The 57671-nt window shown below is 59.0% G+C and carries 53 protein-coding genes and 2 tRNA genes (2 of these 55 running past the window's edge); 22 read left to right on the top strand and 33 right to left on the bottom strand.

Annotated features, from left to right (window positions below):
* Positions 1-397 carry the 3' portion of a hypothetical protein gene (locus D1820_RS12840; RefSeq protein WP_096873007.1) on the top strand. It extends 5 nt beyond the left edge of the window, so only the last 397 of its 402 coding nucleotides appear in the window; its start codon lies beyond the left edge, outside the window; it ends in the stop codon at positions 395-397.
* A gap of 76 nt (positions 398-473) precedes the next feature.
* Here D1820_RS12840 and D1820_RS12845 read toward each other — a convergent pair whose 3' ends face one another.
* Genes D1820_RS12845 through D1820_RS12885 form a run of 9 tightly spaced genes read right to left on the bottom strand, consistent with a single transcriptional unit; the run spans position 474 to position 5052 of the window.
* Positions 474-962, bottom strand: coding sequence for a flagellar basal body-associated FliL family protein (locus D1820_RS12845; protein WP_024098949.1), 489 nt, complete (start codon positions 960-962; stop codon positions 474-476).
* Positions 963-971: 9 nt separating this feature from the next.
* Positions 972-1712: a flagellar basal body L-ring protein FlgH gene (flgH, locus tag D1820_RS12850; protein ID WP_024098950.1), complete on the bottom strand. Its 741-nt coding sequence runs from the start codon at positions 1710-1712 to the stop codon at positions 972-974.
* Complete coding sequence (gene flgA / locus D1820_RS12855; RefSeq protein WP_118069333.1) at positions 1712-2128, bottom strand: flagellar basal body P-ring formation chaperone FlgA; 417 nt, start codon at positions 2126-2128, stop codon at positions 1712-1714. Before flgA ends, flgH begins: the two co-directional genes overlap by 1 nt.
* Entirely contained in the window at positions 2128-2913 is a 786-nt protein-coding gene (gene flgG, locus D1820_RS12860; protein WP_024098951.1) for a flagellar basal-body rod protein FlgG, read from the bottom strand. The genes flgA and flgG overlap by 1 nt, the downstream gene beginning before the upstream one ends.
* A gap of 10 nt (positions 2914-2923) precedes the next feature.
* Positions 2924-3640, bottom strand: a complete 717-nt coding sequence (locus tag D1820_RS12865; protein ID WP_096873010.1) for a flagellar hook-basal body complex protein — start codon at positions 3638-3640, stop codon at positions 2924-2926.
* Entirely contained in the window at positions 3640-3912 is a 273-nt protein-coding gene (locus tag D1820_RS12870; protein WP_014876463.1) for a flagellar biosynthetic protein FliQ, read from the bottom strand. The genes D1820_RS12865 and D1820_RS12870 overlap by 1 nt, the downstream gene beginning before the upstream one ends.
* Before the next feature lie 4 nt (positions 3913-3916).
* Positions 3917-4213 (bottom strand): flagellar hook-basal body complex protein FliE, encoded by a 297-nt coding sequence (fliE, locus tag D1820_RS12875; RefSeq protein ID WP_014876464.1) that lies wholly within the window; start codon positions 4211-4213, stop codon positions 3917-3919.
* A 44-nt stretch (positions 4214-4257) separates the two neighbouring features.
* Positions 4258-4650 carry a flagellar basal body rod protein FlgC gene (gene flgC, locus D1820_RS12880; RefSeq protein WP_118069334.1) on the bottom strand — a complete coding sequence of 131 codons (393 nt, stop codon included), beginning with the start codon at positions 4648-4650 and terminating at the stop codon, positions 4258-4260.
* 12 nt (positions 4651-4662) lie between these two features.
* Positions 4663-5052, bottom strand: a complete 390-nt coding sequence (locus D1820_RS12885; RefSeq protein WP_024098954.1) for a FlgB family protein — start codon at positions 5050-5052, stop codon at positions 4663-4665.
* Between the two features lie 88 nt (positions 5053-5140).
* Here D1820_RS12885 and D1820_RS12890 point away from each other — a divergent pair, with 88 nt between their 5' ends.
* Complete coding sequence (locus tag D1820_RS12890) at positions 5141-6469, top strand: FliI/YscN family ATPase (RefSeq protein WP_118069335.1); 1329 nt, start codon at positions 5141-5143, stop codon at positions 6467-6469.
* 841 nt (positions 6470-7310) lie between these two features.
* Here the strand turns inward: D1820_RS12890 and flbT are convergent.
* From flbT to D1820_RS12915, 5 genes are all read right to left on the bottom strand, one after another.
* Entirely contained in the window at positions 7311-7715 is a 405-nt protein-coding gene (flbT, locus tag D1820_RS12895; protein ID WP_014876468.1) for a flagellar biosynthesis repressor FlbT, read from the bottom strand.
* 2 nt (positions 7716-7717) lie between these two features.
* Positions 7718-8089: a flagellar biosynthesis regulator FlaF gene (gene flaF / locus D1820_RS12900; protein ID WP_014876469.1), complete on the bottom strand. Its 372-nt coding sequence runs from the start codon at positions 8087-8089 to the stop codon at positions 7718-7720.
* 81 nt (positions 8090-8170) lie between these two features.
* Positions 8171-8983, bottom strand: a complete 813-nt coding sequence (locus tag D1820_RS12905) for a flagellin (protein ID WP_096873013.1) — start codon at positions 8981-8983, stop codon at positions 8171-8173.
* Positions 8984-9191: 208 nt separating this feature from the next.
* Positions 9192-9551 (bottom strand): flagellar export chaperone FlgN, encoded by a 360-nt coding sequence (flgN, locus tag D1820_RS12910; RefSeq protein ID WP_096873014.1) that lies wholly within the window; start codon positions 9549-9551, stop codon positions 9192-9194.
* Positions 9544-9834, bottom strand: a complete 291-nt coding sequence (locus tag D1820_RS12915) for a rod-binding protein (protein WP_040179059.1) — start codon at positions 9832-9834, stop codon at positions 9544-9546. Before D1820_RS12915 ends, flgN begins: the two co-directional genes overlap by 8 nt.
* Positions 9835-10070: 236 nt before the next feature.
* On the opposite strand from D1820_RS12915, the gene D1820_RS12920 reads away from it, so the two are divergent.
* From D1820_RS12920 to D1820_RS12945, 6 genes are all read left to right on the top strand, one after another.
* Entirely contained in the window at positions 10071-11675 is a 1605-nt protein-coding gene (locus D1820_RS12920) for a flagellar hook-length control protein FliK (RefSeq protein ID WP_254683310.1), read from the top strand.
* 4 nt (positions 11676-11679) lie between these two features.
* Entirely contained in the window at positions 11680-12372 is a 693-nt protein-coding gene (locus D1820_RS12925) for a flagellar hook capping FlgD N-terminal domain-containing protein (protein ID WP_118069337.1), read from the top strand.
* Positions 12373-12403: 31 nt separating this feature from the next.
* Positions 12404-13291, top strand: coding sequence for a phosphotransferase family protein (locus D1820_RS12930; protein WP_118069338.1), 888 nt, complete (start codon positions 12404-12406; stop codon positions 13289-13291).
* Positions 13292-13474: 183 nt separating this feature from the next.
* Positions 13475-14461, top strand: coding sequence for a glycosyltransferase family 2 protein (locus D1820_RS12935; protein WP_118069339.1), 987 nt, complete (start codon positions 13475-13477; stop codon positions 14459-14461).
* Positions 14458-16158 carry a beta-1,6-N-acetylglucosaminyltransferase gene (locus D1820_RS12940; protein WP_118069340.1) on the top strand — a complete coding sequence of 567 codons (1701 nt, stop codon included), beginning with the start codon at positions 14458-14460 and terminating at the stop codon, positions 16156-16158. The genes D1820_RS12935 and D1820_RS12940 overlap by 4 nt, the downstream gene beginning before the upstream one ends.
* 6 nt (positions 16159-16164) lie before the next feature.
* Entirely contained in the window at positions 16165-17595 is a 1431-nt protein-coding gene (locus D1820_RS12945; RefSeq protein WP_118069341.1) for a nodulation protein NodH, read from the top strand.
* Positions 17596-17615: 20 nt separating this feature from the next.
* Here D1820_RS12945 and D1820_RS12950 read toward each other — a convergent pair whose 3' ends face one another.
* From D1820_RS12950 to D1820_RS12995, 10 genes are all read right to left on the bottom strand, one after another.
* Positions 17616-18080: a PTS sugar transporter subunit IIA gene (locus D1820_RS12950; RefSeq protein WP_014876479.1), complete on the bottom strand. Its 465-nt coding sequence runs from the start codon at positions 18078-18080 to the stop codon at positions 17616-17618.
* Between the two features lie 43 nt (positions 18081-18123).
* On the bottom strand, positions 18124-18687 hold the full coding sequence (gene hpf / locus D1820_RS12955) for a ribosome hibernation-promoting factor, HPF/YfiA family (protein WP_014876480.1): 564 nt from the start codon (positions 18685-18687) through the stop codon (positions 18124-18126).
* Between the two features lie 338 nt (positions 18688-19025).
* Complete coding sequence (gene lptB, locus D1820_RS12960; RefSeq protein ID WP_024098965.1) at positions 19026-19784, bottom strand: LPS export ABC transporter ATP-binding protein; 759 nt, start codon at positions 19782-19784, stop codon at positions 19026-19028.
* Entirely contained in the window at positions 19784-20263 is a 480-nt protein-coding gene (locus tag D1820_RS12965; RefSeq protein ID WP_096790346.1) for an LptA/OstA family protein, read from the bottom strand. The genes lptB and D1820_RS12965 overlap by 1 nt, the downstream gene beginning before the upstream one ends.
* Positions 20264-20287: 24 nt before the next feature.
* The gene (lptC, locus tag D1820_RS12970; RefSeq protein ID WP_118069342.1) at positions 20288-20887 is read right to left on the bottom strand and encodes an LPS export ABC transporter periplasmic protein LptC; all 600 of its coding nucleotides are present in this window, start codon (positions 20885-20887) and stop codon (positions 20288-20290) included.
* Between the two features lie 16 nt (positions 20888-20903).
* Positions 20904-21875, bottom strand: coding sequence for an SIS domain-containing protein (locus tag D1820_RS12975; RefSeq protein WP_118069343.1), 972 nt, complete (start codon positions 21873-21875; stop codon positions 20904-20906).
* Positions 21872-22486 (bottom strand): ribonuclease D, encoded by a 615-nt coding sequence (locus D1820_RS12980; protein WP_118069344.1) that lies wholly within the window; start codon positions 22484-22486, stop codon positions 21872-21874. The genes D1820_RS12975 and D1820_RS12980 overlap by 4 nt, the downstream gene beginning before the upstream one ends.
* 222 nt (positions 22487-22708) lie before the next feature.
* Positions 22709-22795: transfer RNA gene (locus tag D1820_RS12985), tRNA-Leu, on the bottom strand.
* A gap of 190 nt (positions 22796-22985) precedes the next feature.
* Positions 22986-23072: transfer RNA gene (locus D1820_RS12990), tRNA-Leu, on the bottom strand.
* Between the two features lie 141 nt (positions 23073-23213).
* Complete coding sequence (locus tag D1820_RS12995; protein ID WP_096873020.1) at positions 23214-23624, bottom strand: globin domain-containing protein; 411 nt, start codon at positions 23622-23624, stop codon at positions 23214-23216.
* Positions 23625-23830: 206 nt separating this feature from the next.
* Here D1820_RS12995 and D1820_RS13000 point away from each other — a divergent pair, with 206 nt between their 5' ends.
* A complete protein-coding gene (locus D1820_RS13000) occupies positions 23831-24820 on the top strand; it encodes a complex I NDUFA9 subunit family protein (RefSeq protein ID WP_118069345.1) in 990 nt (329 codons plus the stop codon).
* An 80-nt stretch (positions 24821-24900) separates the two neighbouring features.
* Here the strand turns inward: D1820_RS13000 and D1820_RS13005 are convergent, their stop codons facing one another.
* Positions 24901-25707, bottom strand: a complete 807-nt coding sequence (locus D1820_RS13005; protein ID WP_118069346.1) for an undecaprenyl-diphosphate phosphatase — start codon at positions 25705-25707, stop codon at positions 24901-24903.
* A gap of 239 nt (positions 25708-25946) precedes the next feature.
* On the opposite strand from D1820_RS13005, the gene D1820_RS13010 reads away from it, so the two are divergent.
* From D1820_RS13010 to D1820_RS13025, 4 genes are all read left to right on the top strand, one after another.
* A complete protein-coding gene (locus D1820_RS13010; RefSeq protein ID WP_118069347.1) occupies positions 25947-27392 on the top strand; it encodes an NAD(P)-dependent oxidoreductase in 1446 nt (481 codons plus the stop codon).
* Between the two features lie 63 nt (positions 27393-27455).
* The gene (gene gltB, locus D1820_RS13015; RefSeq protein ID WP_118069348.1) at positions 27456-31988 is read left to right on the top strand and encodes a glutamate synthase large subunit; all 4533 of its coding nucleotides are present in this window, start codon (positions 27456-27458) and stop codon (positions 31986-31988) included.
* A 154-nt stretch (positions 31989-32142) separates the two neighbouring features.
* Complete coding sequence (mtgA, locus tag D1820_RS13020; RefSeq protein WP_040174978.1) at positions 32143-32913, top strand: monofunctional biosynthetic peptidoglycan transglycosylase; 771 nt, start codon at positions 32143-32145, stop codon at positions 32911-32913.
* 66 nt (positions 32914-32979) lie between these two features.
* Positions 32980-33645 carry a glutathione S-transferase family protein gene (locus tag D1820_RS13025; protein ID WP_118069349.1) on the top strand — a complete coding sequence of 222 codons (666 nt, stop codon included), beginning with the start codon at positions 32980-32982 and terminating at the stop codon, positions 33643-33645.
* A 228-nt stretch (positions 33646-33873) separates the two neighbouring features.
* On the opposite strand, the gene D1820_RS13030 is transcribed toward D1820_RS13025, so the two are convergent.
* From D1820_RS13030 to D1820_RS13040, 3 genes are read right to left on the bottom strand one after another with little or no spacing between them, the layout of a single operon-like run.
* Entirely contained in the window at positions 33874-35199 is a 1326-nt protein-coding gene (locus tag D1820_RS13030) for an HlyD family type I secretion periplasmic adaptor subunit (RefSeq protein ID WP_205521381.1), read from the bottom strand.
* A gap of 15 nt (positions 35200-35214) precedes the next feature.
* The gene (locus tag D1820_RS13035) at positions 35215-37365 is read right to left on the bottom strand and encodes an ATP-binding cassette domain-containing protein (RefSeq protein WP_118069351.1); all 2151 of its coding nucleotides are present in this window, start codon (positions 37363-37365) and stop codon (positions 35215-35217) included.
* 55 nt (positions 37366-37420) lie between these two features.
* A complete protein-coding gene (locus D1820_RS13040; RefSeq protein WP_118069352.1) occupies positions 37421-39070 on the bottom strand; it encodes an ABC transporter transmembrane domain-containing protein in 1650 nt (549 codons plus the stop codon).
* Positions 39071-39892: 822 nt separating this feature from the next.
* On the opposite strand from D1820_RS13040, the gene D1820_RS13045 reads away from it, so the two are divergent.
* Positions 39893-46498, top strand: coding sequence for a PA14 domain-containing protein (locus D1820_RS13045; RefSeq protein WP_162894097.1), 6606 nt, complete (start codon positions 39893-39895; stop codon positions 46496-46498).
* A gap of 389 nt (positions 46499-46887) precedes the next feature.
* Here the strand turns inward: D1820_RS13045 and D1820_RS13050 are convergent, their stop codons facing one another.
* The 3 genes from D1820_RS13050 to D1820_RS13060 all read right to left on the bottom strand — a co-directional run bounded on the left by D1820_RS13050 (position 46888) and on the right by D1820_RS13060 (position 50598).
* Positions 46888-47628: a metallophosphoesterase family protein gene (locus D1820_RS13050; protein WP_118069354.1), complete on the bottom strand. Its 741-nt coding sequence runs from the start codon at positions 47626-47628 to the stop codon at positions 46888-46890.
* Positions 47629-47731: 103 nt separating this feature from the next.
* Positions 47732-49327 carry a phosphoglycerate dehydrogenase gene (gene serA / locus D1820_RS13055; protein ID WP_040174974.1) on the bottom strand — a complete coding sequence of 532 codons (1596 nt, stop codon included), beginning with the start codon at positions 49325-49327 and terminating at the stop codon, positions 47732-47734.
* A gap of 116 nt (positions 49328-49443) precedes the next feature.
* Complete coding sequence (locus tag D1820_RS13060; protein WP_118069355.1) at positions 49444-50598, bottom strand: phosphoserine transaminase; 1155 nt, start codon at positions 50596-50598, stop codon at positions 49444-49446.
* 291 nt (positions 50599-50889) lie between these two features.
* Between D1820_RS13060 and serB the strand changes: the two genes are divergently transcribed.
* From serB to D1820_RS13085, 5 genes are all read left to right on the top strand, one after another.
* Positions 50890-51765 (top strand): phosphoserine phosphatase SerB, encoded by an 876-nt coding sequence (gene serB / locus D1820_RS13065; RefSeq protein ID WP_118070196.1) that lies wholly within the window; start codon positions 50890-50892, stop codon positions 51763-51765.
* A 4-nt stretch (positions 51766-51769) separates the two neighbouring features.
* Entirely contained in the window at positions 51770-52528 is a 759-nt protein-coding gene (locus D1820_RS13070; RefSeq protein WP_040174970.1) for a TSUP family transporter, read from the top strand.
* Positions 52529-52627: 99 nt separating this feature from the next.
* Entirely contained in the window at positions 52628-52948 is a 321-nt protein-coding gene (locus tag D1820_RS13075; protein ID WP_040174967.1) for a helix-turn-helix transcriptional regulator, read from the top strand.
* On the top strand, positions 52945-53373 hold the full coding sequence (locus D1820_RS13080) for an SRPBCC domain-containing protein (protein ID WP_118069356.1): 429 nt from the start codon (positions 52945-52947) through the stop codon (positions 53371-53373). The genes D1820_RS13075 and D1820_RS13080 overlap by 4 nt, the downstream gene beginning before the upstream one ends.
* A 64-nt stretch (positions 53374-53437) precedes the next feature.
* Entirely contained in the window at positions 53438-53752 is a 315-nt protein-coding gene (locus D1820_RS13085; RefSeq protein ID WP_040174963.1) for a YciI family protein, read from the top strand.
* A gap of 61 nt (positions 53753-53813) precedes the next feature.
* Here the strand turns inward: D1820_RS13085 and D1820_RS13090 are convergent, their stop codons facing one another.
* Entirely contained in the window at positions 53814-54812 is a 999-nt protein-coding gene (locus D1820_RS13090) for an asparaginase (protein WP_118069357.1), read from the bottom strand.
* 173 nt (positions 54813-54985) lie between these two features.
* On the opposite strand from D1820_RS13090, the gene D1820_RS13095 reads away from it, so the two are divergent.
* From D1820_RS13095 to rlmN, 3 genes are all read left to right on the top strand, one after another.
* Entirely contained in the window at positions 54986-55516 is a 531-nt protein-coding gene (locus D1820_RS13095) for an invasion associated locus B family protein (protein ID WP_096707789.1), read from the top strand.
* Between the two features lie 126 nt (positions 55517-55642).
* Positions 55643-56026 (top strand): lysozyme inhibitor LprI family protein, encoded by a 384-nt coding sequence (locus D1820_RS13100; RefSeq protein ID WP_118069359.1) that lies wholly within the window; start codon positions 55643-55645, stop codon positions 56024-56026.
* 95 nt (positions 56027-56121) lie between these two features.
* Positions 56122-57306: a 23S rRNA (adenine(2503)-C(2))-methyltransferase RlmN gene (rlmN, locus tag D1820_RS13105; protein WP_118069360.1), complete on the top strand. Its 1185-nt coding sequence runs from the start codon at positions 56122-56124 to the stop codon at positions 57304-57306.
* A 30-nt stretch (positions 57307-57336) separates the two neighbouring features.
* On the opposite strand, the gene D1820_RS13110 is transcribed toward rlmN, so the two are convergent.
* Positions 57337-57671, bottom strand: partial view of a matrixin family metalloprotease gene (locus D1820_RS13110; RefSeq protein WP_118069361.1) — the 3' end only. The gene runs 907 nt beyond the window's last position; 335 of the gene's 1242 nt are visible here — the last part of the coding sequence; its start codon lies off the right edge, out of view; the stop codon is at positions 57337-57339.

The following is a 57671-nucleotide window of genomic DNA, read 5'->3' on the forward strand; positions in this document are numbered from 1 at the left end:
GCAGAAGATGCTGGACCAGATGGCAGACGTGACAGAGGCCATGTACCTGCAAGAGCACGCCAAGGTGAAACCGGTTCTTGATGCTGAGGCGCGGGTGCGCGGCCAGCTGGCAAAACTGGATCAGCAGATCAAGGACAGTCGCGACATGGCTAATTCCGACCACGCGATGAAAGCACTTGGCGCGGATCTTCTGTGGCAGGGCTGGCACAGCCGCACCCGCCGCCAACTGAATATGGAGCTGGCGCAGATTACCGCGCAGAAGCTGCGCGCGATGGACAATCTGCGCAAGGCGTTCGGCCGCAAGCACGCGGTAGAAACGATGGCGATCCAGGAGCGCCAGCGGGTGAAAAAGGACAGGGCGCAAAAACTGCACAACCGGCTGATGAATATGGAATGAGATTAACGCAACATGTTGGCATCAAAAAAGGCCGGTTCAGATGAACCGGCCTTTTTCGTTGATGTAGAATTGGGCTTCAGACGTCTTGTCGTGACATTTCCACGATCAGCACATCATAAATATCCTTGCCCAGTTGCTTCTGCGCAGCTTCGCGCAGAGCGGTTCGCAGAGGCGTTAACATGTCCGACCGGGTGAAGGCGCCGCGAAAACCACCCATATTGGCGTGATCGAACAGCACCTGCAGGAAGACATCCCGCAGCTTCGGCTCGTAGGCGTGGATTTTCTCGTTCATCCCGGCCTTGGTTTCCAGGCTGAGAGAGATCACCACCAGAGAGGAGAGCTGTTCACGCTCGACAACTGGAACGACGAATTGGTTCGCCATCTTGATGTATTCGCGCTGCTCTTCCTCTTCGCCCGGCAGTTCAGGGGTGATTTCTTCGGCGTGCTCGCCGCTGTCCTCGGCGTGCTCTTCCGGGGCGGGGGCCGGGGCCAGCATGACACCGGCACCGATTCCACCGGCGGTCCCAACAAGGAGCAGAATGACGGGCAGTAGTTTTGACAACATGTGCAGGCCTCAGAATGGCAGGATCACGTCCAGCACCTGCTGGCCGTAACGGGGTTGTTGAACATCGGTGATTTGGCCGCGGCCACCGTATGAGACCCGCGCGGAGGCGATCTTGTCATAGGTGATCTCATTCTGGCGGCTGATATCGTCGGGGCGCACGTAGCCTGTCACCAACAATTCGCGCATCTCGAAATTGACGCGCAGCTCTTGTGTGCCGCTGATCGACAGTACACCGTTTGGCAACACATCCACCACGGTTGCGGCGACCCGCAGTTCCAGTTTCTCGCTGCGCTTCACAGAACCTTTGCCGCCGGAGCTGCTGCTGCTGCCGATATCAACGGCATCGGCCATCGACGCCCCTTCGGGCAGTTTTCGATCCAATCGCTGGGGCAGGCCGAGCAGTTGCGGAACCGCCAGACTTTCGGAGCCGGAGCGCGACCGTTTGGTATCGTTGGAGATTTCCGCCTCTTCGTCGATTTCGATAACGACGGTCAGGATGTCACCCTGTTTGGTTGCCCGACGATCGCCCAGCAGAGACTGACGCGAACCGCTCCAGAGTGAGGCCTGATCAACCGGGCGTTGGGTCTGCGTGTTTACAGGCAAGCCCTGAAACAGCATGGCAACATGTTCAGGAGATTCATTTGCGGGGCTGAATGTCGGTGGTTTGCCCACATGATCCAGTCGTCCGCAGGCGCTCAACGTGATCATAGCCGCAAGGGCCGAATTCGCCAAAAGGGTTCTATTTTTCATCAGTTTACCTCAACTGTTCCATCTGCGGCGATACGCCCGCTGATGGTCGTGCGTGACGATAAGTTCATGACGCGGATTGCTTCGCCATCAGCGCCGCGACCAAGCGAACGGCCCTCGGCCAGAATGGTCAGACCACCACGTTTGAACCGAATGGTGACCAGGTCGTTGCGCTCGACGATGGCTGGCGGGCCAACATCTCCGGGGCGCACCGGGCGCCCTGCATAAAGCGCCACGCGGGCTTCTTGGCCAATCACCAAAGACGGATCGGAGATCGCGCCCAGCACCTCGGCCTGTTTCAGAACCAGATCCTCGGCCGTCACGATCTCCTTGGCCCGGATGGTTCGCACCGGGACCAGAATGTCGGCCCAGGCGGGCTGGGCACAGAACAGCATCACAATGGCGAGGATCCGTTTCATCAGCGTACCTGCGTGGTTGCGCCCATCATCTGATCGACGGCAGAGATGACCTTGGCATTCATTTCATAGCCGCGCTGGGCTTCGATCAGTTCCGTGACCTCGCGGACGGCATCCACCGAACTGGCCTCCAGATAACCCTGACGCAGGGTGCCGAGACCATTCTCACCGGGAGAGGCAACAGTGGCCGCACCTGAGGCTTCGGTCTCCACAAAGAGGTTGCTGCCCAGGGCTTCCAGGCCTTTGGGGTTGGAGAAGCCGGCCAGCGTCAGCTGACCCATCAGCTGCCCTTCGGCGGTTTCGTCGAAATAGGCGTAGACCTCACCATCGGCATTGATCGAGACATTGCGCGCGTCGCTGGGGATGGTGATATCCGGGGAGACAGTGAAACCGTCGGAGGTGACCACCAGACCTTCGGCCGACCGCTTCAGCGCCCCGTCGCGGGTATAGGCGGACTGTCCGGAGGGGAGCGTCACCTCAAGATAGCCTTTGCCGTCGATGGCAACGTCCAGATCATTCCCGGTCTGGGTCAGGGCCCCCTGCGCCAGATGAATAGAGATGGCAGAAGCACGGACACCAAGGCCCACCTGAACACCGGTGGGCAACACAGTTCCGTCGGAGGCATTTACCGTGCCGGCCCGCGTAACCTGTTGATAATGCAGATCCGCAAATTCCGCACGCCGAGCGTTATAGCCCGTGGTGTTCATATTCGCGAGGTTGTTCGAAATTGTCTCAACGCGCAGTTGCTGCGCGGTCATTCCGGTTGCGGCGATCTTCAGGGCGCGCATGGGCTTACTCCTACGACTTAATCAGATTTTTGATGGCGTTGCGGACACGCTGGTCCTCGGTCTCAAGAAAGCTCTGGCCCATTTCATAGGCCCGCTGAATTTCGACCATTCGCGCCAGCTGGGAGATGGCATTGACGTTGGACCCCTCCAGAAAACCCTGGAGCACGCGAGCGTCGCCAGCGTCTTCGATTTCGCCGTCGACGCGGAACATGACCCCGTCTTCGCGGATCATCTGATAATTCTCTTCCGGTTTGAAAATGCCGATTTGGCCGAGCGCCCGACCGTCTGCGCTCAATGTGCCGTCGGCGCCGAATTTGATCGATTTGGCATCGCCCGGAATGAACACAGGCGCGCGCCCCGCATCCAAGACCCGATGACCATCCATGGTGACCAGATCACCCTGGGCGTTGGTGGAAAACGCGCCTGACCGGGTCAGTCGCTCACCCATCGGGGTTTCCACCATGAAATACCCGTCGCCTTCGATGGCAAGGTCCAGATCACCGCCAGATTGGGTCAGGGCGCCCTGCGCCATTGAGGTGTTGCGGATGTTTGCCCGCCCCATCGACAGGGATTCCTGACCGGGAGCGGACTGGATAAATTCGGAAAAGATCACCCCTTCGGCCCGGTATCCGGTGGTGGCTGAGTTGGCGATGTTATTTGCGACAACGCGCATTTCGCGCATCAGACCCGATTGGCGGGACAGGGTGGTGTAACCGGTGTCTCCCATTACAGACCTCCTGAAATCAGCGGCACAACGTGCCCATCAAAAAAGGCAACCAGGGTCTGCGTCATGAAACCCATGGTCATCCAGAAAACGACAAGAATAGCGGTAAGCTTCGGCACAAAGGTCAGGGTCATTTCCTGCACCGATGTCAGGGCCTGAAACAGGCCGATGGCGAGGCCAACAACCAGTGCAACCAGCAAAATCGGTGTCGACATCATCACAGACGCCCAGAGGGCCTGGCGCAGAGTGTCGTAGAAAAGCCCTTCGCTCATCATGGGCTTACACCGGCATCCGCAGGATTTCCTGATAGGCTTCGACCACCTTGTTGCGGACGGTCACCGCGGTTTCCACCGCCAGTTCGGTCTGGGCCAGTGCTTGCACCAGTGCATGGGGGTCGCCGTTGCCTGTCATTGCGGTGACCGATACCTGCTCGCTTTGCTGCAGGGTGCCGGCGAACTCTTCAAAGCTGGCCTTGATCTTGGCCTCGGCGCTGCTGGGCATGTGCTCCGGATCGACCTTGGTCGCGGGGCGTGCGGCGGCGTAGCCAGTGGTGGCGGAAAGACTGCGAATATCCATTCTGGATCTCCAGGTATGTCAGTGTGTTTCAGAAAATCTCGGTGTTATCTGCGCAACAGGTCCATCAGTGATGACGACATTTGCCGCCCCTGTTCGAACATCTTGAGGTTGGCCTCGTAGCTGCGCTGAGCCTCGCGGGCGTCGGCGATCTCGATCATCAGGTCTACATTCGACCCATCATAATGGCCGCTCTCGTCAGCCAGCGGGTGAGAGGGGTCAAAAACCTGCTCCAGATCGGATCGGTCCAGACGCACAGGACCAACCTCTACCTTCTCAACATCGGAGCGCAGATCGCGCACCGCTTCAAAGGGGACGGTCTTGCGGCGATACCCGGGGGTATCTGCGTTAGAGATATTCTCCGACACATGACGCAGGCGGTTTGCCTGGGCTTTCAATGCGCTTGCAGAGACGGAGAGGGATTTGGAAAATTCGCTCATGATCTAACCCCCTCAGTTCCGGCCAAGGCTGCTGCGCAGCACGTTCATCGAAGATTTATAGATCGCCAATGCACGGTCATGCTGCCGCTTGACCTCAACCCCTTTCAGGATTTCGCCTTCGATCGAGACCGTGTTGTCATTGGGATCACCGCCGCCGCGCGTCGCGGTGACAGCCCAGTCCATGCCGTTGCCGGAGGCGCCATGCAGATGATTGGACCGGCTGGCAACCATGTCGCCTGCACGGGGCCCCTGCGCATAGACTTCTTTGAAAGGCTTGATGTCCTTGGCATGATAGCCAGGGGTATCGGCATTGGCGATATTCTGCGACACCAATGCCTGGCGCTTCCCTGCATGGGTGGCCATTGAGTAGGCAATCTTAAAGACGTTCAGTTCTTTAAACACCGGGGCTTCTCCCTCGATCAATTTCAATCAAGGCTTAACCCCGATTCCTTTAGAAATTGTTTTCAGGAACAGTTGGAGACACCAGAACATGATCTCAGCCATCAACGCATTGACCCAGGATTTGGCGAACAAGAAACTGTCGTCAGCCGTGGGGCGCGTGTCGGAAATTTCAGGTGGCGCAATCACGGTATCGGGGTTGAATGGTCAGGCTCGTATTGGGGATCGGTTGATCCTTCGTCGGGCGGGGAGTGACCCGTTAGAAGGTGAGGTGATGCGGATTTCTGGTAGCGATGTCAGCATGTTACCAGATACAGCGCCGGACCGCGTTGCCGTCGGGGATGCCGTTCTGTTGCACCCGACGCCGGATTTCGCCCCGGCTGACAGTTGGATCGGACGCGTGATCGATCCCTTTGGTGCGCCTCTGGACGGGCGGCCGATGATGCGTGGTGAGGCAACGCGGGACTTGATGGCCGCGCCGCCAAAAGCCGCCTCTCGCCGTCCGATGGGCGAACGACTCGCCACCGGTCTTGCCGTTTTCAATACGATTCTGCCGATCGTAAAAGGGCAGCGCGTCGGCCTTTTTGCCGGGTCAGGTGTGGGGAAATCCACGCTATTGGCCACATTGGCACAGAATATGGAGGCTGATGTTGTCGTCATTGCGCTGATCGGGGAGCGGGGACGTGAGGTCAACCACTTCGTGAAGGATGTTCTGGGCGACGAGGGGATGCAGCGTGCAGTTGTTGTGGCAGCCACGTCGGACCAATCGGCTCTGGTGCGTCGGCGCTGCGCCTGGTCGGCGATGGCCGTGGCGGAGCATTTTCGCGATCAGGGGAAAAATGTGCTGTTTCTGGCAGATTCGGTGACCCGATTTGCCGAAGCACATCGCGAGATCGCCGTTTCGTCGGGCGAAGCGCCGGCCCTGCGCGGATACCCACCGTCGGTGACACCGCTGATTACTGGTCTTTGTGAGCGTGCGGGACCTGGTAGTGCTGACCAAGGCGATATCACCGCGATTTTCAGCGTGCTTGTCGCAGGTTCCGATATGGATGAGCCGATCGCTGATATTCTGCGCGGTGTTCTGGACGGTCATATCGTGCTCAACCGTGAGATTGCAGAACGAGGACGTTTTCCGGCTGTCGATGTCTCGCGGTCGGTCTCCAGAAGCCTGCCTTCGGCCGCAACAGCGGATGAGAATTCAGCGATTCTGGATGTCCGGAAATATCTCGGCGCTTACGAACAATCTGAGGTTATGATCCGCGCAGGTCTTTATTCTGAAGGCAATGATGTAACGCTGGATCAGGCTGTGAAGCTCTGGCCAGAGTTGGATTCGTTCTTCGGCAGGTCAGATCCTGAAGGGGTACAAAGCAGCTTCAATCGCCTGATGCTGATGATGCGACGCGCCGTGGCGATACGCTAACCTGATGCAACGCTGTCGCTAGATGAGCCTAGTGCAGGCTAGGCGCGGCCTCAGTCAGGTGGTGTGTGTTTCCATTGCTATAAGGATTTCACAGCGACGGATGCGCAGTGTTGCGGTTTTGGACAGACGTCTTTGTTTGATGCTCGTGGATGGGGCGAACCCGCTGATAGCGCGCTGAGGGTCAGATGATTTGACCCAGCACTCGTTTGGTATCTATTAAATCAGAAGCCTCAGATTGGCCGCGCCATTTTCCCGAACAGTTCCATCATGAAGGTGAGTGGACGACGGGATGACTGGACATCTCACGGGGCCAGAGCGTGTTGCGCGCGCCGCTCCGCATAGTCTACAGTTTTTGGGTATCGTCGCGCTGATGTCGCGCGGGGAGTGGGCGCTAGATGATTTCATCTTTCGCAAACGCCCCTCCCCAATGAGGTGTAGATAGAGCGCATTGGTGGTTTTGGTTAAACCCATGGAATCGTAACGCAGAAGGCGCGGTGATCGCGCCCTGGCATTCATCATCTGGGTAAAACACCTGCTTATAATCCAGCAGCTCTGCTGCGCATTACGGGTGATAGAGACATGGGCGGCTTTGAGAGTTCGACCCCGACATATCTCAGCAAAAGAGCTATCAGCCTACGATCAGCATAACGGAGCAAAATGCAAAACGGGCAGGGTCGTGACCCCATCTGCGTGTAGTATGCCAGATGGTCGTTCAGATGACCAAAGCCCACCTATTTGTTCAAGGTAAGACCAGGTTACCCGGCAAATCTCTGGCTAGAACATCTCGACCCAGAATAAGTTCAGCCGACAGTGCCTTTCCAAGACACGGTCGGCTGAGAACTCACGATGGGCGCACGGCCATAAGCCGATCTTCGCGTGGCAGCAACGTGCGCAACGCTTTCAAGCATCGGTAATGGTTGTCGGAGAGGACGGCATCGGTGGCCTCTGCCAGTGATGCGCGGCTGTCAGGATCCGTGAACACCTGGCTCAGTTCCTCGATCCGGCGCAGCATCTGAAGACGATCCTCCTCGCCGTCGACATCGCCAGACAGAACCAACTGGGCCGCGTAGCAGACGCGTCGCACCGGAGTGTTTGCTTCTTCCGGGTGGATGGCATCACGCAGCCGCAGGATGTTTGCATCTGGGGTTACGATGGACAATCGACTGCGCCGATCTCCGTTTTCAATTACTGCACCGTTCACCAATACCCGCTCTTTCGGGGCAAGTTTCAGGACCAATCCGCTCATATTCAGGACGCTCCGCTGCGAAGGCCACGCATGATGGCCGTGTTGATTTCCACCAGAAGTCGCACATCCGCTTTGCGGGCCAGGACTTTGCTGGTGTGTTGATGGGTGAATTCCCCAAGCGAGAGCAGCTGAGCTTTCAATTCGTCCGGGAGTGGATTTCCAGGACTGGCAACTTCGACTGAAAAGATCGACCAGAGTTTGCGATTGTCGGTCAGTGCTGCGGCAAGTTCGGTAAAACCTGGCTTACCTTTTTGGGCTGCGGCGACCATGCGACGGGTTACGCGGGCGATGACTTCATATTCGAGGTTCTTTGCAGTTCGAGTCGGGGCCTTTGCCGCCGAATAGGCGCTCTTCGCCTTTAGAAGGGCATTCACGTGTTATCCTAACATGTAATCTACAGATTCTCTGCGATAGGGGATCCGGGGCGCGCGGTGGCGCCCCAGATCAAGCTGCTATTAGCGGAACAGCTGCATCAGGGTCTGAGGCGCCTGGTTTGCAATCGACAGCGATTGCACCGCCAGCTGCTGCTGAGTCTGAAGCGCCTTCAGCCTCGCAGAAGACTCTTCCATATTCGTATCGGTCATCGTGCTGACACCCATTGTCAGGGAGTCGGAGAGTTTCGATACAAACATGCCCTGGTCGCCCAAACGGTTGGAATCTGCACCCAGCTGAGCGGCTGCGTCGATCGCAATACCAAGCATTGTCTCAATCTCGGTCAACGCGGTGGAGCCTGTGGCAACATCAGTGATTGCGGTGAGGCCAGTTGCATCCAATCGGGTGCTGGAATCGATTGCAGTTACAGTGATGGTATCCGCCGTCGGATCCAATCCGCCCAGAACGGTCAATTCTGTGGTGGTAGTGTCGTCAAGCAGGTTCGCACCGTTGAATTCAGCAGAATCAATGATGGACGCGATCTGCGCCGCCTTCTTGGCGATACTGTCCTGGATCTTACCGTGGTCCACGTTTTCCGAGTTCGCGGAAATCGCCAGCTGCTTCATCTCGGTCAGAGTTTCAACGATCTGTTCGGCACCGGACAGGGCCACGGCGACGGTTGCTTCACCAACGCCCAGCGACTCCTGAACCGATTTGTAACCGGCAATATCGGAGTCCATGGTTTTGGAGATCGCCCAAACCGCGGCGTTATCCTTGGCCGAACCGATCCGCTTACCGGTCGAAATCTGGCTCTGGGTGTCGTCAAGGCTGTTGTTCACGGACTGCAGGGTCTGCAGTGCAACCATTGCGCCATTGTTAGTCAGAATGCTGGACATAGCATGTATTCCTTTAGTTAGAGGCGTTTTGACCTCTGGTTTCCCTGCCCCGAAGGGCGCTCTCTGACGTCTTTCTGACTATGCGTTCCGCCGTCCGGCTTCCGCGCCACCCTCTCTTGAAGGTGCAAAGTGACATTGGCCTACTATGTGCTAAGGGAGTGCTAATGCCGGAAATTCCATTGCTAGAATTTTCTCTAAATTGGGCCGGTTACGCGCGTTTCTCCAGGTTGGGGGTGCCGCCAGTCGCAAAACGGGTCTTGCGCCCCGACTGGTCATAGACGTCCAACCCTTTGCGCACACGGCGCAGCTCCGCCATCCGGGCAGCGACAGCGCGGATACCTTCCATGGCACTGTCCAGCAGGACCTGATTGCGAGACACTTTGCCTTGGACATGTTCCAGAGCTTCACGCTCCAGGTCAGCGGTCATATTCAGCGTTGTTATGATCGCTTCCTTCTTGGCAAGCAGCGGTTCCAGCTCCTGCAGATTGCCACTCACCAGCGCCGCGCGCTCAGCATCCAGTAGGGTATCCAGGTCTTCGATCAGCTGTTGCGGAGTGTGTTCAGTCATTGTCCTGTGCCTCTTTCAATGCGTGATAAAGTGATTCTGCCAAGCCGACGCCGCCCGCTTTGGTGATTTGTTCCGCCTGCGCGCGCACCAGGAAACTGGAAAACTGGTCCTCGCCTGCACCGCCGCCCATTGTTTCGCGACTTTCGCCAAGACCGGCGGATTTCAACATTTCTGTAAGGAAGGTCGCCTCAAGCTCCTGTGCGGCCTTGCGCAGCGGATCTTGTGGTGGGGGGGTGATGGCAGCGGGACGCTGCATCGCCGGAAGTTGAGCAATCGGTTCCATTGTATACCTCGTTCTGAGATGTCGAAATTGCTTCGATTTTTTCTATTTTGGCGGATGATCGGTTAAAATTGCCGTAACCGATTGGCGTTATGGTGCTGGCATCGAGATAGAATGTCTGGAAGCCAATGTTTATCAACGCACTTACAAGCCCCACCTCTGGTGGCGCTCAGGGATTGGACAAGATCCAGCAAGGCGAATCGGCAAAATCGCGTAAAGGCGCAAGCTTTGACGCGGTTATGACAGAGACTGCAAATTCGTCCGAAGACGCAGGAACCGACGTAGCGCAGGTGGAGGAGGTTGCTGAGCAGCAGGCCACCACTGCGGATGCGTCGGAAAAGACAAATCAGACAACACAGGATGGTGACGCCGAGGCGGCCATGGGCGAGGATCCGCAAGAGACAGTGGATCAGGCGGCGGCCAAGGAGGCCGCAGCAGAACCTGAGGTTCCGGCGATTCCTGCGCAGCTGAACGTCGATGTCACCGCGGAAAAGTCGACTGAAAACGGTCGTCGCGATGGCGCATCTGCAGAGAAAGCTGAACGCCAGTCCGCCGCTTTGCCTCAGCCAGGTGTTGAAGGCGCGGCGGTAACGGGTGAAGTCAATTCATCTGCCGAGGGTTCGCCGGATCTTGCCGCTGTGGCGCCGGGTACAGGTTCTGATGCAGCGGCCGCTGCTGAGGTCTCTGCAAAGCTCGGTTTGCCGTCTGAAGCGCAAAGCAACGGACCTATGGGAAGCCCTGGCACCGCAGCTAAGGCGCCGTCGGAAACGGGCAGCGGCCAGCAGCAGTTGGTCGCAGATGCGGAAGGCCAATCAACACTGGGGCTGCGCAGCGATTCGGCAGCTGCTGAGGCCACGGCGGCGCGTGATGTCGCTGTGGATAGGCGTAGAACTGGGGCCGAGGCAAACACTACACCAGTCGGGCCAAGAGGTCGGATTGTGCAAACCGATGCCGTCTCCAATCCTGCAACAAACACTCAGCCGGAGGTGAAACCCGCCGCGGCTTCTGCAACGGCGGCAGCGCAATCCGAGACGGTGAAGGATGCTGCGAAACCGTCGGTAGTGGCGCAAACCCAACCGGTGCAACAAGCGAACACGACGGTCACTCCGACACCGCTGGAGGGGACGCCTTCGCCGGTGCGGGAAAACCTAGAGGCGCGGCGCACAGCTGTTGAACAGATGCGTGCACCCACGCCCACGCAGACCGCTGCGATGCTGCCTCAGGGTACGTATTCGGCTGCCAGTTTTGGCCTCGGTGCAGGGGCTCTGACGGCCGCTATGCCGACATCTACCTCTGCGCTTGCTATTGATCCGGCGCTCTCAGCGGAGGTGGGCAGCAGCGCGGTGTCCGGTGCCAGCAGCGGGTTTGAGTTGCCTGGCCTGTCACAGCTGCTGACAGAAGCAACGGTAAGCCCAGGGACTGTGCATAAACCTGAAACGCCCCGCCTGATCGCGAATCAGATGGCCGAAGCACTGGCAACGAAGGGAGAGCGTAACGTCGATGTTGCGCTCAATCCCAAGGAGCTGGGGCATGTGAATATGCGCGTCTCTGTCACCGAGACGGGCGTCAGTGTCATGATTCAGACTGAGCGCGCTGAAACTGGTGACCTGATGCGGCGTCATATCAATGAGCTGGCGGATGAATTTAAGCGGATGGGGTTTGAGGATATTTCGTTCCAGTTCTCGGGCGATGAGGCCTCGAATCAAAGCGGTGGCCGCGGCGAGGCCAATACCCAAGCCGGCCGATCCGCCGGGCTTGGTGATGAGGATCTGGCCGACCTTACTGCAGAGCCGATGACGCAATCACTCAACCTCGGTGAGGTTGGGCTTGATATGAGGATTTGAGATTATGACGACGAGTGTAACGGGTGCGTCTGCATCGCAACAACAGCAAGCGGCGTCGACCGCCTCGGCTGAGCCAAAGAAAACCACAGGGATCGCCTCTGATTTTGAGACCTTCCTGAAGATGCTTACCGCACAGGCGCGGTACCAGGATCCTTTGGAACCGATTGATTCAACAGAATACTCGGCGCAGTTGGCGCAATTCTCAATGGTTGAACAACAGGTTCAGGGCAATGAGGTTCTGGAGGGGATCCAAGCACAGTTGGGTTTGGCAAACATGGCTGCCATGTCCGGCTGGGTGGGTATGGAAACCCGGTCGGCAGCACCCGCCTACTTTGACGGGGCCAACCCAATAACCGTCTCGCCAAACCCGGCCCAAATCGCCGATACTGTGCATCTGGTGGTCAAGGATGACACCGGCAAGGAGGTGCAGAGAATCAGCCTTCCTGTTTCGGCTGAACCTTATCAGTGGCAGGGTATTGATGACGACGGATATGCGTTTGATCCAGGCAGCTACAGCTTCACGCTAGAGAGCCAGAAAAACGGTGAAGTTGTCCTCTCCGATACTGCGGAGACCTACACCCGGGTGAAAGAAACTCAGATGCGTGGCAACGAAGTGGCCTTGATCCTGGAAGGCGGCTCGGCGATCTTGGCATCATCGGTGACAGCGCTGCGCGAACCTGTGGCACCCGCAGTCTGACGCACAAGGGCACCGGAGACCTGGCTCGTGGATAGCACGAGCCAAAACCACGGAGCCTGACCTGCCAAACCTGTCGCCATATTTTATCACCCGCTTTCTGGCATATCTGTCGGACTGCGGCGTGAGCGATGCCAGACCTTCGCCTCTTCTGGGGGGGCGCTCCAACCGTGTCTGGCGTTTGGGCAGGATTGTGGTGAAACTCTATGGCGACAGTCATGCCAACCCGCTCTTTGCCAATGATGCTGCGCGCGAATACGCAGCGCTTCAGGCCCTGAATGGCACAGCTTTGGTGCCAGAACTGCTGACATCTGGTCAGTTTGAGGGGCATGATTGGCTGGCATACCGGCACTCGCCGGGCGTGACCTGGTCGTCGGGCAGCGCAGAGGTGGCGGCACTACTTGGCCGGTTGCATGCACAGCCCGTGATACCGGGTTTGCCGGCAGGTGTGTCCGGCAGTGCGGCGATCAAAGACCAGACCCAGTCCATTCTGGCCTATTGCGGCGATGCCGGTGATCTGAACCGGCTTGAGCCCGGCAGGCAGATACCCGCAGCAGGGCGCAGGGTGTTGATCCACGGCGATCCTGTACCCGGAAATATCGTGACCTCAGGCGGGTGTCTGACGCTGATCGACTGGCAATGCCCGCAGATTGGAGACCCGGCTGAGGATCTTGCGCTGTTCCTGTCGCCCGCAATGCAGCAGGTTTATCGCGGTGCGCCCCTGACAGGGGCAGAGGAGGCAACCTTCCTTGCGGCCTATCCGGATCCGGAGATCACTGCGCGCTACCTGTCGCTGAAACCTTGGTACCACTGGCGCATGGCCGCCTACTGCCAATGGCGCGGCGAACGGGATGGTGAGCAAAACAGCCTTGCCTATCGCCTGGAACGGGCTGCTCTAGAGGCCTGCCTGGAGCATGCGTGACCCACTCAGGGACGTGATCTCGCAACAACAGCGTCAATCCCAAATTCATTGTTTCCAAATAGCTTACATGGCATATTGTGCGGAATGTCGCTGGCGGTGATGCAGTCGGGTTGACGACAGTCCGAGATGGCACCTTTGCAACCGGGGATGGAAGCAGTCTTGAGCCTTTGGGAGTCTTATCGCATGCGGCTGCGGCGGAAACGTCGCATCCTGCGTGCCATGCGCAAGTCCCGCGAGCTGTCAGCGGTTCAGGACCAGACGGATAATATCCGGCCGGGCGATATCCTGCTGGTAACCACCCTGCGCAATGAGCAGATCCGGTTGCCCTATTTCCTCGACTACTATCGTAAACTGGGCGTCAATCACTTCCTTATTGTCGACAACGGATCGGTGGACGGCGCGCGTGAATATCTGCGCGGCATGCCGGATGTCTCTGTCTGGCACACCATGGCGAGTTACAAGCGTGCGGGATTCGGCATCGACTGGATGAACCATTTGAAACGACGCTATGCCCATGGCCATTGGGTTCTGGTGGTCGATCCGGATGAGCTGTTCATCTATCCTTTCTGCGACAGCCGCCCCCTGCGCGCGCTGACGGACTGGCTGGACAGTTCGGCCATCCGCAGCTTCTCCGCGATGCTGATTGATGTTTACCCCAAGGGCAAGCTGGACGCTGTGCCCTACCATGCCGGGCAGGATCCGCTTGAGATCGCCAATTGGTTCGATAGCGGCAACTACTCGATCAAGCGCAATCCGACCTATGGCAACCTCTGGATACAAGGGGGGCCACGGGCGCGGGTGTTTTTTGCCGATCAGCCGAAGAAGGCGCCGGCCTTGAACAAGGTCCCGCTGGTAAAATGGGATCGGCGCTATACCTACGTCAGCTCGACCCATGCCCTGCTGCCGCGCGGCTTAAATCAGGTCTATGAGACCGACGGCGGTGAGAAGGCCAGTGGCGCGCTCTTGCACACCAAGTTTCTGCATACGTTTGTCTCCAAAGCTGAGGAAGAGATGCTGCGTGGGCAGCATTATGCCGGGTCCGCCGAATACAAAGCCTATGCCGAGGCTGCCGGAGATCAGCCCGAGCTGTGGTGCAAGTGGAGTGAGAAATATATCAACTGGCGCCAATTGGAGATTCTCGGCCTGATGTCCAAGGGGAATTGGGCATGAGCGCTGTCGGCATCGTCATGCTGGTCCACACGGCGCTGGATCGCGCGGAACAGGTGGCCCGGCATTGGGTGGCAGGGGGATGCCCCGTTGTTCTGCATGTCGACAAAAAGGTCCCTCAGGCAACATATGCGGCGTTCAAGGCTGCGTTTTCCGGTGACCCAATGGTGCGGTTTTCGCGGCGACATCGCTGCGAATGGGGCACCTGGGGGATTGTTGCGGCGTCGCAGTCGGCATCGGAGTTGTTGCTCGCGACATACCCATCGGTGCGGCATGTGTTTCTGGCCTCCGGTTCTTGTCTGCCGCTGCGGCCTGTTTCCGATTTGGTGGATTACCTCGCCGCGCGACCGCGCACCGATTTTATCGAAAGTGCCACCACCGCTGATGTCCCTTGGATTGTCGGGGGGTTGGATGTCGAACGTTTTACACTGCGCTTCCCCTTCTCCTGGAAAAAACATCGCTATCTCTTTGACAGATATGTCTCGCTGCAACGCAAGTTGGGCATCCGGCGCAAGATCCCCGACGGGTTGGTCCCGCATATGGGCAGCCAGTGGTGGTGCCTGACGCGGCAGACCCTGTCGGCCATTTTGGAGGACCCGGACCGGCCACGATATGACCGGTATTTCCGCAAGGTCTGGATCCCGGATGAAAGCTACTATCAGACGCTTGCGCGGCTCTATTCAGGGAATATCGAAAGCCGGTCCCTGACCCTGTCAAAGTTCGATTTTCAGGGCAAACCGCATAATTTCTACGATGACCATCTACAGCTGCTGCGCCGCTCCGATTGTTTTGTTGCGCGCAAGATCTGGCCGCATGCGGATCGGCTTTATGCGACGTTTCTGGGGGATCGGCCGGATGTGATGAAGAGCAGAGAACCCAATCCGGGCAAAATTGACCGAATTTTTGCCAAAGCGGTTGAGCGTCGGACCCGGGGACGTCCGGGGCTCTACATGCAGAGCCGTCTTCCCGCCAACGGGTTGGAAAATGGCATTACCTGCAATCCCTATTCGATGTTTCAGGGCTTTGCTGAGCTGTTTGAGAATTTTGAGGACTGGCTAAGCCAGGTCACCGGCGCCAAGGTACACGGGCATCTGTTTGCACCCAATAGCGTTGAATTTGCCGATCGCCAGACGCTGATCAACGGCGGTCTCAGCGACAGTGCAAAGCTGCGTGATTACCATCCGAAGGGGTTTCTGACCAATCTGATCTGGAACACACGCGGAGAGCGACAGTGTTTTCAGTTTGGCCCACAGGACAATCAGGCCATCAACTGGCTGGTGGCGCGCGACCCCAATGCGCAGGTCTCGGTGATTTCCGGCGCCTGGGCGGTGCCGCTGTTCCGGTCCAACAGAAATTTCGCTGACCTGCGACGCGAGGCGGCGCGATTGCAGCAGATTGAGGCCAAACATATTGAGATCCTCCGCTCCAAATACGTGAAGGCGCGGGTGCGGATCTGGTCAATGGCGGAATTTGTCGAGTCACCGATGGAGCCGATACAGACCGTTCTGGATGAATTTGGGGCGCAGGCGCAGCGTCATCTGAATACCGCGCCGACAATGGTGGATCTGGCGGGCTTTGGCCAGTTTCTGCAAAACCTCAAGAACCAGGGGATGCACCCCTATCTGATGGGCGATTTTCCGGCGGAACAAGGGCCGTTGAACATGCCCAAAACGCCGCGCAAACCTTATCTGGTACAGTAACGAACCATGCCTCAGAACTTTGATTACTTCGTTGTGTTTGCCGAGATGCGCACCGGCTCGAATTTTCTTGAAGCCAATCTGAACGCGCTGGATGGAGTCACCTGCCACGGTGAGGCGTTTAACCCGCATTTTATCAGCTACCCAAACCGCGAGACGACGCTGGGGTGGACGCAGCAGCGGCGTGACGGTGATGCACTGGGGTTTCTGAACTGTTTTCGCAGTGCAGAGGGGGGGCTGACCGGGTTTCGTTATTTTCATGACCATGATCCGCGCGTGCTGGACCAGATCCTGGACGATCCACGTTGCGCCAAGATTATCCTGACCCGAAATCCGGCTGACAGCTATGTCTCCCACCAGATCGCTCAGCACACCGGCCAGTGGAAATTGACAAACGTGAAACGTCGCAAGACAGGGTTGGCAACGATCAATGCAGAAGAGTTCGCGCGACATGTGACAGAGCTGCAGAGCTTTCAGGTTACCCTTTTGAACCGGTTGCAGAAATCTGGGCAGACGGCGTTTTATGTCGCCTATGAGGATCTGCAGGATCTGGAGGTTCTCAATGGTCTGGCCAAATGGCTGGGGGTTGAGGCCCGGTTGGACCGGCTTGATGATAGTCTCAAGCCGCAGAACCCCGCCTCGCTTGAGGAGAAAGTCGCCAACCCGAAGGAGTTGGATCGCGCGATGGCAGGGTTGGATCGGTTCAACCTGTCGCGCACCCCGAATTTCGAACCGCGGCGCGGGCCGACGGTCCCTGAATATGTTGCCGGGCAACAGCTGCCGTTGCTGTTTCTGCCGGTCAGTGGCGGGCCAACGGATATTGTCTGCCGCTGGATGGTGGGGCAGGAACCCGATGGCAGAGAGGCGCTGATCTCGGGGATGAACCAGAAACAGCTGCGCCAGTGGAAGCGCGGCCATCCCGGATTTCGCAGCCTGACCGTGCTGCGCCATCCCGTGGCTCGCCTGCATCATGTTTTCTGCACCCGTATTCTGGACACCGGGCCGGGATCGCTGCGCCAGATTCGCAATCTAATGCGCAATCAGTTCAAGGTGCCTCTGCCGAAAGATGCCGCAGATGGGTCATACACGCGGGACCAGCATCGCGCGGCCTTTGCGAGGTTTGTTGACGTGATTGGTGCCAATCTTGCGGGCCAGACCGGGTTTCGCACTGATGCGTCTTGGGCGACGCAGGCGCAGACGATTGCCGGGTTCGCAACGGTCCAGTCGCCGGACCTGATCCTGCGGGAAGCAGATTTGCCACGCACGCTGCAGGATTTGGCCCGTTGGCTTGGAGGGTCAGAGAGTGTTCTGCCTGCTGCGCCGGAGATGTATCATCCCTATAGTCTGGCAGATATTTATGATGCCGAGCTGGAGGCACAGATCGCGTCGGTTTATCAGCGCGATTATCTGTTGTTTGGATTTGGAGACTGGGGCGCGTGACTGTCAGGTGATCTGATCGATCAGGCCGCCTGAACGGACTGATCTTCGGTCAGGATGGTGTGGAGGGTTGCCGGATCCGGATTTGCCCGCAGTTTCGTGCAGAAACTCTGCTCGCGCAGAGTGCGCGACACCAGTGCCAGGGCTTTCAGATGCTCAACACCGGCATCTTCAGGTGCGAACAGCGCGAATGCGATGTCGATTGGCTGGCGGTCCACGGCGCCGAACTCCAGCGGGGTGTCCAGTACCAGAAACACGCCAACCACCTTGTCCAGTCCATCAAGGCGCGCATGAGGCAGGGCAACGCCGTGTCCGACCCCGGTGGGGCCAAGGCTTTCGCGATCCAGCAAAGCCTCGACCGTTGGTTGCGCGGGCAGCCCGTAGGCGAGTTGAGCAACATCTGCAATCTCTTGAAACAGACGCTTTTTGCTGGATGCAGCACCAAAGACACGAACGGCCTCTGGCTTCAGGATGTTAGAAATCTGCATACTTCGATTGCTCCGCTCAACTCACGTAAGACGCCGTGACAGGTTACGGATCGATCCACCCGATATTCCCGTCTTCCCGACGATAGACGACATTCAGGCCGTCCTTGCCTTCCTTGCGAAACACCAGAACCGGGGCGCCTGCCAGTTCCATTTGCATCACGGCCTCACCAACCGAGAGGGATGGAATTTGCGTTTCCATCTCGGCGACGATGATTGGCTGCAATGATTCTGGTTCAGACTCGGTGCCGGCGTCTTCAGAGGCGAGGATATAAGAGCTAGCGCCGGAGAGTTCAACCGGCTCGCTCCGGTCGCGGTGATGGTCCTTCAAACGGCGCTTGTAACGGCGCAGCTGTTTTTCCATTTTTTCACAGCAGGCCTCAAATGCGGCATAAATTTCAGTGGCATGCGCTTTTGCTTGTGCGGTCAGACCAGTGGACAGATGCACGGTCGTTTCACAAACATATTCATGCGCAGACCGCGAAAAGACGACATTGGCGTCAGTCGGACGTTCAGCATATTTCGCGACCGCCGCTCCAAGCTCCGATTGCACATGGGACTGCAACGCTTCGCCAATGTCGATCTGTTTTCCGCTGATTTGGTAACGCATGTGATCTCCTTCACAAATAGACCTTCAAAACCCAGTCCAGGCCAAGCCCGGCTGCTCTCGCTTCAGTTTTGAAAGTGGGATTTAGGCAAGACAGTCGATTGCATTCGTCTGGGCCTTGGTAACAAGGCTGGAGCGAGGACAGCATCGGACTGCGGGTTTGCCATGTCTCAATTCGATGCCAACGAGGCGGGAGAGTCAATGCAAATCGGCGTCAATCGGTTACCCAAATATGAGGAGGCAGCGGGTTTCCACCTGTTGTCAGATAGTTGACGAATGGCACTCGGCAAAAACGGCGATAGGACGCAGAGGCGACCCATCCGGGATTGCGGCTAGTGCGATCAGGAAATTCGGAAATTGTCACCGAGATAGACGCGGCGGACGTTCTCATTGTCGACCACCTCGGCCGGGGTTCCGGACATCAGCACCTTGCCGTCGTGCAAAATATACGCCCGGTCCACGATCTCCAGTGTCTCGCGGACATTGTGGTCGGTGATCAGCACACCGATACCGCGTTTTTTCAGATCTCCAACCAGATGGCGAATGTCGCCGACAGAGATCGGATCCACCCCGGCGAAGGGCTCATCCAGCAGCAGATACTTTGGGTCTGCCGCCAGGCAGCGGGCGATTTCAACGCGGCGACGCTCACCACCCGACAGGGCCAGGGCCGGCGCGCGGCGTAAATGCTCAATCGAAAAATCTGACAGCAATTCCTCAAGCCGTTCGCGCCGTTTGTGAGCGTGCTTCACCGCGATATCCAGCACGGAGGAGATATTGTCCTCCACCGAGAGACCACGAAAAATCGACATCTCCTGCGGCAGGTAACCGATCCCCATGCGGGCACGGCGATACATCGGCAGGGTGGTGGCATTCTGCCCGTCAATCGTGACCGAGCCTGCCTCCGGGAACACCAGCCCGGCAATGGCGTAGAAGCTGGTGGTCTTACCCGAGCCATTGGGGCCGAGCAGGGCCACGACTTCGCCCCGGTCCAGCGACATGGAAACGTCGCGGATCACCACCTTTTTGCTGTAGGATTTGCGCAGCTTCTCGATGCGCAGGCCCGAGCTGCCGTTGGTGACTGTCAGTTCCGGTTTTGCCATCAGTCGCTGCCGCCGTTGAGGATGGTCTTGACGCGGCCGGACAGGCTTGCGGTGCCAGTGGTCAGATCCACCACAAGACGGTTGGAGGTCAATGTACCCGTTGACTGGCTCAGCAGGACATTGCCCGTCATCACCACAGTGCCGGAATCGATGGTATATTCGGCCTTGTCGGCCTCAGCAGCGTCGGGGCCATTGACCAGGATCACATCTCCGGTGGCTTCCAGCCGCTCGACGCCGGTCTTTCCGGTTTCGTCCTGCTTGTAAATCACCAGCACATCATTGGCCGACAGGCGCATCACACCCTGAATAATCACCACATCACCGATGAACCGCGCCGAGCCATCAGCCTGATTTACATCCAGTGTTTCTGCGGTGACCTCAACCGGTTGGGAGGGGTCTGCCTTGACCGCGCCAAATGCAATGGACGCAGATTGCGCCGAAAGCCCTGTGGAAAACAGGGTGACCGGCAGGCAGAACATCAAAACACGCAGATACAACACAGGTTATCTTTCCGATTGTTGCGGGTCGTATAGCAGCTTGACCCCTTTGTTGAAAACCATATGTACCGCCCCGCTATCGGTTTTTGTATCGATCTGCATGGCGCCGGCGGTCAGATCCCCCATGGCACCGCTGGCCTGAACCGGGCCGGGGCTATCCGCGCGCACACCATTGAGGGCTGCATTCAATTCCTGAGTGGTGACGCGCAAACCATCGCTGGACAGGATTTCAACATCGCCGCGAAAGTTTGCCATATCCTTATCCGGACGCAAGGCGCCGGTGTCGGAACTTAGCAGGAAACGGCCACCGCTGGTCATCTTGATCTCCGCCTCAAGGTTCACAGCCGTCGCCGGCGCATCTGCGCTGCCTGGGCGGGCGAGGGCAGCGGTTACCATGATTTCATCACCCTGCGCCGTGGTGCCTGAGAAAAATGGCGCGGTGATCTGCTGACCACGGGTGCGGTCTTCCAGATCCTGCTCCGCGAAAGGGATCACCGCATCGGTGTTCACGCCGCGCGAAATCAGAAACATGGTCGACATCAACGCCAGCGCCATCAGCGGCAGAAGGACCTTCAGGTAGGCCACAAGTCGGGAATAGCCGTCCATCGTCCCTTAGTCTCCGTTAGCCCAGCCCGACGCGCAGGCAGTCGTGGATATGCAGCAGCCCCACCGCCTGCGCGGTGTTACCCTCCGGATCGACAACAAACAGGCAGGTAATCTTACGGTCATTCATGATCGCGACGGCTTCTTCGGCCAGTGAACCGGGGGCAATCGTTGTTGGATCGCTGGTCATCACATCAGCCGCCGTCTTGCCCAGCAACCCATCCATATGCCGTCGAAGGTCACCATCGGTGATAATGCCCTGCAGGGTGCCATCGGCACCTGTGACGCCTGCGACGCCAAATCCCTTCTGGCTGATTTCGATCAGCGCATCGGACATCGGAGTGTCGGCACTTACCAGCGGCAGCGCGGCCCCGTCGTGCATGAGATCGTCAACCTTTGACAGCCGCGCGCCCAATTTGCCACCGGGATGAAAGGCGCGGAAGTTCTCAGGCCGGAAATCGCGATGCTTCATCAGGGCGATGGCCAACGCGTCGCCCATCGCCAGCGTTAGCGTTGTTGAAATCGACGGCACCATGCCAAAGCCGCAGGCCTCCCCCAAGGCGGGAATTTGCAGATGCACATCCGCCTCTTTCATCAGGGTGCTGTCCATACGGCTGGACAGCCCGATCAGCGGGATACCGAAGCGACGGGTGAACGACAGAAGGTTGGCCAGCTCAGGCGCTTCGCCCGAATTGGAGATCGCCAGAACCACATCCCCCTTGGACAACATGCCGAGGTCGCCATGGCTGGCTTCTGCCGGATGCACGAAATAGGCTGGTGTCCCGGTTGATGCGAGGGTGGCGGCGATCTTGTGCCCGATATGGCCGGATTTGCCGATCCCGCTGACGATAACGCGGCCTTCGGCCTGCAGGACCAGATCAACCGCTTCTGCAAAGCGTGTATCCAGCCCGTCTGCCAGCGCATCAAGGGCGCGGGATTCGTCGGTGATCACCTGTCGCGCGGTGGCGAGGAATGTCTCTGCGCTGCTCATGAGTGTGCAAAGATGTCTGCGTCGGGCCAACCTGCGAGGTCCAACTTGGCGCGCATTGGCAGGAAATCGAAGCAGGCCTGGGCCATTTCACTGCGGCCTTCGCGATCCAGACGCTTGTCCAGAGCGGCGCGCAAACGGTGTAGGTGCAACACGTCGGAGGCGGCATAATCAAGCTGTGCGTCGCTCAGCTGCGCGGCACCCCAGTCGCTCATCTGCTGTTGTTTGGAAATATCCACGCCGATCAGCTCCTGCGTCAGGTTTCTCAGCCCATGGCGATCCGTATAGGTGCGTACCAGGCGGCTGGCGATCTTGGTACAATACACCGGGGCAGCCAATGCGCCAAAGGCATGATACATCGCGGCAATATCGAACCGGCCAAAATGAAACAATTTCAGAACCTTGGGGTCCTCCAGCATCGCGCAAAGATTCGGCGCTGCGGTCTGCCCTTTGGCGATCTGCACCATATGGGCATTGCCGTCACCGCCCGACAGCTGGACAACACAGAGCCGATCCCGATGCGGGTTGAGGCCCATCGTCTCGCAGTCGATCGCGACCACCGGCCCCAGATCGAGCCGGTCGGGCAGGTCGTTTTGATAGAGGTGATTGGCCAAGTGACAGGATCCTTTGTCTTGCCGATGGGGCGTGTTTGGCACCGAGATAGGGGTTTCGGCGGGCAAACTCAACTCTTGCAGGGCGTAGGATCCATTGACACGTCTGCACTCAGGCTGAACCTCATGTCAGGTCAAGGCAGAGCAGGGTGGGCAATGGATAAGCAGATACACAATACCCAGCACCATGGGATGCTGTTCGTGCAAATGAGACTGTCGGGGATATGGTGCCCAGGAGAGGACTCGAACCTCCACGTCCATACGGACACTAGCACCTGAAGCTAGCGCGTCTACCAATTCCGCCACCTGGGCAGGTGTCGTGAGGGGCGTATAAGCAGAAGCGGCAGGGGCGTCAAACGGAAAATTCACCGCGCAGCGGATCTGGGAATTCGATGCCAAATCAGCGGGAATAGCGGGAAAATCTTGGGCGACGCATCACGGGCGTGAACCAACCCAGTGCTCTACTAGAGCAGCATCATATATTTCTTGATATCGGGGGATATGGTGCCCAGGAGAGGACTCGAACCTCCACGTCCATACGGACACTAGCACCTGAAGCTAGCGCGTCTACCAATTCCGCCACCTGGGCAGGTGTCGTGAAGGGCGTATAAGCAGAAGCAGCGGGGGCGTCAAACGGAAAATTCATGGTTTCTGGGGCTCGTCACATCGCCCAGGGCGAGCGGCAGCTGTCCGCGACTGCGTATGTTGTTTGTCGAACTGGCGCTGGCCGTCACGCGGTTCTGAGAAAGTTCATGTTGAGCGCGATATCAGTCAGAAAGCTGCGCCAGGCGCTATGTGTGTCGTCGCTCCATTCCGGGCCAAGGATGTCTGCCAGCGCACCGGTGAAGCTGTGAATGAACCCATCAAAATGTGCATCGGTGATCTGGATCGCACGATGGCGCTCTCCCTGATGTTTCAGGATCGCCGACAGTTTTTCCGGATGGTCCAAGGCTTCGATAATATGGGTGAGCGACGTTAGCAATTTTTCGTGCTGACCGGCCATATCGTCGGGGAACACCGCGCGCACGTCCGGGCAGATTTCAAAAAATTTCGCGTAGAACAGGCGCACAAAGTGATCCAGCTCCATACGTTCGCTTTCAACACTTCTGTGAATCAGGTTTTTGCCGTCCTCTGACACCATGATGCCGGGCCTCCGATCTGCCGTGGATAGTCGACGAACTGGTATTCGGGATTGGCACACACCCTATATCACGGAGCTAAATCAGTCGTTAATGGCCCCGTGGGATAAGGCACAGAGAGAGTTGTGCCGTGATGGGTCGATTTGCGCCTTGTTCCAAAGGGCGCAGGGCGGTAAATCGGATCAACAGCTAATGTAGGAGCCAAAAGATGTCCAAACTGGTCACGATCTATGGTGGGTCCGGTTTTGTCGGCCGTTACATCGCGCGCCGCATGGCCAAGGAGGGCTGGCGTGTGCGCGTCGCCGTACGCCGCCCGAATGAGGCGATGTATGTCAAACCCTATGGCGTGCCCGGCCAGGTGGAGCCTGTTCTGTGCAATGTCCGCGATGATGCGTCGGTTGCCGCGGTGATGCAGGGGGCGGATGCGGTGGTGAACTGCGTTGGCATCCTGAATGAGCTGGGCAAGAACACATTTGATGCCGTTCAGGCGGACGGCGCTGAGCGTATCGCGCGAATCGCTGCCGGTCAGGGCGTCAGCGCCATGGTGCATGTGTCTGCCATTGGTGCGGATCAGGATAGCGACAGCGCATACGCCCAGTCGAAGGCCGCAGGCGAAGCGGCTGTACTGGAACATATGCCAGAGGCGGTGATTCTGCGCCCGTCGATCATTTTTGGTGCCGAGGATCAGTTCTTCAATCGGTTTGCTGCGATGACACGTCTGTCGCCGGTGCTGCCGATCGCCCATGCCGATACTAAGTTCCAGCCGGTCTATGTCGACGATGTCGCCAAGGCTGCCGTTGCTGCGGTGCTCGGTCAGGCGGATCCGGGCGTCTATGAGTTGGGCGGTCCTGAGGTGAAAAGCTTTGGCGCGCTGATGCAGCAGATGCTTGAGGTGATTGATCGTCGTCGCCTGGTGCTGTCGCTGCCCGGTCTGATCGCAAAGTTGGTGGCGCTTGGTTTTGACGTGATGCAGTTCGTGAGCTTCCAGCTGATCGAGAACAAGATGCTGACCCGCGACCAGCTGAAAAACCTTGAGGCTGATAATGTGGTCTCTGATGACGCCAAAGGTTTTGATGAGCTGGGGATCCATCCGGTTTCTCTGGCGTCGGTTCTGCCGGATTACCTGTGGAAGTTCCGCCCCTCCGGTCAATACCGTGAATTGATGGACTCAGCGCGCAACCTGCGCAACGATCTTTGATCTCTCAGGCCGGTTCAAAATAGCAAGGGCGCGGCACTGGTCCGCGCCTTTTTTGTTGGGCGTCGTTTGGCGCAGGCTGATCAGCTCTGGTAAGCGATGGTCAGCAATACAAGGCCCAGAATTACGCGGTAGATGACATAGGGTGTGAAACTGACCGAGCGGAGCAGCCGCATCATCAGGGTCAGGGCCGCAAGCGCGGCAATCATCGACAGTAGCGCCGCTATGGCCGCATCCTGCATCACCGCCGCGTTGGCATCTATGGCCACTTCAGCGCCCAGCAATACGCCAGAGGCGATGATTGTCGGGATCGACATCAACATAGAGAGGCGCGCCGCATCCATCCGGGTGTACCCCAGCTGGCGGGCGCCGGTGATGGTGATACCAGATCTAGAGGTGCCGGGGATCAGGGCCAGCATCTGCCACAGCCCCATTATCAGCGCGTCGCGCAGGTTCCAGTCGCTGCTTTGCTTATGTGTTGGACCGTAGCGATCCGCCACATAGAGGACGAGGCCAAAGCCAAGCATTGTCCAACCAATCACCTTCATCGAGCGCAGGGCATCACTCAGTTCGCTGAAATGCAGAAACGCGCCGAACAAAACGGTTGGAATGGTCGCAACGATCAACCCCATGGCCAGCCGGGCGCCGGGTGTGTCCATCCGTCCGGTCAGGGCGCGCGGCAGGCCAATCAGCCCCGCACGCACATCCTGCCAGAAAAACAGCACCACCGCCGCCAGCGTGCCCAGATGGACGGCGACGTCGATCACCTGCCCCTGATCGTCCAGCCCTGTCAGTCCGGGAAGCAGGATCAGATGGCCGGAGGAAGACACCGGCAGGAATTCGGTGATGCCCTGAATCAGGGCGATAAGGATCAGCTGAAAGAGGGGCATTATGCTCGTCCGATTGGGGATCCCGCAGGGATGGCAAAGAACAGCAGGCGTGTAAATCCGTTGATTTTATTGACCGCTGGCACAAATTGGTCCGAAGTGGACCTAAAATTACTGTACATTTCCGCTCAAGAGAGTATCAGAACATAACTGCTGCCATATTAGGTCAGTATAGTTGACTTTTAATTCGCTCCGCTCCGATCACTCATTTATCGCAGCCAGCCCAACATGGAGTCCGCCCCGTGGCCAAGCAACCGATGCTCAAATTCGTGCAGATCGACCGCGACATGCCCAGCAAACGGGCCGCAGAAGACCGCAGGGAAGATTTCGACGAAATCTATGCCGAATTCGCGGCCGCAAAGGCTGAAGAACAGGCCAGCCGCTGTAGCCAATGTGGTGTGCCCTATTGCCAGTCGCATTGCCCGTTGCACAACAATATCCCGGATTGGCTGCGCCTGACCGCCACAGGTCGCCTGCAAGAGGCCTATGAGACCAGCCAGGCCACCAATACCTTCCCTGAGATCTGTGGTCGGATCTGCCCGCAGGATCGCCTCTGTGAAGGCAACTGTGTGATCGAGCAGTCGGGTCATGGCACGGTCACTATTGGTGCGGTTGAGAAATATATCACCGATACAGCCTGGGATCAGGGCTGGGTACAGCCAATCAAACCGGCGCATGAGCGTGGCGAATCTGTTGGTATCATTGGCGCAGGCCCGGGCGGTCTGGCCGCGGCGGACATGCTGCGTCGCGCCGGTGTGAAGGTCACCATCTATGATCGGTATGACCGCGCCGGTGGTCTGCTGACGTACGGCATCCCCGGCTTCAAGCTGGAGAAAGACGTGGTGATGCGCCGCAATCAGCTGCTGGCGGATGGCGGTGTTGAGTTTGTGATGAACTGCAATGTCGGTCAGGATATTTCCTTTGATGATATCCGCGCCAAACATGATGCGGTGATCATCGCCACCGGCGTCTACAAATCCCGCGATCTGGAAATGCCCGGTTCCGGTGCCACTGGCATCGTGAAGGCGATCGACTTCCTGACCGTGTCCAACAAGGCGTCGAACTTCGGCGACAGCATCGAAGAGTTCGACAACGGCACACTGAATGCCGAGGGCAAACGCGTTGTCGTCATTGGCGGTGGTGACACCGCGATGGACTGCGTGCGGACTTCCATCCGCCAGGGCGCAACCTCGGTGAAATGTCTCTATCGCCGTGACCGGGCCAATATGCCGGGTTCGCAGCGCGAAACCCAGAACGCCGAGGAAGAAGGCGTGGTGTTTGAATGGCTATCGGCGCCCAAAGGTTTCACCGATGACGGCGGCAAGGTCGCAGGTGTGATGGTGCAGAAAATGCGCCTGGGCCAGCCCGATGCCTCTGGCCGTCAGGCCCCCGAGGTGATCGAAGGTGCCGACTATATCGAACCCGCCGATCTGGTGATCAAGGCGCTCGGGTTTGAACCGGAAGCTCTGCCGACACTTTGGGGTCAGCCGGAATTGCCAGTGACCCGTTGGGGCACCGTCAAGGCGGCGTTCCAGTCCGGCGCGACTGAACTGGATGGCGTTTATGCGGTCGGTGATATCGTTCGTGGTGCCTCCTTGGTCGTCTGGGCCATCAAGGATGGGCGCGACTGCGCCGAGGCAATCCTGAACCGTTTCAACACCGCCGCCAGCAGCATGGCCGCCGAGTAAGACAGATATTCTACCGGGCAGGTGCCGCCCCCTTGGGGCTGCCTACCGGAACGGGAGCAAGACATGACAAAATATGATGCAGAATGGGTGCGCGCCGAAGAGGCAAAGCGTCAGTGGATGGCCCAAAACGGTCTCTATGCGGAAGAAGAAGAGCATTCTTCCTGCGGTGTTGGCCTGGTTGTTTCGGTCAACGGAAAGCGCAGCCGCAAGGTGGTTGAGGCTGGCATCGATGCGCTGAAAGCGATCTGGCACCGTGGCGCGGTGGATGCGGACGGCATGACCGGTGATGGTGCCGGCATTCACGTGCAGATCCCGGCACCGTTTTTCTATGATCAGGTGTGTCGCACCGGCCACGAACCGCGTGAGGACCAACTGATGGCAGTGGGCCAGGTCTTCCTGCCGCGCACCGATTTTGGAGCGCAGGAACGCTGCCGGACCATCGTCGAAAGCGAAGTTCTGCGGATGGGCTATTACATCTATGGCTGGCGTCATGTGCCGGTGGATGTGACCTGTCTGGGCGAAAAAGCCAACGCAACCCGCCCGGAAATTGAACAGATCCTGATCTCAAATTCCAAAGGCGTGGACGAGGAAACCTTTGAACGCGAGCTTTACGTGATCCGCCGCCGGATTGAGAAAGCCGCCGCCGCCGCGCAGGTCGGGCAGCTCTATGTGGCCTCGCTGTCCTGCCGGTCGATCATCTACAAGGGCATGATGTTGGCCGAACAGGTCGCTGTTTTCTACCCCGACCTGATGGATGAGCGGTTCGAGAGCGCCTTTGCGATCTACCACCAGCGTTATTCGACCAATACCTTCCCGCAGTGGTGGCTGGCGCAGCCGTTCCGCATGCTGGCCCACAATGGCGAGATCAACACGCTGAAGGGCAACATGAACTGGATGAAGAGCCATGAGATCCGCATGGCCTCTTCGACCTTTGGGGACTACGCCGAGGACATCAAACCGATCGTGGCCAGTGGTTCGTCGGATTCGGCGGCGCTGGACTCAGTGTTTGAGGTTCTGGTGCGTGCCGGGCGCTCTGCGCCGATGGCGAAGACCATGATGGTGCCTGAAAGCTGGTCCAAACAGGCGGTTGAGCTGCCGCAGGCCTGGCGTGACATGTATTCCTACTGCAATTCCGTGATGGAACCCTGGGATGGCCCCGCCGCGCTGGCGATGACCGATGGCCGCTGGGTCTGTGCTGGTCTGGACCGCAACGGCCTGCGCCCGATGCGCTATGTCGTGACCGGGGACGGGCTGGTGATTGCCGGGTCCGAGGCAGGCATGGTGCCGATTGACGAGGCCACCGTGGTCGAGAAAGGCGCGCTTGGCCCCGGCCAGATGCTGGCTGTCGACATGAAAAAGGGCAAGTTGTTCCACGACACCGCGATCAAGAACAAACTGGCCGCCGCGCTCCCATTTGGTGACTGGGTGAAGAAGATCAACGATCTGGACAGCACGCTGGCCACCGCTACCGAAAAGCCGCTGTTCACCGGTGATGCGCTGCGTCGTCGCCAAATTGCCGCGGGCTACACCATCGAAGAGCTGGAGCAGATCCTCGCGCCGATGGCTGAGGATGGCAAGGAAACGCTGGCCTCCATGGGCGATGATACGCCTTCTGCGGTGCTGTCGAAAATGTACCGCCCGCTGAGCCACTTTTTCCGTCAGAACTTCTCTCAGGTGACCAATCCGCCCATCGACTCCTTGCGCGAATATCGCGTGATGTCGCTGAAAACCCGCTTTGGTAACCTCAAGAACGTGCTGGATGAGGACAGCTCCCAGACCGAAATTATCGTGCTCGAAAGCCCCTTTGTCGGCAATTCCCAGTGGGATGAGCTGGTCCAGAACCTGAACGCGCCGCTGGCTGAAATCGACTGTAGCTTTGCGCCTGGTCAGGGATCGCTCAACGCTGCATTGGCGCGCATACGTGCCGAGGCGGAAGAGGCTGTCAGCTCCGGTGCCGGCCATATTGTTCTGACCGATCAGCATTCGGGTGAGGGCCGGGTGGCGATGCCGATGATCTTGGCAACCTCTGCCGTGCATTCGCATCTGACCCGCAAGGGGCTGCGCACCTTCTGCTCGCTCAATGTGCGCTCTGCGGAATGCATCGACCCGCATTACTTTGCGGTGCTGATCGGCTGCGGCGCCACTGTGGTCAACGCCTATCTGGCCGAGGATTCGCTGGCCGACCGCATTGAGCGTGGCCTGCTGGACGGCAGCCTGACCGAGAACGTCGCGCGCTACCGCGAGGCCATCGACCAAGGTCTGCTGAAGATCATGGCGAAGATGGGGATCTCGGTGATTTCCTCCTATCGCGGCGGTCTGAACTTTGAGGCGGTGGGCCTCAGCCGCGCCATGTGCGCCGAGTTTTTCCCTGGCATGACCAGCCGGATTTCGGGCATTGGCGTAACCGGCATCCAGACCAAGCTGGAAGAGATCCACGCCACCGCCTGGCAGAGCGGTCAGGATGTTCTGCCCATCGGTGGATTCTACAAGGCCCGCAAATCCGGTGAGACCCATGCGTGGGAAGCGACCTCCATGCATATGATGCAGATGGCCTGCAACCGCGCCTCGTTTGAGTTGTGGAAGCAGTATTCGGCCAAGATGCAGTCGAACCCGCCGATCCATCTGCGCGATCTGCTGCAGATCAAACCGATGGGCGAGGCCGTTCCGATTGAGGAAGTTGAATCAATCACTTCGATCCGAAAGCGGTTCGTAACACCGGGCATGTCCCTCGGCGCGCTGTCGCCTGAGGCGCACAAGACCCTGAACGTGGCGATGAACCGGATCGGTGCCAAATCCGACTCGGGCGAGGGCGGTGAAGATCCGGCGCATTTCGTGCCGGAGCCGAACGGCGACAACCCCTCTGCCAAGATCAAGCAGGTGGCGTCGGGTCGCTTTGGTGTGACTGCGGAATATCTGAACCAGTGTGAAGAGCTGGAGATTAAGGTGGCCCAGGGCGCCAAGCCTGGTGAGGGCGGCCAGTTGCCGGGGATGAAGGTCACCGACCTGATTGCCCGCCTGCGCCACTCGACCAAGGGTGTGACCCTGATCTCGCCGCCGCCGCACCACGATATCTACTCGATCGAGGATCTGGCGCAGCTGATCTATGACCTGAAGCAGATCAACCCGCGCTGTAAGGTGACGGTGAAACTGGTGGCGTCTTCCGGTGTTGGCACGATTGCCGCCGGTGTTGCCAAGGCGAAGGCCGACATCATCCTGATTTCAGGTCACAACGGCGGCACTGGCGCCTCGCCTGCGACCTCCATCAAATATGCCGGTCTGCCGTGGGAGATGGGCCTCACGGAGGCGCATCAGGTTCTGGCGATGAACAACCTGCGTGACCGCGTCACCCTGCGCACCGATGGTGGTCTGCGCACGGGCCGCGATATCGTGATGGCCGCGATGATGGGCGCCGAGGAATACGGGATCGGCACCGCGGCGCTGATCGCCATGGGCTGCATCATGGTGCGCCAGTGCCAGTCCAACACCTGCCCGGTTGGCGTCTGTACTCAGGACGAGGCCCTGCGCGGCAAGTTCACCGGCAATGCCGATAAGGTCGTGAACCTCATCACTTTCTATGCGCAGGAAGTCCGCGAGATCCTTGCCTCCATCGGTGCCCGTTCTCTGGACGAGGTGATCGGTCGGGCGGATCTTCTGGCCCAGGTGTCCCGTGGCTCTGCGCACCTGGATGATCTGGACCTGAACCCGCTGCTGATCACCGTCGATGGCTCTGCCAATATCGTCTACAATCGTGACAAGGACCGCAATGCGGTGCCCGATACGCTGGACAAGGAAATTGTGCGCGATGCCGCCCGCTTCCTTCAGGATGGTGAGAAGATGCAGCTGTCCTATGCGGTGCAGAACACGCATCGGACCGTTGGCACCCGCACTTCCAGCCATATTGTTCGCAACTTCGGCATGCGCAATACGCTGCAGTCCGATCACCTGACGGTGAAGCTGCAGGGCTCCGCTGGTCAGTCGCTCGGTGCCTTTGCCGCACCGGGTCTGAAGCTGGAAGTGTCCGGTGATGCCAATGACTATGTTGGTAAGGGTCTGTCCGGCGGTACCATCGTCGTGCGTCCGCCGATGGCGTCGCCGCTCAATGCGAGCGAAAACACCATCGTTGGCAACACCGTGCTCTATGGTGCGACGGATGGCTATCTGTTTGCTGCGGGCCGTGCCGGTGAACGCTTTGCCGTCCGTAATTCCGGTGCGAGTGTGGTGGTAGAGGGCTGTGGCGCCTGTGGCTGTGAATACATGACTGGCGGTATTGCGGTGATCCTCGGGTCTATCGGTGCCAACTTCGGCGCGGGTATGACCGGCGGCATGGCCTATATCTATGATCCAGAGGGCAAGTCCGAGACGCTGATGAACATGGAGTCGCTGGTGACCTGTCCGGTGACTGTCGCCCATTGGGAAAATCAGCTGAAAGGTCTGGTCGAACGCCATCTGGAGGAGACCGGCAGCCGCAAGGCCGCTGAAATCCTGCAGCATTGGGACAATGAGAAGGGCAATTTCCTGCAAATCTGCCCGAAGGAAATGCTGAACAAACTGCCGCAGCCACTGACGCTTGAGGCGACAGCCGTTCCGGCGGAATAGGCCCCGCCACCTCTTCTGCATGTGCCTTGGATGGGCTCCGACCGCTGCTGCGGCCGGGGCCTTTTCACATCTGGAGGCTGTGGCTGGGCAATCTCTTGCGGGCGAAAGGATTTCCCGGTTGGAGCAAGCCTGATCTCTGCCGTATAGAGACCTTATGGCGAAGGCAGCAAAATCATCCGGGGCAAGCAAATCCTCGACCAAGGGCAAACCCCGCAGCAAGGCAACTGCCAAGGGCAAGGTCCGCGCAAAGCTCTCTCCCCGTCGCCTGTTGCGGCGCTGGTTGGGGCGGGCTGCTTTGGGTTTTCTGGTTGTGACGCTGCTGCCGATCCTTTTGTTTTCGGTGATCAACCCGCCAACCACCCATACGATCTGGTCCGAATATCGCCGCCTTGGGGACATTGATCGTGAGTGGGTGCCGATCGAACATATCGCACCGGCGCTGGGGCGGTCGGTTGTCGCGGCTGAAGATGCCCGATTCTGCCAGCACTGGGGGCTGGATGCGCAGGCTATCCGCGCTGCGATTGCGGAGGGCGGCCAGCGCGGTGGCTCGACCATTTCTCAGCAAGTGGTGAAAAATGTCTTTCTCTGGCAGGGCCGCAGTTGGTTCCGCAAGGCGCTGGAAACGCTGATGACCCCGATGGTTGAGGCGGTCTGGACCAAGCGGCGTATCCTTGAGGTTTATCTGAATGTCGCGGAAATGGGCGAGGGGGTGTTTGGCGCCGAGGCTGCGGCGCGGCATTATTTCGGTGTTGGTCCGGATGAACTGAGCCGCAGGCAGGCCGCCCTTCTGGCCACCGTTTTGCCCAACCCGAAGGAGCGCTCGGCAGCAAAACCCACCGCGTTCATGCGCAAACGCGCCGCGCAGATCATGGATGGTGCGGCCACCATTCGCGCAGATGGCCGCGCCGCCTGTTTCGAGGATTGAAACTTCTGCCGCTTTTGGGCATTGCTGTCTGACCCCAGCCACCCGCAACAGGAGATCCGCTGTCCCATGGCCCGCCTCTATCATGTGCCCCTCTCCCCCTTTTGCCGCAAAGTGCGCCTGTCGCTGGCCGAAAAGCGGATCGAGGTTGAGCTGGTCGAGGAGCGCTACTGGGAACAAGAGGCGGATTTCCTGCGCCGCAACCCTGCCGCTAAAGTGCCGGTCATCCGTCTCGATGGTAAGCTGATGGCCGAAAGCGCGGCAATCTGCGAATATCTGGAAGAGACCCGCCCGGACCCGTCCCTGATGCCCAGCGATCCCGAAGGCCGTTATGAGGTGCGCCGCCTGGTCAGCTGGTTCGACGATAAATTCCACCATGAGGTCACCTCCAAACTGCTCTATGAGCGGGTCAACAAAAAGGTGACAGGGCAGGGCTATCCCGACAGCGGCAACGTCAAAGCAGGCGCCCGCGCAATCAAATACCATCTGGATTATCTGGCATGGTTGCTCGATCACCGCCGCTGGCTCGCGGGAGATCAGATGACATTGGCAGACTTCGCAGCCGCTGCACATTTGTCGTCGCTGGATTATATTTCGGACGTGGACTGGAACCGCTCGACCGTGGTCAAGGACTGGTACGCCAAGATCAAGTCGCGCCCGGCCTTCCGCTCAATCCTTGCCGACCAGATCCCAGGCTTCAGCCCACCTGCGCATTACGCCGACTTGGATTTTTGATGTTCGGATTTTTGATATACGGGGATCGGGGGCTACCTGCGCCCTCATGGGGCCAATAGGCCACAATCCACCCCCGAGGATGTGGAATAACTTTGTCACGCCCTCGCCCGAGACAATGCAAAGATGTGATCGAACGCTCAAAACGGCCAGGCGGTTTATTATAGACCAACGCTTTGCGAGATTTCAGGAGTGCCCGTGCCATATTAAGGTCCGGCATTCAGCCACAGCTCAACGCTCGTGAAACGCACGCTGGATCGGATCAGCCAGTGGTGACACGATGTAGTCTAGCACCGTCCGCACATCCGTGCGTATGGATGCGTCGACTTCCATCCCCGCTGTGAGGCGCCCGTCGAGTGGCTGCTGCGCTCCGCCTCTTTCTGCAAGAGAAATCCGGGCGCGAAAGAAAGCTTCGCCACGGTCGTTTAGGTGCGAATTTGGCGATACCTCAATCACCTCTCCAATTTGCACGCCATATCTTTTGGCGTTGAAAGTCGTGGACTTTAATTCAACAGGGTCGCCGGTGGTGACGTGACCGATGTCGGCCGGGCGGATCTGAACCTCGGCGATCAACCGGTCCTGAGTGGGCAGGACCTCGGCGATCAATTCGCCTGGTCCGACCACTTCGCCTGGCCCTTTGACGTAGATTTTTTGCACCACCCCAGGCACTGGCGACACAACAGTCAGACGGTTCCGCTGCGCAGCGTTATCTGCAAGTGCCCTTTGAACCAGTGCCAAATCTTCTAGCTCCGTCTCAAGCTCTGCCAACAGTCGGTCGCTGGTACCGGCGACGAACTCCTCTTCCTCCCTGCGCGCTTCTGTCAGACTGCGTTCACCGTCGGCAAGCGCCGAAAGAGCTCGTAAGCGATTGCCCTCAATCTCCAGAGTTCTTGCGTCGAAGCGGCTCATCTCCGTTCGGCTGAGCAATCCTTTTTGATTCAAGGTCTGCGCCGCCGCGCTCTCAATCGCAAAGGTCTCTTCCTGCTGAAGCGCGTTGAGGTGAAGTGCACGTTTGATTTCCAGGGAGCGCTCCAGTTCCGAAATCCGTTGTTGAATGCGCCCGCGTGTGGCCTCGAACGCATTCAATTGTGCGAGTAGGCGATGACCATGCTCAAGCTCCGCACGCGCATCCTCCACGGGGAGAATACCGTTAATCACGTCCACGACCGTCTGTAGTCGCACTGTGTTTCGCTCAAGCGCGGCTTCTCTCACTGTCAGACTCTGAAATTCTGCTTCGATGAGGGCTTCAGATAATCGAGCGAGCGGAGCGCCAGCCACGACCTGCTGCCCTTCCTGCACAAGAATTTCTGCCAGAACCCCGCCGTCCAGATGTTCAACCGGGCGCGGGTAGGATGTGGGCACAATCGTGCCCTTTGCGTAGGTAAGTTCAGGAAGTTCGGCATTCGCGGCCCAGACCAGCCCGGCGGCGAGCGCTGCAATCAGCACTCGCGCGGTGAGGCGAGAGGTGCTGATAACGGGTCTCTGCACGGCGTTCAGCCCCCTTTTTTGGCCGTCATCCAAGGCGGGCATCCAGACGGAAGCGGGTTCTTGCTGCATCATTTCTGTCCTTCGTTATGGTTGACCTGGAACGCCATGAAGATATGCGGAAACTTTCTCGCGGCCCTTGTTTCCACTGCCACTCAGTACCACGCGGCCCCGGTGCAGTGCGACGTAGTGATCGCCAAGTGCCAGATCATCCGGATGATTGGAGATCAAAAGCGTGGCGCAGGTTGCGCGTCTTCGTGCGATTGCGGCCCTGATTCGCATGGCGTGACGGTCATCGAGCCCTTCGGCTGGCTGATCGAATATACGAAGAGGGCCAGGCTGCAGCAGAGCTCTTGCTACCGACAGGCCCTGCTTCAGCTCGTAGGGTAATTTACTGCTGGCTTCGACGGTCAGCCGGGTGTCCATTCCGTCCGGCAGGGCTTGGATTTCCTCCCTAACTCCAGCCTCATCAAGGACTTTCAATACCCGCTCAGGATCCACCCCGGACACGGCCAGCTCAAAGTTCTGCCAGATGGTTCCGTAGAAAAACGCTGGGGTTTGCGGTGCAAAAGCAATAGCCCTGCGCAAATCGTCGGCCGGAATCTGGCGCAAGTCAGCACCGTCGAATAATACGCGCCCTGCGCTCAGTTCGTGTAATCCGGCGATAGTTTCCGCCAAGATCGTTTTGCCGGACAGATTGGGCCCGGAAAGTACGGTGATCTCGCCCATATTGATCTTCAAGCCTGCGCCAGACAGAGACAGGTCTCTGGAGCCGGGTAAGCGCAGTGACGCCTGCTCTACCACGATGGGTGGTTTCACACTCGCACCATGATGCGGCGCCACCCCGCGCCGGATCTCCTCCCGCAAAGTGAGCACGCTGTCGATATCCCGCAGGCTATGGCGGGCAGCAACTGCTTGGCCCAGGGCCCGGCCCAAAGATTGGACCGGAGCCAAGAACCTCCAAATCACGACCAGGATAGCGACAAAGCCTCCGACGGTGAGGTCGCCTTGGATGGCCATTCTTGTCGCAAGCAACCCGCCGGAAACGCCGGCAATCAAGACGATTGATTGCGACACATGTGCGGACAGCTCTATCATGAACTGCTGACGCATCACGTCATCCAGAGCCAAGGAAATGCGCTGGCGAAAACGTTGCCGCCAAGGCGTTTGGCTGTGCAGGCGGCTCAAGTGCAATCGTTCATTGACAACGGTTTCGCTGACTTTTCGTAAATCCCTGGCGGAGTCATTCGATAGCTTCTCAAGTCGGCGCAATTGTGGAGCTAGGCCAATAAGAAGACCCACTTGTACCAGCGCAGCCGTCAGGGCGACCAATCCAACCGGTGGGGCGATAAAAAACAGGGCAGCTCCGAAAACTACAACGAATGGGATGTCTAACCCGACTTGCACTAAAGGTCCGACCAGTGCTTCTCTTACGGCCTCGAATTGCTTCAGACGTGCCCTTTGCTGCTCCACAGGTGCGCTGGTGAGTGAGTCCAGCGGAAACACCATGAGTTTATTCAGCAAAGCAAGGCTCAGTCGGTGCTCCAGTTGAGCCGCCAACCGGACGAGGGTCTGACTTCGGATGCGGCGGATTGCAATCTCTGTGGCGAAGGCGAGTAATAGACCACTTGCCAGAACGAAAATCACACTCGACGTGCCGGCTGGTATCGCACGATTATAGACCAGGATAACGAACACTGGGGTCAGCAATCCCGCGAGGTTTATTGCCAAGGATGCAAACAGCAGCGACCAAATATGGGATCGAAGTCCTTGCAAGAGAATTGTAACACTCCCCGCAGCAGGCCGCCGCCCCGCAACTCCAGAAGATATAACCGAAATCTTGGTTTCTCCTGGTTTTATTCCGCTTGGGTCAAATGGGCCGCCTGCGAGGCGGAAACTGCCGCTACGCGCAATAAACAGACCAAGGTCGGACGGACTGGGCGCTGGCGGAGCGTCCTTCTCGGTTCTTGAAAACGGTACTTTGAGTGCGACCAGGGCGTCGCATAGATCCCATCCGTCAAAAGTCTGACGGGCATGCGGCAGTGCCGCGCGAATGCGTGCGGGGTCAGCATCCCAATCTGAATGGTCCAGCAAGAGGCCCAGGAGTGCCTCTGCTTGAGCCGCATCTGATTGAGGTGTCGGTATAGAGGCTTTTTGCAAATCCTCTGCTATGCCCGCTTGGGCATCAAAGACGGGCTCTGCCGACCAAAAGTCAGGTAATGTGTTCGACGTATTCATGAATACACCTAGCTGTATCTGGATGAAGCTGCGGGATGTCCGGTTCGGAGCTGAGCTAGCGGCTCGTGGGTATTTCAGGACGCAAAGTAACTGTGCAATCAGCAGCTTGTCTGAGCGTTGCGTCTGGACGGGTCAGTACACAGGTCATACGACCCTTGAGTGAAATCAACAGTTCAGCAACAGCTCGTTGACCCGTTGGGTCCAGGTCTGAAAGCGGGTCTTCCAACAGCAGAATGCGTGGTCGCTGTGCTAAGGCCCTGGTCAGAGCCAGGCGCCGGTAAAAGCCCGGACTGCCAGTTCCGCGGCGGTCACTTGATAGGGTGCTTTGAAGGCCATCTGGCAGTTGCGCTATTTGTCTGGCCAGCCCCAGTTTCAGCGCGGTGTTCTGCAATTCGTTGTCGGGAGTTGCCAAACTGAAACCAGTCAGGTTCTGAAGTATCTTTCCTTCCAGAATAACTGGTTCCCTAGGCTCAAACACAAGCCCCTGCGGAGCGGCGATTACACTGGTCTCCAGCTGGCCGTAGCCGTCCAGGAAGACGCTGCCTTCGTCCGGCTGCAGCTCTCCCGCGAGCAATTGTAACAGGCAGCCTCTGCGCGAAGACAGCGGACCATCTACCACCACTAACTGGCCGGGAGAGGCAGAAAAACTAACATTGCGGAAGTGGAAACCGCTTCCGTCTTCCCTCCGTAGCCCAAGGTTCGTTACTGACAGGCCACCGCTGACCGTATCGCGCTGGCGGTGGGCATCATCAGTACGGGCGTCTGCCACTTCCGCCAGGCCCGAGAACCGTGCGGCGGCATCGTCTCTCGCCGCACTCAGAAACGTGAGCTGGATGACAGGTTGTACTGCCCGTCCGGTTAGCAGCATGCAAGCCGCCAGTTCGGCCACAGAGAACGTGCTTTGAATGGCCAAGACACCACCTGCTGCACAGGTCAGTACGGTGGCAATCTGGGCGCCCATACTGGCGGCTCCGATGCTACCGCCGCTAAGTCGAATAAGTTTTTCACTTGATACTGAAGAGCTGGCCTGCAGCAATTCGTAGCGCCGCAGCATCTGATGTTCCAATCCGAGAAGCTTAACCAATCTGGATTGCTGCAGTACTTCTGAGAGGAAGGACATCCTGCGGCGATCATACTCACGCCGCTTTCTCGATGCATCCCGGTAGGCAGGGCGCAGAGTTGCTGCGAAAATCAACAGTCCTAGCATGACGCTGAGCGGCGCAAGCACCAGCCAGCCACCAAGCCCCGCAATGATCAGCAGAAAGAGACCGGAAAACACAAGATCAACGGTCACCTTGACCACCTGCTCTTGCACAGCTTGGCGCAGCCCCAGCAACCCCATCAGGCGCTCCACTGTAGCTTCTTTACCCAGACGGTCCAGAGCCTTAGGCGATCCCTCAAAGAGCGCCTGCGTGACATCCATGCTGATTTGATGACCCCGCTGACGTGCAGCCTCCAGAACGAAGTGGGCTCGGGCTACTTTGAGCAAGAGGTCGATTGTGATAACCCCCAACATCGCAAGAAAAATGCCAAACAGAGTTCCGTAGGAACCATTGGGAATGACCCGGTCAAAAACTTGCAGCAAGGCCAATGGCATCGCAAGTGTCAGCATGTTGATGACAACGCCCGATACAACTGAATCCACGTCGATACCGCGCCAGCTTGCCTGGACAGATGGTACCTCTGCCTGGTCTACACTAACCATCGGCAACCCCCAAAAACACAAATACTCGATAAAAACTTTACAAGCTAAGCTGACACTCTTGGCCTTTACAGGCAGTTAAATCTCCTTCGATGAGAAAAACTACTTTTAGTAGAGTTGAATCTTTATAAAGATCGTTTCAGGTGTTTTTATTTTGTACCGTTACGTCGTTTGGTGTCAGTACAAAAGATCTGAAATTCGCTACGATTTTAACATTTTTTGGTTCAGCATGTTACGCTGTAGGAGAGTACAATGGTGGGAGAGGCCCCTGATCAGTCCGGTGTGTTTCAGAACTCTGGGTCCAAGAGACGCAGCGATTTGCATCAGGAAACAGAACGTGAACTAAGCGTGAAAACTGCAAACACGGCTCCCACATTTGGCGAAACAGACGGGGACTATGACCCAGAACGCCAAGCGCTGCTTCATCAGGGTACGGCCCAGTTTCAAAAGATCGAGGAAGAGGCACCGCCGCCACCTGACAACCGTCCTGCCCCGGACGAAATTGTAAACAACTATACGGAAGTCAATTCGCCTTCGTCTGGCAAGACGGAGTTCACATCTTCGCAACCTGGCTTCCTTTCTCGCGATCTGCCGGGCGAGAACGGCGCTCCTGGTGTATCCGGTGGCCAGCAAGCTCAATTGTCCACAGGCAACCCGGCAACTGGCGCGGTCGAGGGACCACAGGGAACCGGACAGCAATCTGCTGCTGTGCCTCTGCTAGGGGAAGGTGAGCAGCCAACCAGGGCAGTAGGAACCAAGCCTGTTGCTGATCCCCAATCAGTCGGACCGAGCTTTGAGCCCGATTCGTCACCGGAAACAGCGGATGTGGATGAGGCGCCGGAAGGGCTGTCGCTCAGCAGCAGCGTTGTGGCGGAGAATGCAGCGGGGGCGGCCATCGGCACGCTCACCGCCAGAGACCCCGAAGGCGGGGCGCTCACATTCACCGTGGATGACGCCCGGTTTGAAGTACAGGGCGATGGCACGTTGAAGCTGAAAGATGGCATCAGCCTCGACTATGAGGCGGAGCCCAGCGTGACGGTCACCGTGACCGCGACGGATGCGGGGGGCAACAGCTCGGATCAGGCGTTCACCCTGACGGTGACGGATGTGGATGAGGCACCGGAAGGGCTGTCGCTCAGCAGCAGCGTTGTGGCGGAGAATGCAGCGGGGGCGGCCATCGGCACGCTCACCGCCAGCGATCCCGAAGGCGGGGCGCTCACATTCACCGTGGATGACGCCCGGTTTGAAGTACAGGGCTATGGCACGCTGAAGCTGAAGGATGGCATCAGCCTGGATTATGAGGCGGAGCCCAGCGTGACGGTCACCGTGACCGCGACGGATGCGGGGGGCAACAGCTCCGATCAGGCGTTCACCCTGACGGTGACGGATGTGGATGAGGCACCGGAAGGGCTGTCGCTCAGCAGCAGCGTTGTGGCGGAGAATGCAGCGGGGGCGGCCATCGGCACGCTCACCGCCAGCGATCCCGAGGGCGGGGCGCTCACATTCACCGTGGATGATGCCCGCTTTGAGGTGCAGGGCGATGGCACGCTGAAGCTGAAGGATGGCATCAGCCTCGACTATGAGGCGGAACCCAGTGTGACGGTCACCGTGACCGCGACGGATGCGGGCGGCAATAGCTCTGATCAGGCGTTTACCCTGACGGTGAGTGATGCGGATGAAGATGCCGGAACCCTCTCGTTGGATAACACGACCCTGTCCGAGAATGACACCGGTGCCGCGGTGGGCGTGGTCAGCAGCGATGCGCCGGGTGGTGGTCCTTACACATTCACCGTGGATGACGCCCGGTTTGAGGTGCAGGGCGATGGCACGCTGAAGCTGAAGGACGGCATCAGCCTGGATTATGAGGCGGAGCCCAGCGTGACAGTGACGGTGACCGCGACCGATGCGGGGGGCAACAGCTCGGATCAGGCGTTCACCCTGACGGTGACGGATGTGGATGAGGCACCGGAAGGGCTGTCGCTCAGCAGCAGCGTTGTGGCGGAGAATGCAGCGGGGGCGGCCATCGGCACGCTCACCGCCAGCGATCCCGAAGGCGGGGCGCTCACATTCACCGTGGATGACGCCCGGTTTGAAGTACAGGGCTATGGCACGCTGAAGCTGAAGGATGGCATCAGCCTGGATTATGAGGCGGAGCCCAGCGTGACGGTCACCGTGACCGCGACGGATGCGGGGGGCAACAGCTCCGATCAGGCGTTCACCCTGACGGTGACGGATGTGGATGAGGCACCGGAAGGGCTGTCGCTCAGCAGCAGCGTTGTGGCGGAGAATGCGGCGGGGGCGGCCATCGGCACGCTCACCGCCAGCGATCCCGAAGGCGGGGCGATCACATTCACCGTGGATGACGCGCGGTTTGAGGTGCAGGGCGATGGCACGTTGAAACTGAAAGATGGCATCAGCCTCGACTATGAGGCGGAGCCCAGCGTGACGGTCACCGTGACCGCGACGGATGCGGGGGGCAACAGCTCCGATCAGGCGTTCACCCTGACGGTGACGGATGTGGATGAGGCGCCGGAAGGGTTGTCGCTCAGCAGCAGCGTGGTGGCGGAGAATGCAGCGGGGGCGGCCATCGGCACGCTCACCGCCAGCGATCCCGAAGGCGGGGCGCTCACATTCACCGTGGATGACGCGCGGTTTGAGGTGCAGGGCGATGGCACGTTGAAACTGAAAGATGGCATCAGCCTCGACTATGAGGCGGAGCCCAGCGTGACGGTCACCGTGACCGCGACGGATGCGGGGGGCAACAGCTCGGATCAGGCGTTCACCCTGACGGTGACGGATGTGGATGAGGCACCGGAAGGGCTGTCGCTCAGCAGCAGCGTTGTGGCGGAGAATGCAGCGGGGGCGGCCATCGGCACGCTCACCGCCAGCGATCCCGAAGGCGGGGCGCTCACATTCACCGTGGATGACGCCCGGTTTGAAGTACAGGGCTATGGCACGCTGAAGCTGAAGGATGGCATCAGCCTGGATTATGAGGCGGAGCCCAGCGTGACGGTCACCGTGACCGCGACGGATGCGGGGGGCAACAGCTCCGATCAGGCGTTCACCCTGACGGTGACGGATGTGGATGAGGCACCGGAAGGGCTGTCGCTCAGCAGCAGCGTTGTGGCGGAGAATGCAGCGGGGGCGGCCATCGGCACGCTCACCGCCAGAGACCCCGAAGGCGGGGCGCTCACATTCACCGTGGATGACGCCCGGTTTGAAGTACAGGGCGATGGCACGTTGAAGCTGAAAGATGGCATCAGCCTCGACTATGAGGCGGAGCCCAGCGTGACGGTCACCGTGACCGCGACGGATGCGGGGGGCAACAGCTCGGATCAGGCGTTCACCCTGACGGTGACGGATGTGGATGAGGCACCGGAAGGGCTGTCGCTCAGCAGCAGCGTTGTGGCGGAGAATGCAGCGGGGGCGGCCATCGGCACGCTCACCGCCAGCGATCCCGAAGGCGGGGCGCTCACATTCACCGTGGATGACGCCCGGTTTGAAGTACAGGGCTATGGCACGCTGAAGCTGAAGGATGGCATCAGCCTGGATTATGAGGCGGAGCCCAGCGTGACGGTCACCGTGACCGCGACGGATGCGGGGGGCAACAGCTCCGATCAGGCGTTCACCCTGACGGTGACGGATGTGGATGAGGCACCGGAAGGGCTGTCGCTCAGCAGCAGCGTTGTGGCGGAGAATGCAGCGGGGGCGGCCATCGGCACGCTCACCGCCAGCGATCCCGAGGGCGGGGCGCTCACATTCACCGTGGATGATGCCCGCTTTGAGGTGCAGGGCGATGGCACGCTGAAGCTGAAGGATGGCATCAGCCTCGACTATGAGGCGGAACCCAGTGTGACGGTCACCGTGACCGCGACGGATGCGGGCGGCAATAGCTCTGATCAGGCGTTTACCCTGACGGTGAGTGATGCGGATGAAGATGCCGGAACCCTCTCGTTGGATAACACGACCCTGTCCGAGAATGACACCGGTGCCGCGGTGGGCGTGGTCAGCAGCGATGCGCCGGGTGGTGGTCCTTACACATTCACCGTGGATGACGCCCGGTTTGAGGTGCAGGGCGATGGCACGCTGAAGCTGAAGGACGGCATCAGCCTGGATTATGAGGCGGAGCCCAGCGTGACAGTGACGGTGACCGCGACCGATGCGGGGGGCAACAGCTCGGATCAGGCGTTCACCCTGACGGTGACGGATGTGGATGAGGCACCGGAAGGGCTGTCGCTCAGCAGCAGCGTTGTGGCGGAGAATGCAGCGGGGGCGGCCATCGGCACGCTCACCGCCAGCGATCCCGAAGGCGGGGCGCTCACATTCACCGTGGATGACGCCCGGTTTGAAGTACAGGGCTATGGCACGCTGAAGCTGAAGGATGGCATCAGCCTGGATTATGAGGCGGAGCCCAGCGTGACGGTCACCGTGACCGCGACGGATGCGGGGGGCAACAGCTCCGATCAGGCGTTCACCCTGACGGTGACGGATGTGGATGAGGCACCGGAAGGGCTGTCGCTCAGCAGCAGCGTTGTGGCGGAGAATGCGGCGGGGGCGGCCATCGGCACGCTCACCGCCAGCGATCCCGAAGGCGGGGCGATCACATTCACCGTGGATGACGCGCGGTTTGAGGTGCAGGGCGATGGCACGTTGAAACTGAAAGATGGCATCAGCCTCGACTATGAGGCGGAGCCCAGCGTGACGGTCACCGTGACCGCGACGGATGCGGGGGGCAACAGCTCCGATCAGGCGTTCACCCTGACGGTGACGGATGTGGATGAGGCGCCGGAAGGGTTGTCGCTCAGCAGCAGCGTGGTGGCGGAGAATGCAGCGGGGGCGGCCATCGGCACGCTCACCGCCAGCGATCCCGAAGGCGGGGCGCTCACATTCACCGTGGATGACGCGCGGTTTGAGGTGCAGGGCGATGGCACGTTGAAACTGAAAGATGGCATCAGCCTCGACTATGAGGCGGAGCCCAGCGTGACGGTCACCGTGACCGCGACGGATGCGGGGGGCAACAGCTCGGATCAGGCGTTCACCCTGACGGTGACGGATGTGGATGAGGCACCGGAAGGGCTGTCGCTCAGCAGCAGCGTTGTGGCGGAGAATGCAGCGGGGGCGGCCATCGGCACGCTCACCGCCAGCGATCCCGAAGGCGGGGCGCTCACATTCACCGTGGATGACGCCCGGTTTGAAGTACAGGGCTATGGCACGCTGAAGCTGAAGGATGGCATCAGCCTGGATTATGAGGCGGAGCCCAGCGTGACGGTCACCGTGACCGCGACGGATGCGGGGGGCAACAGCTCCGATCAGGCGTTCACCCTGACGGTGACGGATGTGGATGAGGCACCGGAAGGGCTGTCGCTCAGCAGCAGCGTTGTGGCGGAGAATGCAGCGGGGGCGGCCATCGGCACGCTCACCGCCAGCGATCCCGAGGGCGGGGCGCTCACATTCACCGTGGATGATGCCCGCTTTGAGGTGCAGGGCGATGGCACGCTGAAGCTGAAGGATGGCATCAGCCTCGACTATGAGGCGGAACCCAGTGTGACGGTCACCGTGACCGCGACGGATGCGGGCGGCAATAGCTCTGATCAGGCGTTTACCCTGACGGTGAGTGATGCGGATGAAGATGCCGGAACCCTCTCGTTGGATAACACGACCCTGTCCGAGAATGACACCGGTGCCGCGGTGGGCGTGGTCAGCAGCGATGCGCCGGGTGGTGGTCCTTACACATTCACCGTGGATGACGCCCGGTTTGAGGTGCAGGGCGATGGCACGCTGAAGCTGAAGGACGGCATCAGCCTGGATTATGAGGCGGAGCCCAGCGTGACAGTGACGGTGACCGCGACCGATGCGGGGGGCAACAGCTCGGATCAGGCCTTCACCCTCACCGTGAGTGATGTGGATGAGGCGCCGGAAGGGTTGTCGCTCAGCAGCAGCGTGGTGGCGGAGAATGCAGCGGGGACGGCCATCGGCACGCTCACCGCCAGCGACCCCGAAGGCGGGGCGCTCACATTCACCGTGGATGACGCGCGGTTTGAGGTGCAGGGCGATGGCACGTTGAAGCTGAAGGACGGCATCAGCCTGGATTATGAGGCGGAACCCAGCGTGACGGTCACCGTGACCGCGACGGATGCGGGGGGCAACAGCTCGGATCAGGCGTTCACCCTGACGGTGACGGATGTGGATGAGGCACCGGAAGGGCTGTCGCTCAGCAGCAGCGTTGTGGCGGAGAATGCGGCGGGGGCGGCCATCGGCACGCTCACCGCCAGCGATCCCGAGGGCGGGGCGCTCACATTCACCGTGGATGATGCCCGCTTTGAGGTGCAGGGCGATGGCACGCTGAAGCTGAAGGATGGCATCAGCCTCGACTATGAGGCGGAACCCAGCGTGACGGTGACCGTGACCGCGACGGATGCAGGGGGCAATAGCTCTGATCAGCAATTCAATATTTCAGTCACAGATGTGCCGGTCGTTCCGGCCACTGTTACGGTCAACACCAGCTTTCATGTTGAGCAGATCGCAGTTGTCGATGGCGTGTTGAATATCCTCGATATCGACTACAACAGTGATCCGCTGGACGAAATTTACACGCAGACAATCGATTTCCCGAGCACGCCCTTTACCTTTTTTGACCTGCTGTCACCGGATGTTTTTGCAACTAAGGTCACTGGGCGGATCGATGTTTCTGAGGCGGGGAGCTATGAATTTAGGTTAACCACCGGTGATACCGCGATTGTCTGGATTGATGGCGTGTCGACGATCGTCAAAGCTGTTGAGGGTTTGGTGACTGTTGAACTGGGAAGCTGCAGCTTGTCTGCGGGTGAGCATGAGATTGTCATCTACCATCTGGACCTGAATGGCGACGCAGAGATGAGCTTGGAATGGCGCGCGCCCGGGGAGGCTGATTTCAGCTTGGTCACACCGAGTCCGCACGGCTCGATTGAAAATAACGATGATGCAGGGTTCATTGTTGATATTGACACAGGCACTTCTACTCTGGAGGCGGTCAAACTGACTGGTGTGCCGGATAACTGGATCTTCAGCGCGGGAGAGGAGACCGCAGTTGCTGCGGGTGGCGAAATTGATGTCACCGGTTGGGATCTGTCACAGTTGGTGATCGCGCCAGCTTCTGATGATTTGGGGACTGTCACACTTGATCTGGAGACAACGCTGCGTTCCCCAGATGGCGAGGTGGAGACCAGCACGACAAGTTTCGACGTGAATGTGGTGCCGGAAGATGGCATCTTGCTCGACCTTGATATCGATCTGGGGATAATCGGCGTGGGATTGGATCTGGGCCTCGGCGCTGGGGCGCCGGATATTACGCTGGCGGCGAATGTACTGGCGCCAGATGAAGAACTGTCAGCGCCGTTCGATGGTCTCCCTGTCACGCCCGTTGAAGACCACGGTTTGCCCGCGTTGTTCTGATGTTTGCTTGGATCTCACTTCAGTTATCAGGCGTCGCTATTGGGTGACCCTATGACTGTCGGAGGGCATGGTATTCTCTCTAGTGCCAAGATCGCGCACCGATTTTGAGTCGCTAGAGAAGGCAGTACATAGCATTCCTGTCCAAGGGGGTCGGTTTTCTCCGAATGAGGAGGCTTGCGAAGAAAAGAACACAGCGCGTATCTGAAAGCCCGCAATCTTCGTGGGCGAGTCCCTAGGTTTTTCCCAGAATGCGCTGACCCGCGTTCTGCGAGCGCGTACGGAAAAATTTTCTGCTTTCAGCGTGCTTTGCGCGAAAATTGGCTTTGCGAACGTAGTGCCGAATGGCTGATTAAAGATCACTTTAGGTATATTTGACCAGAAGAGGATGGTTATGGGGTTAGCTTTTGTCGCCCTGTGTCACTGAGCGACCAGGCTGCCGCGCCTTCAAAGACAGCCGTGGTGAGCGGTTTGCCGTAGCCCGCCCCCGTGTCGAGGTTGATACGATTGCCGTAATGCGTGGGTGTATCGACCGGTGTATGGCCGTGGATGATTAGTTTTGGATGCTGCTCGGTGTGTTTATGGAAGGGCTGGCGGATCCACACCAGATCGTTTTCGGCTTGCTTGTCCAAAGGAACGCCAGGCTTGATCCCTGCGTGGACAAAGGCGAGATCATCGGTCTGGTGCATTGCTTTCAACGCCTGAAGGAAGGTGATGTGGCGATCGGGTACGGCGGCTCTTGCTGCGGCATGGACCTCCTCCAGTCGAGTGCGTTCAGGAACAGCAACGCCATAGCTCTCCAGGGTTTCGATCCCGCCGATACGCTCATGCAGCCAGTGATAGCCAACCAGCATATGGGGATCTTGGCGGGGGATATCTTCCATGAACCATGCAAACATGCGGTCGTGATTGCCAAGGAGCGTGATCCAGTCCCGTCCTTCAGCCTGTCCACGGATCAGCAGATCAATGACACCCCGACTATCAGGGCCACGGTCGATAAAATCCCCCAGGAACACGACCGGTGCGTCACGACCGCCGTCTGCTTCGATACGTTCCAGTGCCTGTTCCAACATCTCCAGCTGGCCGTGAATATCACCAATGGCGTAGATTGGGCTGGTCGTAGATCTGGTCATAGGGCAGGGGCTCCTCAGGGCGTCATCAACAGAGGCAAAACGGAAAATGCGCCGCCCTTATACCCGAGCGACGCATCTGCTTAAACCAAAACTGAGCTAGACATCAGCTGACATCGAACTGTAGCGGCTTGATCTGGTTGAAAAACTCGGTTTCTGCCAAAGCGGCGCGAGCAGCTGCGGGCACCGGTTCATCAACGTAGAGAAGCGCGATGGCCTCTCCGCCAGCCTCGGACCGGCCAAGGGTAAAGTTGGCGATATTGACGCCCATATCGCCCAGGATCTGCCCCAGTGTCCCAATGATGCCCGGAACATCTTCGTTGGTGGTATAGAGCATATGCGCCCCGACCTCGGCATCAATGTTGATGCCTTTGATCTGGATGAAGCGTGGCTTGCCGTCGGAGAACACCGTCCCGGCCACCGAACGCTCGCGCTTGCTGGTGACCACCGTGACCTTGATATAGCCATCGAAGGTGCCGGATTTATCCTGATTGGTGGTGGAAATCTGTATGCCGCGTTCGCGGGCCACCACCGGGGCGGAGACCATGTTCACGTCCGGGTTCAGCTTCTTCATGATGCCTGCCACAACCGAGCAGTTCAGTGCGGCAAGGTTCATCTCGGAGGCAACACCGTCATATAGGATGTTGATCGCCTGAATGGGTTCATCCGTCATCTGCCCGATGAAGCCGCCGAGATGGCCGGAAAGGGCAACCCACGGGCCCATGACGCGGGCTTCCTCAGCGGTCATAGAGGGCATGTTCAGCGCGTTCTCGACCGCGCCGTCCAGCAAATAGTTGGACATCTGTTCCGCGACCTGCAGGGCAACATTCTCCTGCGCCTCACTGGTGGCAGCGCCCAGATGCGGGGTGCAGACCACGTTCGGCAGCCCAAACAATGGGTTGGTTTTGGCCGGTTCTTCGGAGAAGACATCAAAGGCCGCGCCGGCGACATGGCCAGAGGTCAGCAACTCTGCCAGGGCGGCCTCATCTACCAGCCCGCCACGGGCACAGTTGATGATCCGCACGCCTTTCTTGGTCTTCTCCAGGTTTTCCTTGGACAGGATATTCCGGGTCTGATCGGTCAGCGGCACATGCAGGGTGATGAAATCGGCCCGCGCGAGCAGCTCATCCAACTCGACCTTCTCCACGCCGATCTTGTCAGCCTTCTCCTGGCTGAGGAAGGGATCGTAAGCGACGACTTTCATCTTCAACCCACGCGCGCGATCGCAGACGATGCCGCCGATATTGCCAGCCCCAATCACGCCAAGGGTTTTGTTGGTCAGCTCAACCCCCATGAATTTGGATTTCTCCCATTTTCCGGCATGGGTCGAGGTGGAGGCCTCAGGGATCTGTCGCGCGACAGCAAACATCATGGCGATGGCATGCTCGGCGGTGGTGATCATATTGCCAAAAGGCGTGTTCATCACGATCACGCCCTTCTGCGAGGCAGCATCCTTGTCGATATTGTCGGTGCCGATGCCGGCGCGGGCGATCACCTTGAGGTTGGTGGCGTTGTCGAGGATTTTCTGCGTCACCTTGGTGGCCGAACGGATCGCAAGCCCGTCGTAGTCGCCGATGATTGCGGCCAGCTTGTCCTTGTCTTTGCCAAGGTCGGGCTGGAAATCAACGTCGATACCGCGATCACGGAAAATCTGAACTGCGGCTTCGGACAGCTTGTCGGAAATGAGAACTTTGGGAGCCATGGGGTAGGTCCTTCATGCGGGGGCCGGTTGGGCCGAATGTCTGGAATGACGCCGCGCTAGGCGTCAGGGTATATGGTGCCTGCCCGATGGGGTTGGTCGGGCAGGCGGCGTCTTGATCAGGCCGCTGCCGATTGTGCTGCGATTTCGACCCCAAAGGCCCATTCGAGCCAGGGCAGCATGGCCTCGATATCCGAGGTCTCAACCGTGCCGCCGCACCAGATGCGCAGGCCGGCCGGCGCGTCGCGATAGGCGCCGATGTCCAGAGCGATGTTCTCCGCTTCCAGCCGCTTGGCGATTGCCTTGGCAAATCCAGCGCCGTCCTGAATGCGGGGATCGGTGAACTTCAGGCAGACTGAGGTGTTTGACCGTGTCGCGACATCCGTTGCCAGATTGGCGATCCATGGGCGGTTGGCACAAAAGTTGAAGATCGCCTGGGCATTTGCGTCCGCGCGCGCCTTCAACCCGTCCAGACCACCAACAGACCGCGCCCAGTCCAGCGCCAGCAGGTAATCCTCAACCGCCAGCATGGACGGTGTATTGATCGTCGCCCCCTTGAAGATACCGTCGATCAGCTTGCCGCCTTTGGTCAGGCGGAAGATCTTCGGCAGGGGCCAGGCTGGGGTATAGCTTTCCAGCCGTTCGACCGCGCTCGGGGACAGGATGATCATGCCATGTGCGGCCTCACCACCCAGAACTTTCTGCCAGGAGAAGGTGGTCACATCCAGTTTGTCCCACGGCAGATCCTGCGCAAAGGCGGCAGAGGTCGCATCGCAGATGGTCAGCCCTGCACGATCTGCCGGGATCCAGTCGCCATTGGGAACCCGTACGCCGGAGGTGGTGCCGTTCCAGGTGAAAACGACGTCATTGTTGAAATCGACAGAGGCCAGATCGACCAGCTCACCGTAGTCGGCGGTCTTCACAACCGCGTCCAGTTTCAGCTGTTTGACAACATCCGTAACCCAGCCCGCGCCAAAGCTCTCCCAGGCCAGCATCTCCGCACCACGTGCGCCCAGCAGGTTCCACATCGCCATCTCGACCGCACCAGTGTCCGAGGCAGGCACGATGCCAATGCGGTAATCCGCCGGTACGCCGAGGATTTCGCGCGTGCCTTCAATTGCGGCGAGCAGCTTGTCCTTGCCAACGGCAGCACGGTGGCTGCGGCCCAAGGGCGCGCCTGCAAGTTTGGTCAGATCAAATGCGGGGGGTTTGGCGCAGGGGCCAGAAGAAAAACGCGGATTACCCGGCCGCGTTGCCGGTTGTTCAATAGCCATTACTGCTATCCTTCCAGATAAGCGCCTCTCGTTGGGGAGAGGTGTCCCACAGATAGGGCTACTGGCTGAAATCCGGCCCGGCAACAGGGAAAACGACAAATAGCGGCCATTTTGGGATCATTCACGACCTGTTGTGACGCCTTTCGGAAACAGATGTATCCTAGGACGGCAGGCCGACGTGATGTGCGACGCTGGCAGCACAGTTCTAGCATCGAGGTGGATTCGAGGGCTTGGCGATAGTGGGCGTGCGGGCGTATGACGGGCGCAACCCCGCCTGAATGGAGCCTGCCGATGTTTGTTGCCACCCTGCTTTGCAATCCGAAAAACCCCTGCCTTGCGCCTGCGCTTGTCGACTCTCTGCGCAATGCCTGGGGTGGTGGGGACGCACAGTGGCTGGCACCCGATATTGCTGCGGAGTTCTCTTTGGAGCGGTTGCCGGATAACCAATGGGAGGTCTGGGCCGATCTGCAGGATCTGGGCGTTGATCTGGTGGTTCAGCCAAGGGAGGGGCGTCGCAAGAAGATGCTGCTGGCCGATATGGACAGCACCATGATCCAACAGGAGTGTATTGATGAGCTGGCCGAGGAGGCGGGCGTCGGTGCGCGTGTTAAGGAGATCACCGCACGCGCCATGAATGGTGAACTGAATTTTGACGGCGCCCTGCGGGAGCGCGTGGCGCTGCTGAAAGGGCTGCCTGTCGAAGTGATTGCTCAGGTTCTGGATCGTCGCATTACCTTGATGCCTGGTGGGCCCGCGTTGCTGGCTACAATGAAGGCTGACGGGGCCTACGCGGCGCTGGTGTCCGGTGGGTTCACCGCCTTCACCTCTCGGGTGGCAGAGCAGCTGGGATTCGATGAGAACCGTGCCAATACGTTGCTGGTCGCCGATGGGTTGCTCACTGGCGAGGTTGGTATGCCGATTCTGGGGCGCGCTGCCAAGGTTGAGGCGCTGGAACAGATCACCGCCCGCCTCGGGTTGAGCGAGGCGGATGTCATGGCGGTCGGTGACGGGGCCAACGATCTCGGCATGTTGGGCCGGGCAGGTGCAGGGGTTGCCTTGCACGCCAAACCATCTGTGGCCGCAGAATGTGATATCCGTATCAACCACGGCGATCTGACGGCACTGCTTTATCTCCAGGGCTATGCCCGGACTGATTTCAAGGGCTGATTTAATGTTCGAAGTGGGGTTTGATCTCCTGCTGCTGTTGATGGCAGCAGGGTTTGCGGCTGGGTTTATTGATGCGGTTGCGGGCGGTGGAGGGCTGATCACGGTGCCTGTATTGCTGCTGGCCGGTGCCAATCCCATTACCGCTTTGGCGACCAACAAGATTCAAGGGTTGTTCGGAGCCGCCACCGCGGCGATCAGCTATTCCCGCGGCGGTCATGTTGACCTGCGGGCGCAGGCCGGGTCGGCGCTGATCGCGGGCCTTGCCTCAATCTGCGGCGCGCTTTTGATATCCGTTCTGCCGACAACCTGGATCCGATGGATCCTGCCGTTGCTGCTAATTGGGATCGCGGTATTCTTTGCCACCAAAAAGGGGCTGGATGACAGCGACCGGGCACGGCGTCTTTCACCGACGCTGTTTGCAGTCACAATCGTGCCGCTCTGCGGGCTCTATGATGGTCTTCTGGGGCCTGGCGCCGGCAGTTTCTACATGCTTGGCTTTGTGTCGCTGGCCGGTTTCGGCATCTTGCGGGCGACCGCACATACGAAGTTGCTGAATTTTGCATCCAACGCTGGCGCGCTTCTGGCCTTTGCCTTTGTTGCGACCCCTTGGTGGGGTGTGGGGCTGGCCATGGGTGCTGCGCAGATTGCCGGTGCCCGCGTGGGCGCGGGGATGGCGCAGAAACAGGGTGCACGGATGATCAAGCCGTTGCTGGTGGTGACGTCGGTCGTACTGGCGTTGCGGCTTTTGTGGGACATGTTGTGACCGTCTGAGTTTCAAAGCAGCGCCAATGTCTTGTCCGGGTGACGAGTGGTTTTAAATTTAACCTATCCATTAATTAACTGATGTGTTAATGTCATCGGCATGACACCTCTGCTCAAATCCTTTTCCGCGCTGTCTGACGGCACCCGCATGGCCATCGTTGAACAGTTGATGGAACACGGCGAATTGCCCGCTGGGGATCTTGTGCGCGGATCTGGGATCACGGCGCCGGCAGTCTCTCGGCATCTCAAGGTCCTGCGCGAGGCGGGGCTGGTCGCGCAGCGTGCCGATGGAACGCGCCGCTTGTATTCTGCGCGACCGGAGGGGCTGAAGCTGATCGCGGACTGGACCATGTCGCGCCAGTCGTTCTGGCAAAACAGCCTTGACCGGCTGGAGGCGGCGTTAAGGGAGGAAATAGAATGACAGATCTGCGATTGGAGCGCGACTTTTCCGTGTCACCGGAGCGCCTGTTTGCCTGGATCAGCGACACCGAAAAGCTGCTGCAGTGGTGGGGGCCAGAGGGGATGACCGTGCCCGAATACACGCTGAATTTTCATCAGGAGGGGCCGTGGTCCACGGTCATGACCAATGCGGATGGGGATCGCTACCATGTGTCCGGCGTGGTCACCCATGTCCGGCCGCCGCAATCAATCGGGTTTACCTGGGGGTGGCACGATGAGACCGGCGCGCGGGGACACGAAAGCCATGTCACCCTGACCGTTGAGGCTGTCGAGGCCGGCGCCCGCCTCGTCATCGACCATCGCGATCTGGACAGTTCCGAACAGGCCGCAGGTCATCAAAAAGGCTGGGAATCAACCCTGCGCAAACTGGCGTCCAAGATCCAGTAGTTCTGGCAGATGCAGGCAGCTGCGAGTGTTTTTAACGAAGACCCAAACGGGAGAGGAGTACCCAATGCCACAGTTCATTTTTGCGTATCACGGCGGCAAGACACCGGACACACCTGAGGAGGGCGCCAAGGTTATGGACGCTTGGAAAAGCTGGATGGGAGAAATGGGCGATGCGCTTGTCGTGCCGGGCAATCCTGTCGGCATGTCCAAGACGGTTCAGCATTCTGGGGTCGAGGATAATGGCGGTGCCAATCCGCTTTCCGGTTATTCTGTGGTCGAGGCGGTCGATATCGACGCCGCCTGCAAAATGGCAAATGGTTGCCCGATGGTCGCCAGCGGCGACGGCTCAGTCGAGGTGGCCGAAATCATCGAAATGTAAGGACAGACTGTTGTCGTAAGCATCGCCCCGGGCGCCATGTGGCTGCCGGGGCGATTTGCATTCAGAACATCATTTCGGCGGATGGCCGGATGGATCCGCAGTCGATGCCGCGACGATTGATCAGCGGGGCATTCCGGTACTTCAGCGTTGCTGGATGATCCGCGTCCAGAACACCCAGCCCCACCAGGATGCTTGCAATGGCGCATTCGCTGGCGCGGGTGGCCCCATCCGTGATCTTGAGCGCAACGCCCAGTTTCTGCTCCGGCAGGATAGCGATGAAGACCGCTTCGGCCCCGGTTTTGATAGCAACCTTGCCACCCATAGCGCGCATCAGATTGGTGCAGGCACGGGTTTCCCCGGCCACCAACTCGGGATGGGCCATCATTGCGCTCACCAACTGCTGTGCAGCGTCAGCGTCGCGGTCAGAGCGGTCAGACGCGGCGGCGAACCAGGCCATCGCGCGGGCCAAACCCTTTACGGAGGTTGCAAAATTCGGGGCCGAGCATCCGTCGATACCGTAGCCGGGGCTAACCTCTTCCGTCACCTGTTCAAAGGCGCTGCGGCAGGCCTGCTGTACCGGGTGATCAATCTCAACATACTCCGGTCCGGCGCCCAGATGCTGCGACAGCGTCAAGAAACCCGCGTGTTTGCCGGAGCAGTTGTTATGTATCTGGCAGGGGCTGGTGTCTGTTTTGATCAGCGCATTACGGGCAGGAATATCGTCGGGCAGTTGCGGGCCGCAGCGAAAATCATGGTCGGTCATAGAGAGCTGATCCAGCCAGGCGTTGACGCGGCTTGTGTGGATCTCGGCCCCATTGTGGGAGGCGCAGGCCAGGGCCAGCTGTTCAGACGTCAGCCCGTATTTTGCAGCCGCACCGGATGTGATCAGCGGCAAGGCCTGAATCATCTTGGCCGAGCTGCGGGGGTAAATCACCGCATCAGGATCGCCCCAGCTGCGCACAATCTCGCCCTTGGCGTTACAGACCACGGCATGGCCCAGGTGGAGGCTTTCCAGGAGCGGACCGCGCCATACTTCGGTCATTGGTACGGGGTTGGTCATCACAAAACGCCTTTCCTGTTGGCAATTTCCCGCCAAAACGGGCTTTCACACGTGGCGATAGTTACGATAGTGTGTATGAGTACACAAGCGAGGGGATCGGGACCAGACGGCGAAGGCAACGCCGCATGTCCTCTGGCTTATTTGAGGTAAATACAGTCTTGGAGTTGGGACAAATGACATCAAAACTCGTCCGCTGCATCGCGGGCCTGTGTCTGGCCGCAATGGCCACCAGCGCATCCGCACAGCAGGCAGAATCTGACAATCGCGTTGCGAGCAATGTCGACTGGAGCGTGTTCCAAGGCGAAAGCCCGAAGGAATGCTGGGGTGTCTCTGCGCCCAAGGAAACCGTGAACACCCGCGACGGGCGGGTTAAAGCGGTGCGCCGCGGCAAAATCCAGTTGTTTGTTTTCTATCGGCCCGAAACCGGCGACAAGGGTCAGGTGACCTTTACCGGCGGGTATCCTTTTGCTCCGGGATCGACTGTGAACCTTGCAGTGGGCGACACAGAATTTGAGCTGTTTACCGAAGGCGAATGGGCCTGGCCTGCCACCGCTGCGGATGACGCGAAGATCATCACCGCGATGAAGCGGGGCGCCAAGGCAGTGCTGACGGCGCGATCGGCCCGCGGCACCCAGACGAAAGATACCTTTTCCCTGTTGGGCTTTACCGCCGCGGTCGAAGACGCAGAAAAGCGCTGTAACTGAGGGCATCCGGTCATCGTTCCGGTGCCTCCATCAAACGCTTAGAAACCCCGGCCTTCGCCCGGGGTTTTGTGTTTGCAACACCAGAATGTCATTTCGGTTAGGCGACGACAAAAGGACAGTCACATCATGAGAAAGTACATGCTTTCCGCCCTTCTTGCTCTGCCGCTGCCCGCCCTTGCGGATCCCGCAATGGAATGCAGTGACACCGGTTCTCAGATCGAGTTGCGCGACTGCTTGAAGGGTGACCATATTCGCGCGAACGCCGCTCTGTCGCAGGCGCTTGGCTATGCCCGTGAGGCGGCCGCCGATCTGGACGACACGACAGGGCGCCAAAGTGCTGGCCCCGCGTTGGAGGCGGCGCAACAGTCGTGGGAGGCGTTTCGCGATGCGCATTGCGACTTTGTTGGCGCGACCTTCGGCGGAGGTTCCGGTACCGGTATCGTCATTCTGTCCTGCCGTATCAGCCTGACACGGGGGCGGGTTGAGGCGCTGATGGACCACGCAGGATAGCGGGCGGAAAAGGTCAATCTGCAGGATTCCTTTTGATCTTCGGTAAGAATCCTATATAGAGCCGCATCCACCCAAACAGACCGAGTCTTTTTGCCATGACCGCCAATGCGCCGATCACCCAAGACGTCCTGACCCTGCCCCGCAAACTGCCAGAGGGCGGCAAGATCAATCTTGTGGGCCTAACCCGCGACCAGTTGCGCGACACCCTGATTGCGCATGGCACGCCGGAAAAGCAGGCCAAAATGCGGGTGGGGCAGATCTGGCAGTGGATTTATCAATGGGGCAAACGCGACTTTGCCGAGATGACCAACCTTGCCAAAGCGTATCGTGCGGAACTGGATGAGCATTTCGAGATTGCGATCCCAGAGGTGGTGAGCAAGCAGGTCTCGACCGATGGCACGCGCAAATATCTGGTGCGGATTGCTGGCGGTCACGAGGTGGAGGTCGTCTATATCCCGGAGGAAGGGCGCGGCACGCTCTGCATTTCCTCGCAGGTGGGCTGCACCCTGACCTGTTCGTTCTGCCACACCGGCACGCAGAAATTGGTCCGCAACCTGACGTCCGCTGAAATCGTTGGCCAGATCATGATGGCGCGTGACGATCTGGACGAATGGCCTGTGCCCGGCGCGCCCAAGGATGAGACACGTCTGCTGTCGAACATCGTGCTGATGGGCATGGGTGAGCCACTCTATAACTTTGAAAACGTGCGCGATGCGATGAAGATTGCGATGGATCCTGAGGGGATCAGCCTGTCGCGCCGCCGCATTACCCTCTCGACCTCTGGCGTGGTGCCGGAAATTGCCCGCACAGCCGAAGAAATCGGCTGCCTGCTGGCAATCTCTTTCCATGCCACAACTGATGAGGTGCGCGACAAGCTGGTGCCGATCAACAAACGTTGGAATATCGAGGCACTTCTGGAGGCGCTGCGCGCGTACCCCCGTCTGACCAATTCGGAGCGGATCACCTTTGAATATGTGATGCTGAATGGTGTGAACGACAGCGACGAAGACGCCCACCGCCTGGTCGAATTGATCGAGGGGATTCCGGCGAAGGTGAACCTCATCCCATTCAATGAATGGCCCGGCTCACCCTATACGCGGTCATCGAACAACCGCATCCATGCGTTCGCGAACATCATTTATCAGGCCGGCTATGCCTCGCCGATCCGTACCCCGCGTGGTGAAGACATTCTGGCGGCCTGTGGCCAGTTGAAATCCGCCACTGAGCGTGCGCGCAAGAGCCGTAAACAGATTGAGGCCGAGGCGGGGCTCAACCCCTGACCTCGACCTCCAGGCAGGTCCCCGGCTGCCTCAACTGAATATGAAATCCGATCCCGTAAGGGGGTCGGTGTAATTGGTCAGCTCCAGCTCAAACCAATTGGAATAGGAGATGGTGGTGGTGCCGCTGTCTTCGGAGATGTCCAGCTGTTCCAAACTGGTCAACCAAACACCCGACAGATCAATCACATCGGCGCCCCGGCTGAAATCGGTGATCCGGTTGGTGTCGAAGGCATCAGCCTGATCGAAAACAAATGTATCTGCACCGGTACCACCGGTCAGGGTATCACTGCCGTCACCACCCACCAGGGTGTCGCGACCAACACCACCCAACAGGTGATCGTTGCCGGATCCGCCGTGCAGCATGT

The organism is Phaeobacter sp. LSS9 (genome assembly GCF_003443595.1).
In the GTDB taxonomy this organism is placed as follows: Bacteria; Pseudomonadota; Alphaproteobacteria; order Rhodobacterales; family Rhodobacteraceae; genus Phaeobacter; species Phaeobacter piscinae.

Bases quoted from the DNA above. Each gene is read 5' to 3' on its own strand.
- D1820_RS12950 (WP_014876479.1), bottom strand. From the start codon at position 18,080: ATGCAGATTTCTAACATCCTGAAGCCAGAGGCCGTTCGTGTCTTTGGT.
- flgN (WP_096873014.1), bottom strand. From the start codon at position 9,551: ATGACTGAACACACTCCGCAACAGCTGATCGAAGACCTGGATACCCTA.
- mtgA (WP_040174978.1), top strand. From the start codon at position 32,143: ATGGCGAAGGCAGCAAAATCATCCGGGGCAAGCAAATCCTCGACCAAG.
- D1820_RS12935 (WP_118069339.1), top strand. From the start codon at position 13,475: ATGCGGCTGCGGCGGAAACGTCGCATCCTGCGTGCCATGCGCAAGTCC.
- D1820_RS12915 (WP_040179059.1), bottom strand. From the start codon at position 9,834: ATGGAACCGATTGCTCAACTTCCGGCGATGCAGCGTCCCGCTGCCATC.
- lptB (WP_024098965.1), bottom strand. From the start codon at position 19,784: ATGGCAAAACCGGAACTGACAGTCACCAACGGCAGCTCGGGCCTGCGC.
- flbT (WP_014876468.1), bottom strand. From the start codon at position 7,715: ATGAGCGGATTGGTCCTGAAACTTGCCCCGAAAGAGCGGGTATTGGTG.
- flgH (WP_024098950.1), bottom strand. From the start codon at position 1,712: ATGAAAAATAGAACCCTTTTGGCGAATTCGGCCCTTGCGGCTATGATC.
- D1820_RS13090 (WP_118069357.1), bottom strand. From the start codon at position 54,812: ATGACCAACCCCGTACCAATGACCGAAGTATGGCGCGGTCCGCTCCTG.
- D1820_RS12945 (WP_118069341.1), top strand. From the start codon at position 16,165: ATGCCTCAGAACTTTGATTACTTCGTTGTGTTTGCCGAGATGCGCACC.
- D1820_RS12890 (WP_118069335.1), top strand. From the start codon at position 5,141: ATGATCTCAGCCATCAACGCATTGACCCAGGATTTGGCGAACAAGAAA.
- D1820_RS12995 (WP_096873020.1), bottom strand. From the start codon at position 23,624: ATGGTGTCAGAGGACGGCAAAAACCTGATTCACAGAAGTGTTGAAAGC.
- D1820_RS13040 (WP_118069352.1), bottom strand. From the start codon at position 39,070: ATGGTTAGTGTAGACCAGGCAGAGGTACCATCTGTCCAGGCAAGCTGG.
- D1820_RS13000 (WP_118069345.1), top strand. From the start codon at position 23,831: ATGTCCAAACTGGTCACGATCTATGGTGGGTCCGGTTTTGTCGGCCGT.
- gltB (WP_118069348.1), top strand. From the start codon at position 27,456: ATGACAAAATATGATGCAGAATGGGTGCGCGCCGAAGAGGCAAAGCGT.
- rlmN (WP_118069360.1), top strand. From the start codon at position 56,122: ATGACCGCCAATGCGCCGATCACCCAAGACGTCCTGACCCTGCCCCGC.
- lptC (WP_118069342.1), bottom strand. From the start codon at position 20,887: ATGGACGGCTATTCCCGACTTGTGGCCTACCTGAAGGTCCTTCTGCCG.
- D1820_RS13095 (WP_096707789.1), top strand. From the start codon at position 54,986: ATGACATCAAAACTCGTCCGCTGCATCGCGGGCCTGTGTCTGGCCGCA.
- D1820_RS13080 (WP_118069356.1), top strand. From the start codon at position 52,945: ATGACAGATCTGCGATTGGAGCGCGACTTTTCCGTGTCACCGGAGCGC.
- D1820_RS13035 (WP_118069351.1), bottom strand. From the start codon at position 37,365: ATGAATACGTCGAACACATTACCTGACTTTTGGTCGGCAGAGCCCGTC.
- fliE (WP_014876464.1), bottom strand. From the start codon at position 4,213: ATGGATATTCGCAGTCTTTCCGCCACCACTGGCTACGCCGCCGCACGC.
- D1820_RS12925 (WP_118069337.1), top strand. From the start codon at position 11,680: ATGACGACGAGTGTAACGGGTGCGTCTGCATCGCAACAACAGCAAGCG.
- D1820_RS12975 (WP_118069343.1), bottom strand. From the start codon at position 21,875: ATGAGCAGCGCAGAGACATTCCTCGCCACCGCGCGACAGGTGATCACC.
- D1820_RS13070 (WP_040174970.1), top strand. From the start codon at position 51,770: ATGTTCGAAGTGGGGTTTGATCTCCTGCTGCTGTTGATGGCAGCAGGG.
- flgC (WP_118069334.1), bottom strand. From the start codon at position 4,650: ATGAGCGAATTTTCCAAATCCCTCTCCGTCTCTGCAAGCGCATTGAAA.
- hpf (WP_014876480.1), bottom strand. From the start codon at position 18,687: ATGCGTTACCAAATCAGCGGAAAACAGATCGACATTGGCGAAGCGTTG.
- D1820_RS12905 (WP_096873013.1), bottom strand. From the start codon at position 8,983: ATGTCCAGCATTCTGACTAACAATGGCGCAATGGTTGCACTGCAGACC.
- flgA (WP_118069333.1), bottom strand. From the start codon at position 2,128: ATGAAACGGATCCTCGCCATTGTGATGCTGTTCTGTGCCCAGCCCGCC.
- D1820_RS13075 (WP_040174967.1), top strand. From the start codon at position 52,628: ATGACACCTCTGCTCAAATCCTTTTCCGCGCTGTCTGACGGCACCCGC.
- D1820_RS13085 (WP_040174963.1), top strand. From the start codon at position 53,438: ATGCCACAGTTCATTTTTGCGTATCACGGCGGCAAGACACCGGACACA.
- flgG (WP_024098951.1), bottom strand. From the start codon at position 2,913: ATGCGCGCCCTGAAGATCGCCGCAACCGGAATGACCGCGCAGCAACTG.
- D1820_RS12865 (WP_096873010.1), bottom strand. From the start codon at position 3,640: ATGGGAGACACCGGTTACACCACCCTGTCCCGCCAATCGGGTCTGATG.
- D1820_RS13100 (WP_118069359.1), top strand. From the start codon at position 55,643: ATGAGAAAGTACATGCTTTCCGCCCTTCTTGCTCTGCCGCTGCCCGCC.
- serA (WP_040174974.1), bottom strand. From the start codon at position 49,327: ATGGCTCCCAAAGTTCTCATTTCCGACAAGCTGTCCGAAGCCGCAGTT.
- D1820_RS13030 (WP_205521381.1), bottom strand. From the start codon at position 35,199: ATGCAGCAAGAACCCGCTTCCGTCTGGATGCCCGCCTTGGATGACGGC.
- D1820_RS12920 (WP_254683310.1), top strand. From the start codon at position 10,071: ATGACAGAGACTGCAAATTCGTCCGAAGACGCAGGAACCGACGTAGCG.
- D1820_RS12940 (WP_118069340.1), top strand. From the start codon at position 14,458: ATGAGCGCTGTCGGCATCGTCATGCTGGTCCACACGGCGCTGGATCGC.
- D1820_RS12870 (WP_014876463.1), bottom strand. From the start codon at position 3,912: ATGATGAGCGAAGGGCTTTTCTACGACACTCTGCGCCAGGCCCTCTGG.
- D1820_RS13005 (WP_118069346.1), bottom strand. From the start codon at position 25,707: ATGCCCCTCTTTCAGCTGATCCTTATCGCCCTGATTCAGGGCATCACC.
- serB (WP_118070196.1), top strand. From the start codon at position 50,890: ATGTTTGTTGCCACCCTGCTTTGCAATCCGAAAAACCCCTGCCTTGCG.
- D1820_RS12965 (WP_096790346.1), bottom strand. From the start codon at position 20,263: ATGTTCTGCCTGCCGGTCACCCTGTTTTCCACAGGGCTTTCGGCGCAA.
- D1820_RS12845 (WP_024098949.1), bottom strand. From the start codon at position 962: ATGTTGTCAAAACTACTGCCCGTCATTCTGCTCCTTGTTGGGACCGCC.
- D1820_RS13050 (WP_118069354.1), bottom strand. From the start codon at position 47,628: ATGACCAGATCTACGACCAGCCCAATCTACGCCATTGGTGATATTCAC.
- D1820_RS13025 (WP_118069349.1), top strand. From the start codon at position 32,980: ATGGCCCGCCTCTATCATGTGCCCCTCTCCCCCTTTTGCCGCAAAGTG.
- D1820_RS13060 (WP_118069355.1), bottom strand. From the start codon at position 50,598: ATGGCTATTGAACAACCGGCAACGCGGCCGGGTAATCCGCGTTTTTCT.